Origin of the sequence: Kitasatospora sp. NPDC101235, assembly GCF_044767505.1 — a bacterium.
In the GTDB taxonomy this organism is placed as follows: Bacteria; Actinomycetota; Actinomycetes; order Streptomycetales; family Streptomycetaceae; genus Kitasatospora.
In genome coordinates, this window is sequence record NZ_JBIWNZ010000032.1 from 1 (window position 1) to 56,363 (window position 56,363).

Here is a 56,363-nt window from a genome sequence, read left to right on the forward strand (position 1 = left end):
GATGTTTTCCGCTCCGTTTCCGGGGCTTCGTTCATCCAACTCGCCGGTGTCTTCTGGGGTTTGACGCCCCGTCCGACGTTTCAAACTCTAGCCGATCTCCGCTCCGAAAAGCGAATCCGGCCGCAACCCGATAAAACGCGCACGCCGAATACACACCGGGCCATCACGCAGAAAAGCGAAAACGACCGGCGCGAACCGAGAAGTGGTGTTTCAGAGGATTGGCTACCCCGGGACCGTCCGCGCAGATGCGTGTCCGGTGCTCCCTGCCAGGCAGCTCGAAGGACTGTACGCGCTTCCGCGGGCGGATGCAAACGTCGTGCAAAGACGGCCGGCCGGACCCCGGGGAGAGGGGTCCGGCCGGTGGAGCCGTGCGGCTCAGCTGTTGGTGGGGAAGCCCAGGTTGATGCCGCCGTGCGACGGGTCCAGCCAGCGCTGGGTCACGGCCTTGCCCCGGGTGAAGAACTGCACGCCGTCCGCGCCGTACGCGTGGGCGTCGCCGAACAGAGAGGCCTTCCAGCCGCCGAAGGAGTAGTAGGCGACCGGGACGGGGATCGGCACGTTGATGCCGACCATGCCGACCTCCACCTCGAACTGGAAGCGCCGGGCCGCGCCGCCGTCGTTGGTGAAGAGGGCGGTGCCGTTGCCGTACGGGTTGGCGTTGATCAGTGCCACGCCCTCCTCGTACGAGTCGACGCGCACGACCGAGAGGATCGGGCCGAAGATCTCGTCGTTGTAGACGGACATGCCGGGCTTCACGTGGTCGAACAGCGTGGGGCCGAGCCAGAAGCCGTCGGCCGTCGGGGAGCCGTTCCTGTCCTCGGCGGTGACCGGGTGCTTGCGGCCGTCCACCGCGAGCTCGGCGCCGTCGGCGATCCCGGACTCCACGTAGGAGGTGACCTTGTCCCGGTGCTGGCCGGTGACGAGCGGGCCCATCTCGGAGTCCCCGTTGCAGCCCGGGCCGACCTTCAGGGTGGCCACCCGCTGCTTGATCTTCTCGACCAGCTCGTCGCCGATCGGGTCGACCGCGACCAGCACGGACACCGCCATGCAGCGCTCGCCGGCCGCGCCGAAGCCGGCGTTGACCGCGGCGTCGGCGGCGAGGTCGAGGTCGGCGTCCGGCAGGACGAGCATGTGGTTCTTGGCGCCGCCCAGGGCCTGCACGCGCTTGCCGTAGCGGGTGCCGGTCTCGTAGACGTAGCGGGCGATCGGGGTGGAGCCGACGAAGCTGACGGACTTGATGTCCGGGTGCTCCAGCAGGCGGTCGACGGCCACCTTGTCACCGTGGACGACGTTGAAGACGCCGTCCGGCAGGCCGGCCTCCTTCCACAGCTCCGCGAGGAAGTTGGCGGCGGACGGGTCCTTCTCCGAGGGCTTCACGACCACGCTGTTGCCGGCCGCGATGGCGATCGGGAAGAACCACATCGGCACCATGGCCGGGAAGTTGAACGGCGAGATGATCGCGACCGGGCCGAGCGGCTGGCGGATCGAGTAGACGTCGATGCCGGTCGAGGCCTGCTCGGTGAAGCCACCCTTGACCAGCTGCGGGATGCCACAGGCGTACTCCACGACCTCCAGGCCGCGGGCGATCTCGCCCAGCGCGTCGGAGTGCACCTTGCCGTGCTCCGCCACGATGATCGAGGCCAGCTCGTCGCGGCGGGCGTTCAGCAGCTCGCGGAAGGCGAAGAGCACCGTCGTCCGCTTCGCGATCGAGGCGCTGCGCCACTCGGTGAAGGCCGAGGCGGCGGCGGCCACCGCCTGGTCGACCTCGGCGATCTCGGCGAAGTCGACCTGGCCGGTGACCTGGCCGGTGGCCGGGTCGAAGATCTCACCGCGTCGCGGGGCCGCACCGGCGGTGGCGACCGGCTTGCCGCCGATCCAGTGAATGATGTGCTTGCTCAAGGTCCGTCTGCCTCCGAAGTCCCGGGCGGCGTCCTGCCACCGGTCCGGTCTGGCGCCGCCCGCAGGTGGGCCGGGCGACGGAAATCACGGGGCTACCGCGCTCGTCTCCCAGTCTGGTGGCCACTTCGGCCCGGCTCAACGAACAGGCTGACGGGGATCCTGGATTCAGCCTTACAGGTCGTCCGGTCGCTCCGCCGGACGGGTGGCCGCACGGGGGCCGGGCCTCAGGACTCCCCGTCCTCCGGCTCCTCCAGGTACGGGTCGTGCAGCCCGTCCGCCGCCTCCTGGGTCTCCAGCAGGTCCAGCCGCAGGTCCTGTGCCCAGGCCAGCGCCCACCGCTTCCGTTCGTCCACCTCCCCGGCCGGAACGCCCCGGGCGCGGAACCGCCCGTCCGCCGCCTCGGCGAGCGTCTCCAGTCGTTCGGCCAGCGCAGCGGGCTGGAAGTCAGGGTCCAACTCCTCTGCCAGGGCGAGCAGTTCACCCTCCCGGTAGCAGCGGGTGAGGGCGTGCACATCGATCAGGTCGCGAGGCATGCCCCGGTCCACGAGCAGCGCGGTGGTCAGCGCGGCCGCGTCCTCCAGGGCGACGACCGGCAGCACCACCGGCGGCTCGTCCGGGCCGGGCGCGCCGAGATCGAGCCGGACCGGGCGATGGCCCAGCGGCTCCTTGCGCAGCTCCACCGAGTGCGACCGCCCGCCCAGCGCCAGCCGGACGGTGAGCTGCTCCAGCCGCGGTGTGCCCGGCCGCTCGACGACCCCGCCGCCCGCCGCCCGGTACGCCTCGCCCAGCGCGGCGGCCACCTCCGGCAGATCGGCGCCGCCGGTCGCCAGGGTCAGCCCGTCCTGCGGGCAGGCCGCGACGCCGTGGGCCCGCAGCGCGTGCCCGCCGGCCAGCGCGAGGCCGTACCGGTCGCAGACGGGTGCGGCCCAGGCGGCCAGGCGCAGCTGGGCGGGGCCCGGGCGGAGGGACGCGTCGACGGCGTGCGGGACGGTGGTCACGCCTCCCAGTCTGACGCGACCGCCCGCTCCGCGCGCCGTCACCGCCGAGCGCCCCGGGCGGCCCCACGCGCCACCAGCGCCCGGCCACCCGTGCTCACCAGCCGCTGAACCTCGCCGCCGCCCCGTGCAGGGGCAGCTCCAACAGCACCGGGTCGTTGAGCCGCCCGGAACCGTCGGGCGGGACCGGACCAGTGCAGTCCGGCGGTCTCCATGCCGTGTCCCCGCTTCGTGCCGTTCGTGCTGTTCGGAGACGGCGGGAAGAGCGAGACCCGCCGTCACCGGGGAGAGGCGGACGGCGGGTCCTGATCACACGACCGGGGTCACCCGACCGTCGGCGCTTCAGCTGTCGAAGCCCAGCCCCAGCCGGTCGAGGGTGCGCAGCCAGAGGTTGCGGTGGCCGCCGTTGCGGTCCGCGCGCTCCAGCGACCGGGTGGTGAGTTCGATCCCGGCCCAGCGCACCGGCTCGGGCGGGAACGGCAGCGGCTTGCTGCGCACCATGTCCAGCGAGGTGCGCTCGGTGCGCTCGCCGGCGAGCAGGTCGAGCATCACCTCGGCCCCGAAGCGGGTCGCGCCGACGCCGAGCCCGGTGTAGCCGACCGCGTAGGCGACCTTGCCCCGGTACCCGGTGTCGAAGAACGCCGAGAACCGGCTGCAGGTGTCGATCGCACCGCCCCAGGCGTGGGTGAAGCGCAGGCCCTCCAGCTGCGGGAAGCAACGGAAGAAGTGGTTGGCCAGGGTGCGGAAGGTCTCCGGCCGCTGGTCGTACTCGTGCCGCACGTGGCCGCCGAAGTGGTAGACCGCGTCGTAGCCGCCCCAGAGGATCCGGTTGTCGGCGGAGAGCCGGAAGTAGTGGAACTTGTTGGCGCTGTCGCCGAGGCCCTGCCGCCCGCGCCAGCCGATCGAGGCGAGTTGCTCGTCGCTGAGCGGCTCGGTCATCAGTGCGTAGTCGTACACCGGGACGATGTACGGGCGGACCCGCTTGAGCAGCGACGGGAACACGTTGGTGCCGAGCGCGACCTTGCGGGCGAAGACCCGGCCGTACGGGGTGCGGACGGCCATGCCGCTGCCGCGCTCCCGCAGGTCGGTGGCCCGGGTGTGCTCGAAGATCCGCACGCCCTGGCTCAGGCAGGCGTCCTTGAGGCCCCAGGCGAGCTTGGCGGGGTGGACCATCGCCACGCCCTCCTTGTCCCAGAGGCCACCGAGGAAGGTCGGCGAGTTCACCTCGGCGCGCAGCTGGTCGGCGTCCAGGACGGTGATGTCGAAGCCGTACCGGGCGACCGCCTCGGCGATCTCGTGGAGTTCCTCGACCTGGTGGGGCTGGGTGGCGACGTCGATCTCGCCGGTGCGCTCCCACTCGGCGTCGATGCCGTAGCGCTTGAGGGTGGCCTCGATGCCGTCGAGGTTGGCGGCACCGAGGCGTTCCAGCTGGGCCAGTTCGGACGGCCAGCGGTCCAGGCCGTTGCCGAAGCCGTGGGTGAGGCTGGCCGCACAGAACCCGCCGTTGCGCCCGGACGCGGCCCACCCGACCTCGTTGCCCTCGACCAGCACGACGTCCAGCGAGGGGTCGCGCTCCTTGGCGATGAGGGCGGTCCACAGGCCGGAGTAGCCGCCGCCGACGACCAGCAGGTCGCAGGTGGTGTCGCCGACCAGGGCGGGCAGCGCCGCCGGCCGACCGGGATCCTCCAGCCAGAAGGGGGTGGGCCTGGCGTCACTGAGTGCGCGGGCGGAGTCCATGCATTATCAGCCACTTTCTACGAATAGATGACGGTTTCACGTGCCACCGCTGTCGACCGTACGTCAGGCGGTGGCCTTCCGGCGGTTGCCCAGCCACTGGCCGACGACGGTCAGCACGACGGCGGCGAGGAACATCGCGGTGCCGATGACGTTCACCTGCACCGGGATGCCGCGCTGCGAGGCGCCCCAGACGAACATCGGGAAGGTGACCGTGGTCGGGCCCGAGTTGAACTGGGTGATGATGAAGTCGTCGAAGGAGAGCGCGAAGCTGAGCAGCGCGCCCGCCGCGATGCCGGGCGCCGCCAGCGGCAGGGTGACCCTCAGGAAGGTCTGGGTGGGGGTCGCGTAGAGGTCCTGGGCGGCCTGTTCGAGCCTCGGGTCCATGCTCATCACGCGTGCCTTGACCGCCGTCACCACGAAGCTGAGGCAGAACATGATGTGCGCGATGAGGATGGTGGTGAAGCCGAACGGGATGCGCATGTTGAGGAAGAGCGTCCCGAGCGAGGCGGCCATGACCACCTCGGGCATGGCCATCGGCAGGAAGATCATCGCGGTGGTGGCCGAGCGGCCGCGGAACCGGTAGCGGGCCAGCGCGAAGGCGACCATGGTGCCGAGCACGGTGGCGCCGATGGTGGCGAGCACCGCGATCTGCAGGCTGAGCGAGAGCGACTGGCACATGTCGGCCACGCCGCAGGGGTTGGTCCAGGCGTCGGTGGAGAACTCGTTCCACTCGTAGTTGAACTTGCCCACCGGCTTGTTGAACGAGAAGGCGAGCACGACCAGGTTGGGCAGCACCAGGTAGGCGAGGGCCAGCAGGCCGGCCAGCACCACCAGGTGGGCGCGGATCCACTTGAACATCCGGGACATCAGACCAGATCCTCCGTCCCGGCCTTGCGCATGTAGACCGTCACCATGCCCAGGATCAGGGCCATCAGGATGAAGCTCAGCGCGGCCGCCGTGGGGTAGTCGAGCACGTTCAGGAACTGCTTCTGGATGCCGTTGCCGACCATCTGCTCGCTCGGCGAGCCCAGCAGCTGGGCGTTGATGTAGTCGCCGGAGGCCGGGATGAAGGTCAGCAGGGTGCCCGCGACCACGCCCGGCAGCGAGATCGGGAAGGTGACCTTGCGGAAGGTGGTGAACGGCCGGGCGTAGAGGTCGCCGGCCGCCTCGTGCAGGCGCGGGTCGATCCGCTCCAGCGAGGTGTACAGCGGCAGGATCATGAACGGCAGGAAGTTGTAGGTCAGGCCGCAGACCACCGCGAGCGGCGTGGCCAGCACCCGGTCGCCGTCGGTGAGGCCGAGCAGGTTGGTGATGTCCAGGACGTGCAGCGCGTTCAGCGCGCCGACCACCGGGCCGCCGTCGGACAGGATGGTCTTCCAGGCCAGCGTGCGGATCAGGAAGCTGGTGAAGAACGGCGCGATGACGAGGATCAGGATGACGTTGCGCCAGCGCTTGCTCGCCTTGAAGGCGATCGTGTACGCGAGCGGGTAGCCGACGGCCAGGCAGAGCACGGTGGCGACGGCCGCGTAGGAGAACGAGCGGAGGAAGTGCCACTTGTACTCGACCAGGGCGTCCCAGTAGGTCGAGAGGTGCCAGGTGACCTTGAAGCCCTCTTCGAGCGAGCCGGTCTGCAACGAGGTCGACCCCTGGTAGACCATCGGCACGGCGAAGAAGACGACCAGCCAGGCGATGCCGGGCAGCAGCAGCCAGTACGGGGTGAGCTTGCGCCTCGTCTTCGCGGGCGTCCCGGCCGGGGCACTGCCGTCGGGGGGTATGGCCTGCGGCGGCGCGGCCGTGGCGGTGGTGGTCATGCGGCCTCCTCCGCGGTGCCCGCGTCGATCGCCTGCGCGGCGTCCAGGGCGAAGGAGTGCGCCGGGTTCCAGTGCAGCAGGACGGCGGCGCCGGGGACGATCCGGGCGTCGCGCTCCATGTTCTGCTCGAAGACGGTGACCTCCTGGCCGCCGTCGGTGCGCACCACGTACTGGGTGGAGACGCCGATGAAGCTGGAGTCGAGCACCGTGCCGGCCAGCCGGTTGCGGCCGTCGGCGACCTGCTCGGAGGCATGCGTGATGGTGATCTTCTCCGGGCGCACGCCGAGGTGAACGCGCTTGGAGTCGGTGGCGCAGCGCGCCTTCGGCACCGCGAGTCGGGCGCCGGCGGCGCTGAGCAGCAGGTCGCCGCCCTCGGTGCCGGTGACCTCGGCGGGCAGCAGGTTGGACTGGCCGAGGAAGTTGGCCACGAAGGTGGTGGCGGGGTTCTCGTACAGCTCGGCGGGGGCGCCCAGCTGCTCGACCCTGCCGCCGTTCATCACCGCGATGGTGTCGGCCATGGTCATGGCCTCCTCCTGGTCGTGGGTGACGTGCACGAAGGTGATGCCGACCTCGGTCTGGATCCGCTTGAGCTCCAGCTGCATCTGGCGGCGGAGCTTGAGGTCGAGCGCGCCGAGCGGCTCGTCCAGGAGCAGCACCTGCGGGTGGTTGATCAGCGCGCGGGCGACCGCGACGCGCTGCTGCTGACCGCCGGAGAGCTGGTGCGGCTTGCGCCGGGCGTACTGGCCGAGTTCGACCAGCTCCAGCATCTCGTCGACCTGCTTCTTGACGTCCTTCCTGCCGCGCCGGCGCAGGCCGAAGGCGACGTTCTCGAAGATGTCCAGGTGCGGGAAGAGCGCGTAGCTCTGGAAGACGGTGTTCACCGGCCGCTTGTACGGGGGCAGGGCGGTGACGTCCTGGCCGCCGATCAGGACGGTGCCGGTGGTGGGCTCCTCCAGACCGGCGATCATGCGCAGGGTGGTGGTCTTGCCGCAGCCCGAGGCGCCGAGCAGGGCGAAGAACGATCCCTGCGGGACGGTCAGGTCGAGCGGGTGGACGGCGGTGAAGGAGCCGTAGGTCTTGCCGATGCCGGTGAGCCGGACGTCGCCGCCGACGGCCGCGTCGCGCTGCTGGTCTGTCATGGGGTGGTGTCTTCCTGGGTTTCTCTGCCGGGAGTTGGGGGGTCAGGCGCCGATCAGCTTGGAGAACTTCTGCTCGAAGTCGCTCTCCTCGCTCTCGGAGAGCGTGCGGAACACGTGCGCCTTGACCGCCATCTCGGGGGTGGGTACGACCAGCGGGTTGGCCGCGGTGTCCGGGGCGATGCCGGCGAGCTCGTCCTTCATCCCGGTGACGGCGGAGACGAAACCGATGCCCGCGACCAGCTGCGCCGCGATCTTCGGCTGATAGTAGAAGTCGATCAACTTCTCCGCGTTCGCCTTGTGCTGCGCCTTGGCCGGGACCAGCATGTTGTCGGTCGAGGCGATGTAGCCCCTCTCCGGGATGACGAACTCGATGTCCGGGTTGTCGGCGCGCAGTTGGATCAGGTCGCCGCCCCAGGCGATGCAGGCCGCGATGTCGCCGGCGGAGAGCTCCTGGCCGTAGTCGTTGCCGGTGAAGCGGCGGATCTGCTTGCTGTCGACGGCCTTCTGCAGCCGGGCGACCGCGCCGTCGTAGTCGTCGGCGGTGAACCTCGCGGTGTCCTTGCCCTGGTCCAGCAGGACCATCCCGATGCTGTCGCGCATCTCGGAGAGGAAGGTGACCCGGCCCTTGAGGTCCGGGTCGTCCAGCAGCTGGGAGACGCTGGTGACCTCCTTCCCCTTGGTCGCCTTCCTGTTGTACGCGACGACGGTCTGGATGCCGGCCCACGGGTAGGAGTACAGCCGCCCCGGGTCCCAGTCCGGCGCGCGGAAGCGCGCCTCGATGTTGGTGATCGCGGTGGTGACGTTCGCCGGGTTGAGCTTCTGCGCCCAGCCGAGCCGGATCAGCCGGGCGGCCATCCAGTCGGTGAGCACCATCAGGTCGCGGCCGGTGTCCTGGCCGGAGGCGAGCTGCGGCTTGACCTTGCCGAAGAACTCGACGTTGTCGTTGACGTCCTCGTTGTACTTGACCTTGATGCCGGTGGCCTCGGTGAAGGCGTCCAGCGTGCCGTGCTTCTCCTTGTCCTTCTCGTCCGTGTCCACGTACAGCGGCCAGTTGGAGAAGTTGACCTCCTTCTGCGTCTCCGAGAGGTCCTTGGCGGCGTTCGCGGTGGAGTCGCCGGTCGCCCGGGGGGCCGCCGGGATGCCGCAGGCGGCCAGGGTGCCCGCTCCCGCGCTCAGCGCGGCGGCGCGCAGCAGGGTGCGGCGGCCGAATGCGGCCCGGCCGCCGGCCAGGCTGCGTTCCCAGGCCCTTCGGACCGGTTCGGGCAGACCGTCGGTGAGCTCGTTGAACGCCATGGAACGGGCCTCCTGGGGGGAGATGGGGTGTGGGGGCACCCGCTGGGGCCGGGGATTATCTGTCTCCGAAGACGGTGCGGTGCCAGTCCTTGCGGGCCACCGCGGTGGTGTCGAACATGACGTGCTTGACCTGGGTGTACTCGTCCAGCGAGTACTGGGACATGTCCTTGCCGTAGCCGGACGCCTTGTAACCGCCGTGCGGCATCTCGCTGATGATCGGGATGTGGTCGTTGACCCAGACGCAGCCGGCCGCGATCTCCCGGGTGGCGCGCAGCGAGCGGTGCACGTTGCTCGTCCACGCGGAGGCGGCCAGGCCGTACGGGGTGTCGTTGGCCAGCCGCAGGCCCTCGTCGTCGCCGTCGAAGGGCAGCACGACCAGCACCGGGCCGAAGATCTCGCCCTGCACGACCTCGCTGTCCTGGGCCGCACCGGTGATCAGGGTGGGCTGGTAGTACGCGCCCCGGGTGAGGTCGGTGCCGTCGTGGCCCTTCTCCGGGGCCCGGCCGCCGGTGACCACGGTGGCGTACGAGCGGGTGCGCTCCACGAAGCCGGCCACCCGGTCCCGGTGGGCGTACGAGACCAGCGGGCCGAGATCGGTGTGCGGGTTCAGCGGGTCGCCGATCCGGATCGCCGCGTACAGCTCGGCCACCCCGGCCACGAAGGCGTCGTACAGCGGGCGCTGGACGTAGGCGCGGGTGGCGGCGGTGCAGTCCTGGCCGCCGTTGATCAGCGAGGCCGCGACCGCTCCGTGCACCGCGGCGTCCAGGTCGGCATCGTCGAAGACCACGAACGGGGCCTTGCCGCCGAGCTCCAGGTGGGTGCGCTTGACGCTCGCGGTGGCGATCTCGGCGACCCGCTTGCCGACGCCGGTGGAGCCGGTGAAGGAGACCATCGCGACGTCCGGGTGCCCGACCAGGTGCTCGCCCGCGGTGCGCCCGGCGCCGGTGACCACGTTGACCACGCCGTCCGGGATGCCCGCGGCGGTGCAGGCCCGGGCGAACATCAGCGAGGTCAGCGGGGTCAGCTCGGCCGGCTTGAGCACGATGGTGTTGCCCGCGGCGATCGCCGGGAGGATCTTCCAGGCGGCCATCTGCAGCGGGTAGTTCCACGGCGAGATCGAGCCGACCACGCCGACCGCCTCGCGGCGCACGTACGAGGTGTGGTCGCCGGAGTACTCGCCGGCGGCCTTGCCCTCCAGGTTGCGGGCGGCGCCGGCGAAGAAGGCCGCGTTGTCGATGGTGCCGGGCACGTCGAACTCGGTGGCCAGCTTGACCGGCTTGCCGGTCTGCGCCGTCTCCACCCGGGCCAGGTCGTCGGCCGCCCCGGCCAGGACGGCGGCCAGCCGGGTGAGCGCCTCGGAGCGCGCACCGGGGGTGGCCGAGGACCAGCCGGGCAGGGCCGCCTTCGCGGCAGCGACGGCGGTGTCCACGTCCTCGGTGGTCGCCAGCGCGACCTGCTCGACCACGCTGCCGTCGGCGGGGTTGACGACCTGGAAGGGTTCGCCGCTCCCCCGGGTCTGGCGGCCCGCGATGTACTGCGCGCCCGGGCCGAAGTCGGTCAGGTCCATCTGGTTCCTCCAAGTGCCGTGGTTCGACCGCTGCGGGGTCACGCGTCCGCGATGGGGGTCTGCGGTCCCGCTGACCTTGCCTGCTGCGGGGACGGGGTGACAAGGGTCACTTCGGCAATCTCAGCACGAAGGGCCTTACAGGGTGCAAGGCTGCGGGCAGGGCAACAGGTCGTCGGGGGGATGGATGATTTACCTGACACCCTGATCACCCCAGAGCCCCCGCTCTGGTCCCACGGCCCCGGAGGCCCGCGATGCTCCCCACCGTCGCCCGAGTCCTCGACCTGGACGTGATGCGGCGCGGCCTGCCCCAGGTGGTGGCCGGCGCCGACCACCTGGAGCGGCCGATCCGCTGGGTCCACGTCAGCGAGCTGCCCGACGTCGCCGGGATGCTCCGCGGCGGCGAGCTGGTGCTGACCACCGGCATCGCCCTGCCCGAGGACCGCGAGGGCCTGGCCCGCTACGTGCGCGAGCTGGACGAGGTCGGGGTGGCCGGCCTGGTCGTCGAGTTCGGGCGGCGCTACTTCGACTCGCTCCCCCGCGCCCTGGTCAACGCCGCCGAGCAGCGCGGGCTGCCGCTGATCACCCTCCGCCGCGAGCTGCGCTTCGTCGCCGTCACCGAGGCCGTGCACGCCCTGGTGGTCAACGCCCAGCTGGAGCAGCTGAGGGCCTCCGAGTCGGTCCACCAGGTCTTCAACGAGCTGGTGGTGGAGGGCGCCGAGCCGCCCGAGGTGATCCGCCAGGTGGCCCGGATGGCCGGCGCCCCGGTCGTCCTGGAGAACCTGGCCCACCAGGTGCTCGCCCACGACACCGCCGGGCGCCCGGAGGCCGAGGTGCTGGAGGACTGGGAGCGCCGCTCGCGCGGCGTCCGTCCGGCCGGGCGCACCGGCCACGACCCGCGCAGCGGCTGGCTGGTCACCATCGTCGGCGCCCGCGGCCAGGACTGGGGCCGACTGGTGCTGGTGCAGGAGCCCGGCCCGCTGCCCGAGGGCGAGGCCCACCCGCACACCATGCTGCTGGAGCGGGGCGCCTCCGCGCTGGCGCTCAACCGGCTGGTGGTACGCGACCGGGAGAGCCTGGAGCGGCAGACCCACCGCACCCTGCTGTCCGGCATCCTCACCCACGCGCTGACCGTCTCCGAGGCCGCCCTGCGCGCCCAGGCCCTCGGCGTCCCGTTGGAGGGCCGCCGGCTGGTCGGCGTGGTGCTGCGGCAGCGGCGCGGGCCGATCCCGGCCGCACTGGAGGCGCAGGCCCGGCTGCGCGACTTCACCGAGCTGGCCGCCGGCGCGGCCCGGGCCTGCCGGCTGTCCGCGCTGGTCGGCGCGCTCGACGACGAGGCCGTCGGCCTGCTGATCGCGCTCGGCACCCAGCAGGACGAACACTCCGCGCTGGACGCCCTCTCGGCCACGCTGCGCCGGATGTCTGCCGAGGCCGGACGGGAGGGCGGTGACCCGTCGGGCCCGGTGGTCGCGGTCGGTTCGTCGGTCGGCTCGGTGCGCGACGCCCGGCGCACCCTGCTGGAGGCCACCCAGGTCGCCGACGCCGCCCTGCACGACGCGCCCGGCGGCCGCAGCTCCTCCTACTACCGGCTGCCGGACGTCCGGCTGCGCGGCCTGCTCCACCTGCTGCGCGACGACGCCCGGTTGCAGACGTACGTGGAGCGGGAGCTGGGCCCGCTGCTGGCCCACGACGCCGAGCACAACGGCCAGTTGGTGCAGATGCTGCGGATCTACCTGGAGCAGGGCCGGAACAAGTCGGCCGCGGCGGACGCCGCGCACCTGTCCCGGCCGTCCTTCTACGACCGGCTGCACAAGGTCGAACGGATCCTCGGCGTCGACCTCGACCAGGTGGAGTCCTGCCTCTCCCTGCACGTGGCACTGCTCGCCCTGGACGCCGTCCGGCGCTGAGCCCTGCGCGTCACACCCCGGTGATGCGCCCCCAGGCCTTGTGCAGCTCGGGCCGCTCGGCCGAGGTGACGTCGCGCATGGTGTGCAGCCGGGCGCGCATCTCGTCGGTCGGGAACACCAGCGGGTTCTCGGCGAGTTCGGCCTTCTCCTTGTCGCCGCTGGCCGCCAGCACCTCGCGGGCCGCCGGCACCGGGCAGATGTACTGGACGAACGTGGCGAGTTCGGCGGCCACCTCGGGCTGGTAGTAGTAGTCGATCAGCAGCTCGGCGTTGCGCTTGTGGGCGGCCCGGTTGGGGATCATCAGGCTCTCCGCCCACAGCTCGCCGCCCTCCTCCGGCACCACGAACTCGATGTCCGGGTTCTCGGCGGTCAGCTGGACGGCGTCGCCGGAGTAGGCCTGGCAGGCGAGCGCCGCACCGGAGGCGAGGTCACTGGTGTAGTCGTTGCCGGTGAAGCGCCGGACGTGGCCGCTGTCGACCGACTTCTGCACCAGGTCCATCGCCTTGCGCGCGTCGTCGTCGCTGAACGTCGCGATGTCCGCGCCCTGGGAGAGCATCAGCAGCCCGAGCGCCTCGTCCAGCCCGGCGAACAGCGTGACCCGGCCCTTGAGGTCGGGCGCCCACAGGTCGGCGGTGGACCTGATCTCCCGGCCGAGCGCCTTGCGGTTGTAGGCGATGCCGGTGATCCCGGACTGCCACGGCACGCTGCGCTTGCGCCCGGGGTCGAAGGCCGGGTCGGCGAGCTGCGGGTCCAGGTTGGCCGTGACGTTGGGCAGGTTGGCCCGGTCCATGGCCTGCACCCAGCCCAGCGAGACGTACCGCCCGGCCATCCAGTCGCTGATCACCATCAGGTCCCGGCCCGGGGCGGCGCCCTGGGTGAGCACCGGGCTGATCTTGCCGAAGAACTCGTCGTTGTCGTTGATGTCCTCGGTGTAGGTGACCGCGATCCCGGTCTGCTCGCTGAAGGCGTCCAGGGTCGGCCGCCCGCCCGCGTCGTCGGTGTCGATGTACTGCGTCCAGTTGGAGAACGCGAGCCGCTTGTCGCTCTCCGAGCGGTCCGGCGCCGAACGGCGGTCCTCCGCCACGTACGCGGACGGGATGCCGCAGCCGGTCAGCGTGCCGGCGCCGATCAGCGCGGCCCCACCGAGCACGGAACGCCTGCGCAGGGAAGGGGAGTTGAAGGGACGGCGGGTCAGAGTGGTGCTGCTGGGCATGCAGGGGCCTTCCGGAGCGTGGAACGGCCCCGGACACACGCACGAGTGTCCGGGGCCGTCCTGGTCGGTACGTCGTCCTGGCAGGTGTCAGACAGTGTGCGCGTCAGTGAGCGACAGCACCTCGTCCAGCACCGCGAGGCCGGTCTTGGCCTCCTCCTCGGTGACGGTGCACGGCGGGACGACGTGGAAGCGGTTCATGTTGACGAACGGCCAGAGCCCGCGCTGCTTGCAGGCGGCGGCCAGCTCGGCCATCGGAGCGTTGTCGGCGCCGACCGCGTTGTAGGGCACCAGCGGCTCGCGGGTCTCCCGGTTCTTCACCAGGTCGAGCGCCCAGAACACGCCGAGGCCGCGGACCTCGCCGATCGACGGGTGCCGCTCGGCCAGCTCGCGCAGGCCGGGGCCGAGCACGTTCTCGCCGATGTGCTTGGCGTTCTCGACGATGCCCTCCTCCGCCATGGTGTTGATGGTCGCCACCGCGGAGGCGCAGGCCAGCGGGTGGCCGGAGTAGGTGAGCCCGCCGGGGAAGGCCCGCTCGGCGAAGGTGGCCGCGATCTCGGCGCTGATCGCCACGCCGCCCAGCGGCACGTAGCCCGAGTTGACGCCCTTGGCGAAGGTGAGCAGGTCCGGGGTGACGCCCCAGTGGTCGGCGGCGAACCACTCGCCGGTGCGGCCGAAGCCGGCCATCACCTCGTCCAGGATGAACACGATCCCGTAGCGGTCGCAGATCTCCCGCACCCCGGCCAGGTAGCCCGCCGGCGGGACCAGGATGCCCGCGGTGCCGACCACGGTCTCCAGGATGACCGCCGCGACGGTGCCGGGCCCCTCGAACGCGATCACCTGCTCCAGGTGCTCCAGCGCGCGCTCGCACTCCTGCGCCTCGTTCTCGGCGTGGAAGTTGGAGCGGTAGGCGTACGGCCCCCAGAAGTGCACCACGCCGGAGACACCGGTCTCGTTGGCCCAGCGCCGCGGGTCGCCGGTGAGGGCGATCGCGTTGGCGGTGGCACCGTGGTACGAGCGGTAGGTGGACAGCACCTTCTGCCGGCCGGTGTGCAGCCGGGCCAGCCGGATGGCGTTCTCGTTGGCCTCGGCGCCGCCGTTGGTGAAGAAGATCTTGTCCAGGTCACCGGGGGTGCGCTCGGCGATCAGCCGGGCGGCCTCGCTGCGCGACTCGACCGCGAAGCCGGGGGCGATGGTACAGAGCTTCGCCGCCTGCTCCTGGATCGCGGCGACCACCTTCGGGTGCTGGTGACCGATGTTGGTGTTGACCAGCTGCGAGGAGAAGTCGAGGTAGCGGTTGCCGTCGTAGTCCCAGAAGTACGAGCCCTCGGCGCCGGCCACCGCGAGGGGGTCGATCAGCGCCTGGGCGGACCACGAGTGGAAGACGTGCGCGCGGTCGGCGGCCTTGACGGCCTGGCCTGCGGCTGAGTCAGCGGTGGGGATGCTCATGCCGGTAAGGCTAGGGCGACCCGTCCCCGAAGGGCAGTTCCATCGTGTCAGCCGGTCGCGCCAACCGTCGACAGGATGCAAAGACGCAGGGCCCGGGTCGAGGAGACCCGGGCCCATGGTCGGTTCAGCCGGTGATCGATTGATCAGATCGCGGTCATGACGTGCTTCACGCGGGTGTAGTCCTCGAAGCCGTACGCCGACAGGTCCTTGCCGTAGCCGGACTTCTTGAAGCCGCCGTGCGGCATCTCGGCGACCAGCGGGATGTGGGTGTTGATCCAGACGCAGCCGAAGTCCAGGCGGCGCGACATCCGCATGGCGCGGGCGTGGTCCTTGGTCCACACCGAGGAGGCCAGCGCGTACTCGACGCCGTTGGCGTACTCGACGGCCTGGTCCTCGTCGGTGAACTTCTGCACGGTGATGACCGGGCCGAAGACCTCGTTCTGGACGATCTCGTCGTCCTGGTTCAGGCCGGAGACGACGGTCGGGGCGTAGAAGTAGCCCTTGTCGCCGACCCGGTGGCCACCGGCCTCGACCTTGGCGTGGGCGGGCAGCCGCTCGATGAAGCCGGAGACCTGCTTCAGCTGGTTGGCGTTGTTCAGCGGGCCGTACAGCACGTCCTCGTCGTCCACGCCGCCGGTCTTGGTCTCGGCCGCGGCCTTGGCCAGCGCCTCGACGAAGGCGTCGTGGATCGACTCGTGCACCAGCACGCGGGTGGCGGCGGTGCAGTCCTGGCCGGCGTTGAAGTAGCCCGCCACCGAGATGCCCTCGACGGCCTCGGCGATGTCGGCGTCCTCGAAGACCACGACCGGGGCCTTGCCGCCCAGCTCCAGGTGGACGCGCTTGACGTCCTTGGAGGCGGACTCGGCGACCGAGATGCCGGCGCGCACCGAACCGGTGATGGAGGCCATCGCCGGAGTCTTGTGCTCGACCATCAGCTTGCCGGTCTCGCGGTCGCCGCAGATGACGTTGAAGACGCCGGCCGGCAGCTCCAGCTCCTTGAGGACGCCGCCGATGATCTCGGCCAGCAGCACGGTGGAGGCCGGGGTGGTGTCGGAGGGCTTCAGCACGACGGTGTTGCCCGCGGCGATGGCCGGGGCGAACTTCCAGACGGCCATCATCATCGGGTAGTTCCACGGCGCGACCTGGGCACAGACGCCGACCGGCTCGCGGCGGATGATCGAGGTCATCCCGTCCATGTACTCACCGGCGGCCTTGCCCTCCAGCAGGCGGGCGGCACCGGCGAAGAACCGGATCTGGTCCACCATCGGGCCGATCTCATCGGAGAGGGTCAGCGCGCGGGGCTTGCCGGTGTTGCGCACCTCGGCGTCGACGATCTCGTCGGCGCGGGCCTCGACCGCGTCGGCGATCTTGAGCAGCAGCTTCTGGCGGGTGCTCGGGGTGGCGTCGCGCCAGATCGGGAACGCGGCGGCGGCGGAGGCCATGGCGGCGTCCACGTCAGCGGCACCGGACAGCGGCGACGTCGCGTAAGCCTCGCCGATGGTCGGGTCGACGATGTCGAGCGTGCGGCCGTCGGCCGCGTCGACGAACTCACCGTTGATGTAGTTGCGCAGCGCGCGAAGGTCGCTCACGGGTCTCTCCTCGGTCTGGGCCTGCGGCATTGCAGATTCCGGCGCCATGGTACGTCGGCGGATCCGGCATACGAAGGGTGCCGAGTGGCCACGTCCGGAGCGGCGCGGTCCACTGCTGGCGGTATGCGCGCCGACCCTCGGGGCCGCGCGCGTACCGTGCCAGGGTAGCCGCACGACTGCCGGTATCGACAGGGCGAGTGCGCTTGGGCGATGAAATCCGCATGCGTTTTCCAAGATCACGACGAAATCAGCAGTTTCCTCGCTTGCGAACACGGGAACGATCAGGCACAGTGGCCGCGTGGCCAACCGCGACCGGAACGCCAGCGTTCCCCTCGACGCCGCCTCCAAGGCGATCATCGAGCAGCTCCAGGAGGACGGGCGCCGCCCGTACGCCGCCATCGGCAAGGCCGTCGGCCTGTCCGAGGCGGCCGTGCGGCAGCGCGTCCAGAAGCTGCTCGACCAGGGCGTGATGCAGATCGTCGCCGTCACGGACCCGCTCACCGTCGGCTTCACCCGCCAGGCGATGGTCGGCATCCGGGTCGAGGGTGACATCGAGCCCGTCGCCGACGCGCTGGCCGCCCTCGACGAGGTCGACTACGTGGTCTGCACCGCAGGCTCGTTCGACCTCCTGGCCGAACTGGTCTGCGAGGACGACGAGCACCTGCTCGAACTGATCAACAAGCGCATCCGCGCGCTTCCCGGCGTGCGGAGCACCGAGAGCTTCGTTTACCTGAAACTCCGGAAACAGACCTACACCTGGGGCACCCGATGACAGCCGACCCGGCGCAGAAGGACCTTTCCAAGACCGCCTACGACCACCTGTGGATGCACTTCACCCGCATGTCGTCGTACGAGAACTCCCCCGTGCCGACGATCGTCAAGGGCGAGGGCACCTACGTCTGGGACGACAAGGGACGCAAGTACCTCGACGGCCTCGCCGGCCTGTTCGTCGTCCAGGCCGGCCACGGCCGTGAGGAGCTCGCCGAGGCCGCTGCCAAGCAGGCCAAGGAGCTCGCCTTCTTCCCGGTGTGGAGCTACGCCCACCCGAAGGCCGTCGAGCTGGCCGAGCGCCTGGCCAACTACGCCCCGGGCGACCTGAACAAGGTCTTCTTCTCCACCGGTGGCGGCGAGGCCGTCGAGACCGCCTGGAAGCTCGCCAAGCAGTACTTCAAGCTGACCGGCAAGCCGACCAAGTACAAGGTCATCTCGCGCGCCGTCGCCTACCACGGCACCCCGCAGGGCGCCCTGTCCATCACCGGCCTGCCGGGCCTGAAGGCCCCGTTCGAGCCGCTGGTGCCGGGCACCCACAAGGCCCCGAACACCAACATCTACCGCGCCCCGGCCTTCCTCGAGGGCCCCGACGGCACGGTCGACCCCGAGGCCTACGGCCGCTGGTGCGCCGACGAGATCGAGGTGGCCATCCTCAACGAGGGCGCCGAGACCGTCGCCGCCGTCTTCGTCGAGCCGGTTCAGAACGCCGGTGGCTGCTTCCCGCCGCCGCCCGGGTACTTCCAGCGCCTGCGCGAGATCTGCGACCGCCACGACGTGCTGCTGGTCTCGGACGAGGTCATCTGCGCCTTCGGCCGCCTCGGCACCATGTTCGGCGCCGACAAGTTCGGCTACCAGCCCGACATGATCACCTGCGCCAAGGGCATGACCTCGGGCTACTCCCCGATCGGCGCCACGATCATCTCGGACCGCCTCGCCGAGCCGTTCTACAAGGGTGACAACACCTTCCTGCACGGCTACACCTTCGGTGGCCACCCGGTCTCCTCCGCGGTGGCGCTGGCCAACCTCGACATCTTCGAGCGCGAGGGCCTGAACCAGCACGTGCTCGACAACGAGGCCGCGTTCCTGGGCACCCTGGACAAGCTGCGCGACCTGCCGATCGTCGGTGACGTCCGCGGCAACGGGTACTTCTACGGCATCGAGCTCGTGAAGGACAAGGTCACCAAGGAGTCGTTCAACGACGAAGAGGTCGAGCGCGTCCTCTACGGCTTCCTCTCGAAGGCCCTCTTCGACAACGGCCTGTACTGCCGCGCCGACGACCGTGGCGACCCGGTCATCCAGCTGGCCCCGCCGCTGATCTCCGACCAGTCGACCTTCGACGAGATCGAGCAGATCCTGCGGACCAGCCTCACCGACGCGTGGGCGAAGATCTGATCCCCTGAGCCTTCTTCCCCACCCTCCGCCGAAGGGCGGTCCCGCTCCCGCGGGGCCGCCCTTCGGCGTTCCCCCGCCCGCCCAACATCACAGTCGTACGACCAAACATGCCTGAATGCGGGTGATTTGCCCGTGATGGACCAGTGCGCCGCAACCGGGCCCCGCCCCGGGCGTTCTAATCTGACGACTGTCATATCCCTGCGGCCACCCAGGATGGATCCTCATGTCAGCGGCACCGCCTGACAACGACGTGCTGTGGGCCCGGGAGATCGCCAAGTCCCATGACGGCACCCCCGCCCTGCGCGGCATCTCGATCGGCGTCCGCGAGGGCGAGGTGCTCGCCGTCACCGGCCCGCGCGGCTCCGGCAAGAGCACCCTGCTCGGCTGCCTCTCCGCTCAACTCCCGGTCGACGAGGGCGAGGTCTGGTTCAACAGCGCCCCCGTGCACACCCTCGCCCGGGCCGGCCGCGAACGGCTGCGCCGCGACCGCTTCGGCTTCGTCGGCTCCGAGCCCCACCTGGTACCCGAACTGACCGCCCGGGAGAACGTCGCCCTGCCGCTGCTGCTTGCCGGGGCCGGCAACAAGGCCGCCTACACCGCCGCCGACGAGTGGCTGGAACGCCTCGACGTCGGCGACTGCGCCCGGCAGCGCCCCGAGCGGCTGGTCCAGAGCCGGCGTCAGCGGGTCGCCGTCGCCCGCGCCCTCGCCCCGCTGCCGCCCGTCGTCTTCGCCGACGACCCCACCGCCCCACTGCACCGCGAGGCCGCCGACCAGGTCATGCGGATACTGACCAGCGCGGCCCGGTCCCACCAGCTCACCCTCGTCCTGGCCACCCACGACCCCGAGCTCGTCCGGTTCGCGGACCGCACCGTCGCCCTCCTCGACGGACGGCTCACCGCCCCCGCCGCCCCCGTCCCCCGCGGCACCGCCGCCCCCGGGGCCCCCGGAGCGCCCGCCGTCACGGCCGCCCACCGCTGACGACGCCGAGCCGCTGAAAGAGTCGACGTGTTCTATCTCCGTCTGGCCCGGGGCTACCGGGTGCCCGACCTCGGCCGCTGGCTGCTCACGGCGCTGGCCGCCGCCGTGGTCGCCGCCTTCCTGCTGCGCTCCCTCGGCCGGGCGATGAGCGACCCGACCGGCGGCGCCGACCCGCTGGTCCGGCTGCTCTGGTGCCTGCCCCCGCTCGCCGCCGTCGCCTGGTTCGCGGCCGTCGCCGCCGGTGCGGTGCCCGCCCGGCGGCCCGAGCGGATCGCGGGCCTCACCGCGGCCGGGGTCGGCTCCCGCCGGATCCGCACGCTGATCGCCAGCGAGGTCGCACTCGCCGCCACCCTCGGCAGCGTCCTCACGCTGCTGGGGTTCCTGGTGCTGCGCAACGACATCGCCGGACCCGCGCTCGCCCCCGACCTCGGCATGGGCGTGCCGCTGCCGCCCGCCGCGCCGGTCGCCCTGCTCGCCCTGGTCCCGCTCACCGCCGGCACCGCCGCCGCCTGCGCGGTGCCCGTCGCCGAGACCCTGCCCGGCGGCCGCACCCACGCCCCGACCGGCTTCGGCGTCCGGCGGATCGCCCTGGCGATCGGGCTGGGCGTGATCGGCGCCGCGCTCGAACTCATCGCGCTGCGGCCCGACGCCGCCGCCGACGGCCGCCCGATCCACCTGCCCGCCGGACTCGGCAGCACCAGCACCGCCGCCCTCGGCGGCTGGGCCGCCAGCGCGCTCGGCATCGCCCTGCTCACCGGCCCGCTGCTGGCCTGGGCCGGACGGCTGCTCGCCCTCGGACGGCCCACCCCGCTGCGGCTGCTGGCCGGGCGCGGCCTCACAGCCCAGGCCCGCCGGCTCGGCGCGCCGCTGGCCGTGCTCACCCTCACCGTCGCGCTGGTGCTCACCACCGTCCGCTACTGGATCGGCACGCCCGACAGCGCCGACGCGCTGCCCGCGATCGAGGCCTGCCTGGTGCTCGGCTGCGCGACCGCCGCGGTGATCGTCCGCCTCGCCGAGGTCCGCACCCACCGCCGGGAGGTCACCGACGCGCTGCTGCGCCTCGGCACCTCGCCCCGGCTGCTGTTCGGTGCGGTCGCGCTGCGCACCCTCGCGGTGGGCAGCACGCTGCTGCTGACCGGCGGGGCGACCGCCGCACTGGCGGCCGCCGGGCTCCGGTAGGGGTTTCCTGCGGTAACGGGTTTCCTGCGGTGGGACTCAGCCCGCCGCGGCGAGCTGGCCGCAGGCGCCGTCGATCTCCTGGCCGCGGGTGTCGCGGACGGTCGTCGGCACGCCGTGCGACTGGAGCCGGCGGACGAACTCGCGCTCGTCCTCGGGCCGGGAGGCCGTCCACTTGGAACCGGGGGTCGGGTTCAGCGGGATCAGGTTGACGTGCACCCGGCGGTTCTTGATCAGCCGGCCGAGCAGGTCGGCCCGCCAGGCCTGGTCGTTGATGTCCTTGATCAGCGCGTACTCGATGGAGATCCGGCGGCCGGACTTCTCCGCGTAGTTCCAGGCCGCGTCCAGCACCTCGGCGACCTTCCACCGGGTGTTCACCGGCACCAGCTCGTCGCGCAGCTCGTCGTCCGGGGCGTGCAGCGACAGCGCCAGGCGGCAGCTGAGGCCCTCGTCGGCGAACCGGTGCATCGCCGGGACGAGGCCGACGGTGGAGACCGTGATGCCGCGCTGGGACAGGCCGAAGCCGTCCGGCGCCGGGTCGGTCAGCCGGCGGATCGCGGACAGCACCCGGTTGTAGTTGGCCAGCGGCTCGCCCATGCCCATGAAGACCACGTTGGACAGCCGCGCCTCGCCGCCGGGGATCTCCCCCGACTTGAGCGCGCGCATCCCGGCGGCGATCTGCTCGACGATCTCGCCGGTGGAGAGGTTGCGGGTCAGCCCGGCCTGGCCGGTGGCGCAGAACGGGCAGTTCATGCCGCAGCCGGCCTGCGAGCTGATGCACATGGTGACCCGGTCCGGGTAGCGCATCAGCACGGACTCCACGAGCGTGCCGTCGAAGAGCTTCCAGAGCGTCTTGCGGGTGGCGTCGTCGTCGCAGGAGACGTGCCGGACCACCGACATCAGCTCGGGCAGCAGGCTCCCGGTGAGCTTCTCCCGGCTGGCGGCGGGGATGTCCGTCCAGCTCGCCGGGTCGTTCGACATCCGGCCGAAGTAGTGGTTGGAGAGCTGCTTGGCGCGGAACGGCTGCTCGCCCAGCTCGGCGACGGCCTCCTTGCGCTCGGCGGGGCTCAGGTCGGCGAGGTGTCGCGGGGGCTTGGCGCCGCGCGGCGCGACAAAGGTGAGTTCTCCGGGCTTAGGCATGGTTGTTCCAGTGTCGCAGACGCCGAACGCTGAGCCCGTCCCCGCCAGGGGAGACGGACTCAGCACTGGTCGTCACTTGTCATCGTTGGCCGACGTCGGACGGCCCACAGACGGCCCGGGTCATCGGCCGTCGGGGCGACCGTGAACGGCCCGCTCGAAGAGGGCACCCGACGGCCGGTGAGGCAGGTCTACGACCCTGACCAGGGAGAAGCCCTGACTGAGGTAGTAGCGGTGGAGGCCCGGGTTCGTCTTCCAGGCGTCGAGCCGGAGGAACCGCTTCCCTGCCGCCGCCGCGCGGTCGACGGCCCAGCTCAGCAGTTCCCCGCCCACATCCCGGCCGGCGGCCCTGCGGGCCACCGCCATGCGGTGAACGTACAGGGCCTCATCCGGCCGGTCCCCGGGCTCCCAGAACTCCGGGTCCGCCTGCTCGTCCACGGTCAGGGTCGCGATGGGCTCGCCGTCGCGGTAGGCCAGGAAGCACTCCCCGCGCTCCATCGCGCTGATGAGGCGGTCCCGCCGGGGCGGGAACTGCCACTGGTCGCTCCCCAGTGAGGCAAGCCATTCGCTGGCCTCGATCAGCAGCGCCTCCACCTCTCCGAGCTGGTCCCGTCGGGCAGGGTGAATCTCCAGGTCAGTTAGCGTCGGCATCCTGCTGCTCTCGTTCCTGCTCGTAGGTGATCACGTGCCGGTCTCCCGGCAGGATCGAGACGGCCACCCGGACGGGCAGGCCCTCAGCCGTGTATCCGGTGCGGACGTGCTCCGCCACCGGCGTCCCGGCGCCCAGCTCAAGGCGCTTGGCCTCCTCCGGGGTCGGCATCCGCACGTACAACTCATCGATCGCGCGGACCTGGAGGTGCCCCAGCTCGGCGAGCACCTTGTTGGCACCACGCACGATGTCTGCGGGACGCATGATCTCGGAGTCCTGCACGATGCCCAGTGGGAAGTAGGAGTCGTTCAGGTTGAACGGCTCCCCGTCCAACCAGCGCACCCGCTGCCGCACGGCCGTGAGCTCTCCGGGCTTCAGGTTCAGGCGCTTGGCGATGTTGGCCGGCGGCTCCACGATGCTCACGTCGATGCGCTGGCTGGCCTGCCGCCCGTCCGCCGAGTGCTCCGTGACGAAGGCGTCCATCTCCTCCGAGTACGGCCGGGCCCGGAACTCGGCCTGCGGCCTGAAGACCATCGGCCGGCGCTCGCGAACGAAGTAGCCGCGGGGACGCGCTGCCTCGATCAGCCCTTCGTTGACCAGTATCCCGAGGGCCTGCCGCGCGGTGCCCCGGCCTACTTCGAACTCCTCACTCAGCTCAGCCTCGGTCGGAAGGCGGTCGCCCGCGACGAGGGCTCCGCTCGCTATCCGCTGCCTGAAGACGTCTGCGATCTGCTGGTACATCGGGGGTCGCCCAGCTCGCGTGGTTGCCATGGGTCCATGAAACCGCCCGGCCGGACCCATTGTCCAGTCAATGCGAACGATGCGCTTGACGGCATGTCATAGCCGATGCCAGAGTCTTCCCCGAGGGCCGGCATTGTTCGGACAATGCGGACGATGCCCCTGGTTCCCCGTGGGCGGCGCCCAATCCGCCAAGAAAGACCGCCGCCCACGCCCTATGCGAAGGGAGTCCCATCATGCCTGCAACGCTCGCCGCTTCACGAGTCGGCATCCGGCTGTGTGGTAGGTGCTCGGCGCACCTGAGCCGGAGCAACCCTGACACGCTGTGCGGCCCGTGCCGCCGGACGGTCGGCCCGGAGGACACCCGCCGCAGCCGCCTGGCCGAGTTCCGCGAGTCCGCCCCGGTCGCCGCCCCCGTCGTGGCGGAAGGCCCGGACCTGGGCGCGGTCCTTCGCAACTTCCGCACCCAGACCCAGCTCAAGCAGCTCGACCTGGCGGACCTGCTCGGCTTCAGCCAGTCGTACGTGTCGCTGCTGGAGCGCGGCAAGCGCACGATCCGGGACATCGCGGAGCTGCGGCGCATCGCCTCCGTCCTGCGCCTGCCGGAGGCCGCGTTCGGCCTGCTCCCGCTGGCGGTGGCCGCGTGAACGCCGCGCTGAAGAACACGGCGGGCAACGCCCGACTGCGGGCCGCCCTGGTGGCCTCCGGGATGACGATCGAGGGCCTGGCCCACGAGGTGGGCATGGACCCGCGCACGGTGGAGCGGTGGCTGAACGAGCCCGGCCGCACTCCCTACGCCCGGCACGCCCACCAGGTGGCCCAGCTGCTGCACGTCGACCCGTACGAGATCTGGCCGACCCTCGGCAACCGCCGCAAGACCAGCGCCCAGCCCCGGGACGAAATGCTCGCCTGGTACCCGACCCGGGGCACCGTCCCGGCCGCCCTGTGGGCCACGCTGCTGCGCGGCGCGGTCGACCGGATCGACCTGGCGCTGTCCTGCGGGCTGTTCCTCGCCGACGCCGTCCCGGACCTGGTCGAGCTGCTGACCGAGCGCGCCGCCGCCGGAACCCGGGTGCGTCTGGCCCTGCCGGACCCGACGCAGGCGGCGACGCAGAACGAGGCCACCCGCCTCCTGCTGGTCGAAGACCTCTACACCGCCCTCCAGCACGTTCCCGGCGTCCGCATGGTCCGCCACGGCGGCATCGCGAACGACGTCGTGCGGGCGGACGAGCAGCTGCTCGTGATGCCGAGGGTGGACGGCTGCCCGCCGGCCGCCGCCCCGGTCCTGCACCTGAAGCGCCTGGACCACGCCCCGCTCACCGGCGCCTACCTCCTCGGCCTGGACCACGTCTTCACCACCGCCGTGCCGCTGGTGAACACGCGCCGCCTCGCCGCCGCCTGACCACCACCTTCCGGAGCAGCCATGAACAACCCCGACCCGCACATGCCCTCGCTCGCCGAGCTGGTCAGCTACACCAGCCGGGAGCCGCTGACGGTCAAGCAGATCGCCGCCGCGCTCGGCACCACGAAGTGGACCGTGCACCGCGAGATCAACTCCGGCCGCCTGCCGCACTACCGCATCGGCTCCCACATCCGCGTCCAGCGCTCGGTCTTCAGGACCTACCTGAAGGACTTGAACGTCCCCGTCGGCATCACCGGCATCGCGGGCTGACAGCCCCGGCCTCAGCAGCGCTCACGCCCGCTCAGGGAGCGCTCACCGAGTGCCGCTGAAGTCCGAACGGCCAAGCCTGAAACGGTCGCCGGTGAACCTGAAACGGCGGCCGGGACGGGTGAACGCTCACCGGTGTTCACCCCCGCTCACAGGCCGCTCACCGGACGCCCTTGAAGCCCGGGTGGGCGGACCTGAAGAGGCCACCCCGGCGCCTGAAACGGTGCCCGATCCGGGCGGGTGTTCACCGGTGAACACCGGGGTGTTCACCCCCGCTCACGACCCGCTCACCGGCCGGGCCTGAAACGCCCGAGCCCGTACCTGAAACGGCCCGGGGTCCGGCTGAAACGCCGGGCCGTGGACCCGAAAACGCTGGTCGGAGGGAGGTGAACACCGGTGAGCGCTCGACTCAAGGCCGGTGAACACGGGAGCGGAGGAGCGCTTCTCCGCCCCCGCGACCGGACCTCCGGTGCCTGGCCCGGCCGCCGTTTCAGGGGCGGCGGTGGCCTCTTCAGGCCCGGCCGTGAGCGCCGGTGAGCACCCGACCGGCGGCCGGTGAACACCTCCCTCTTTAAGAGCGCTTCTCCTCGGCGGACCGGGGCGAGCGTGCCCGACCGAACACCGCCAACCGCCCCAAGGAGAAGCGCTCTTAAGGAGGCGGTGAGCACCTGCGGAAGCGTTCCCGGCAACCGGCGGAAGCGTTCCCCGCAAGCCTGCTCGACCGCCCCGCCAGTGCCCGCCACGGAACCAGGTACGAACACACACGACCCGTTTCCGTAAAGGGTTACCCGGCTGTCGACCGTGATCCGGGAAACGTTCCCCGACCCGCCGGGAACGACGCCGGAACAGACCCGCCCGAGAAGGACCCGACCCGTGCGCGACCCACCACCCAACCGACTGCCCGCCCGTTGGCCGACCCGCCCCGTGAACCCTCCGGAGAACCCGTGTCTGTCGAAACCCTCCCCTCCACCGCCGACGGCCGACCACAGGCCCTTCCGAACCCGATGTACGACCCCGCGCCCGGCATCGTGCGCCCCGACCGACCGGGCCCCGTCCCGGACCCCGAGGTGTTCTGCGGCTGGGCCGGAGAGACCGTCGCCGCGCTCGACCCGACCACCGAGGCCGACCCGGTCGGCGTCCTGGCGAACCTCCTGTCCGCCTCAAGCACGATCATCGGCTCGGGCCCGTTCCTGTGGATCGGCAACGACCGCCACCCCGCCCTCATCTGGGCCCTCACCATCGGCGGTACCTCCGTCGGCCGGAAGGGCGCCGCCACCAACACCGCGCGCCGCCTGCTCAAGGCCGCCGTGCCGGACTTCATCGCCTCCAACACCCGCTCCGGCCTGTCCTCCGGCGAAGGCCTGATCGACATGGTCCGCGACGGCAACGGCGACAAGGACCCCGGCGTCACCGACAAGCGCCTGTGGGTGATCGAGTCCGAGTACGGCATCACCATGGCCCGGGGACGCCGGGAAGGCTCCTCCCTGAGCGGCATCCTGCGCCAGGCCTGGAACGGCGAAGACCTCGGCGTGATGAACCGGGACGCGCTGCACGCCACCGCCCCGCACATCGCCGTCATCGGCCACATCAGCCCGCGTGAGCTGCGGGCCAAGATGCAGGACGCCGAGATGGCCGGCGGGACCTACAACCGCTTCCTGCCGGTCTTCGTCCACCGCACCCTGCTCGACCCCGGCGGCAGGGGCGCCCCGGATGAGCTGATCGACAACCTGGCCTCGGCGTGGAAGACCGTCCTCACGGACGCCCGCCGGGTCGGCGAAGTCCAGCTCACCCCCGAGGCCGCTCAGTTCTGGGATGACGAGGTCTACTTCGCGCTGTGCGGGAACGAGTCCGACGACGGCCCGCTCGCCGAGTTCACCGCCCGCGCCGCCCCCTACGCCAAACGCGCCGCCATGGTCTACGCCCTGCTCGACCACACCGACCGCATCGGCGAAGACCACCTGCGCGCCGCCTGGGCCCTCGTGCGGTACGCCCGCGCCAGCGCCGCCCACGTCCTCGGCGCCATGGCCAACGGCACCGGTGATCCCGACCTGGACAAGCTCGCCGCCGCCGTGAAGGCCGCCGGGGACGGCGGGCTCACTGGGGATGAGGTGTACCGGCTGTTCAAGCGCCGCAACGCCGCCTACCGCTCCGACCTCACCGCCCGACTGTGCGAGCTGCCCGGCTTCGCCGCCGTCCAGGTCCCCGGCGACGGCCGCCACAAGACCGTCTACCTCTTCGCACCCCCCGGGTGAAAAGGGTGAGAAGGGTGGAAAGGGCCCTGACCTGCGAAAACGCCGGGTGAAAAGGCGGGTGGAAAGGGGTGGAAAGCCCCCGATCATCCGCGGCCCCCGACCCTTTCCACCCCTTTCCACCCCGCTTTCCACCAGAAGAAACCGCAGGTCAGAGCCCTTTCCAACCTTTCCACCCTTTCCACCACGCACCCCAGACCGGAGACCACCGCCATGACCCGTCCGGCCACCGCCAGCCAAGCCACCCGACCGGCCACACGAGCGGACACCTCACCGGCCGCCACGACGCCCCGAGCCCGCTCCCCACCACGGACGGCCCGACAGAAGAAGCCACCCCGCCCCCCTCGGCGGGCGGGTGGACTCTTCAACCCGCGCCACACGGCCACCGGCGCACCCGGCCGAGCAACCCCGCGACGGGCCGTCACCTCCCCCCACCCACCCCCCACCCGGGAAAGTCCCTCCCCACCCGCTCAGGGGCCCGGGAGGACGTTCTCCGGCCGGGTGGGGGGTGGGTGGGAGGTCACTCTCCGCGCTCACTTTCATCACCCGCTCCGTGAATCCAGGGGTCCCACGTACGCGTGCACGCGTACGCGCGAAGAAGCCCCCAACCGACACACAGCGTCACCACCAGCCAGCCGCCCGACCGTCGGGCCCGAAGCGTCAGGAGCCGTCTGACGGCCCTGGCGCCCAGACCCCGGGTAACACGCACGCGCGCGCGAGGAACCCCCGTCTGACGCGTCTGACACCCCTCCCTGACGGTCCTGACGCCCCGACTGACACCCGCCCTGACGGCCCTGACACCCACCCGGCAACCGGTCTGACGGCCCTGACACCCCGCACCGACCGCCCGGCAGCGTTTCTGACACCCCTGACGGCCGCCCTGACACCCCAGCCCCGTCACCCACCGCACCCAACCCAACCACCCGCCCAGACCGCTTGTCGCTTGTCGCCCCGTTTGCCGGACACCGGCCGAACCACCCGCGCTCCGGCGAAACCCACCCCTGACCAGGCACCCGACAAGCGACAAGACAAGCGACAAGCCGACCGGACGACAAGCACCACGACAAGGAACACAAAGGCCGACACAAAGCCCACCTGTCACCTGTCGCCTGTCACCTGTCACCTGTAATCCCCACCCCACGAAACAGGGTCCGGGAGCCCCGAACCCACCCCTGACCTGCGCCTTACAGGCGACAGACAGGTGACAGGCGACAGGTGACAGACAGGCCACACGACAGGTGAGGCGACAGGCAGACGACAGCCCAAACCGCCCAGGAGGAGACCTTGGCCAACCGCCGCGCACCGGCTGACACCCCGCCCACCGTCGTGCCGCTGCCCGCCCGATTCCTCACCCCCGAGGACATCGCCGCGATGTTCGGCGTCCCGCTGGAGACCGTCTACCAGTGGCGCCGCAAGCACACCGGCCCGCCCGGATTCCGGGTCGGCCGGCACCTCCGCTACCACCCCGACGCCGTCGCCCAATGGGTGGCGGACCAGAGCCGAGAGGCGGCCTGACCCATGGCCGGACACATCCAAGACCGCTGGTACAAGACCGAGCCCGGCCCCGACGGCAAGCCCCGCCGCGTCCGCACCGACCGCTACGGCAAGGGCAAGCGCTACCGGGCCCGCTACATCGGCCCGGACGGCACCGAGAAGAGCAAGAGCTTCCCCGACCGCCAGAAGCGCCAGGCGGAGGAGTGGCTGACCGAGATCGAGGCCGACATGTCGCGCGGCCAGTACGTCGACCCGAAGGCGTCGCGGACGACGTTTCAGCAGTTTGCAGAACGGTGGCTCAAGGCCCAAACCACGGACCCGGCCAGTCAGGTTCTGGTGGAGACCAGGTTGCGGCTGCACGCGTTCCCGCGGATCGGCCGGCGGCCGCTCGACTCGTTCCGGCCGTCCCACATCCAGGAGTTGGTGAAAGGGCTGGAGCAGAGCCCGATCTCGGGCGGGTACGCCCGGAACATCTACTCCGACGTGCGGGCGGTCCTGTCTGCCGCCGTGGACGACGGGTTGTTGGTCCGCAACCCGTGCGGCGCCGCGTCGGTCCGCCCGCCCGCCGTCGAGGCCCGTCGCGTCGTGCCCTGGCTCCCGGAGCAGGTGTTCGCGGTTCGCGGCGCGCTGCCCGAGCGGTACCGAGCGATGGCCGATCTGGGCGCCGGGTGTGGACTGCGGCAGGGCGAGATCGTCGGTCTGGCGGAGGATGATGCGCTCGACTTCGAGGGGGGCACGGTCCGGGTGCTCCGTCAGGTGAAGCAGATCCGGGGGAAGGCCGTGTTCGCTCCCCCGAAGTGCAACAAGGAGCGCGACGTCCCGCTCCCCCGTTCCGTGGCCGCCGCCCTCCGTGCCCACATGGACAGCTGCAAGCCCGTGCCGGTCACCCTCCCGTGGAAGACCCCGGACGGGCCGAAGGTCACCTTCCGGCTGCTGTTCAGCAACACCGCTGACGGGCTGGTCTGGCGGAGCAACTTCAACCTCCAGGAGTGGAAGCCCGCCATCGCGGCGGCCGGCCTCATCCCGACGCCGCGTCCCGGTGAGCCGTACGCCTCCGCCCGCGAGCACGGCATGCACGCCCTGCGGCACTTCTACGCTTCGGTCCTCCTGGACGCCGGGGAGAACATCCGAGCGGTCAGCGACTACCTCGGCCACGCCGACCCGGCCCTGACGCTCCGGGTGTACGCCCACCTGATGCCGAACAGCCAGGATCGTGCCCGGAAGGCCGTCGACCGGCTGTTCCTGCCGGGCGAATCGGCGGCCTGACGGCCCAGGGACGGCCCAGGGCACACAAAACGGCCCCCTATCGGCGGGAAACCCGCAGGTAGGGGGCCGTTTGTCGTTTCACCTGTCAATGTTCTCCGGGCTTAGGCATGGTTGTTCCAGTGTCGCAGACGCGCGAGGGCCCCCGGACGCCAGGCGTCCGGGGGCCCTCGCGCGTACGTCTCGTACGCCGGGTCAGCTGCCGACGAAGGCTGCCAGCAGCAGCCAGACCACCGGGGCGGTCGGCAGGAGCGAGTCCAGCCGGTCCATGATGCCGCCGTGACCGGGCAGCAGCGTGCCCATGTCCTTGATCCCGAGGTCGCGCTTGATCATCGACTCGCCCAGGTCGCCCAGAGTCGCGGTGACCGCCGCGCAGCCGCCCAGGATCAGGCCCTGCCACCAGCTGCCGCCGTCGATGATCAGCTCCATCAGCAGCGCGCCCGCCAGCATCGACAGGGCGATGCCGCCGGCCAGGCCCTCGCGGGTCTTGCCCGGGCTGATCGTCGGGGCCAGCTTGTTCTTCCCGAACTTGTAGCCCACCGCGTAGGCGCCGGTGTCGCTGCAGATCGTCACGATCAGGAAGAGCACGATCCGCTGGGGGCCGTCGTCGGCCGCCAGCATCATCGCCACGAAGGTGGCCAGGAACGGCACGTAGAAGGCCGTGAACACGCCTGCCGTTATGTCCCGCAGGTAGTCCTCCGGCGGCTCGGCCATCCGCCAGACCATCACCGCCAGCCCGGTCAGCGCGAGCGAGGCGGCAGCCCACTGGATGCCGGACCAGTAGCCGGTGGCGACCATGGCGATGCCGCCCACGACCAGCGGGACCAGCGGCGCCTTGATCTGCTTGCGCTCGGCGAGCCGGCTGGTCAGCTCCCACACGCCGACCGCGACCGCAGCCATCACGACGACCAGGAACAGCGCCTTCACCACGAACAGCGAGGCGACGATCACCGCACCGAGGCCGACACCCACGCCTATGGCGGCCTGGAGGTTACGGCCACCGCGCTGCTTGCGCGGCTGCGGCTGCGGGGCGGGCTGGGCGGCCACGGGTGTCTCCTGCCCTGGGTGGGACGACGGCACGAAGTGGGGCTGCCCGGCCGCCAGGTGGTTCGCCGACGGCGCGGGATGCACCGGTGCCCCCGGGTGCGACGGGGTGCCGTGACCGGGGGCGGGGGTGGTGTCGCCGGATATCGCGCGGAGCACGACCGTCTCCGTCACACCCCGCGGCGCCGGCACGGGCTGCTCCTCCCGGAACAGCGGACCGCCCAGTTGGCCGGACTCCCGGGCCTGCCCCTCGGCGGGGTCGGCCGGTCCGCCGATGACGGGCCGTCCGTGGGCCGCGGGCCGTCCGTGGGCGGCCGCCCGACCGGGGCCGGGCGTGCCGGGCAGCACGCCGGGCCCGGCCGGCACGGGAGGCATGACCTGAGTCTCCTCCGCGTCGCCGCCCCAGTACACCGGAGGCTGCTGCGACTGATCCGAACGGAGGCCCGGCGCCTCCCGGGTGACGCCCGGCGCACCCGGGGGCACGGCGTGGCCGCCCGGGTGGCCGGGGTGTCCCTGGGCCGGCGCCGACCGCGCGCCGTACCCCGGCGCCGGGTGGGCCGGGATACGGGCCGCCTGCGGGTGCGGCGCCGGGCGGTAGGGCTGGAACTGCTGGTCGGACGGGCCCCAGTAGCCGGGGGCGTCAGGGGCGTCGTTCATCAGACCTCGAGCAGCTCGGCTTCCTTGTGCTTCAGCAGCTCGTCGACCTGGGCCACGTACTTGGCCGTGAGGTCGTCGAGCTCCTTCTCGGCGCGGCGGCCGTCGTCCTCGCCGACCTCGCCGTCCTTCACCAGCTTGTCGATGGCGTCCTTGGCCTTGCGGCGCACCGAACGGATCGAGACCTTGGCGTCCTCGCCCTTGGTGCGGGCGATCTTGATGAACTCCCGACGGCGCTCCTCGGTCAGCTCGGGCAGCACCACGCGGATGATCGAGCCGTCGTTGGACGGGTTGACGCCCAGGTCGGAGTCGCGGATCGCCTGCTCGATGGCCTTCAGCGCGGTCTTGTCGAACGGCGAGACGACCGCCATCCGCGGCTCCGGCACCGAGAAGGAGGCCAGCTGGTTGATCGGCGTCACGGCGCCGTAGTACTCCGCGACGATCTTGGCGAACATCGCCGGGTGCGCGCGGCCGGTGCGGATGGCCGCGAGGTCGTCCTTGGCGACGCTGACGGCCTTCTCCATCTTCTCCTCGGCCTCGAGGAGGGTCTCTTCGATCACTGTGGTCTCCCTGTCCGGTTCATCTGCTGTTGTCCCGACCGGTGTCGGCGCGGTGGCCGGTCGCGGCACCGGCGCCGTCCCGTACGGCTGGTTGCTGCTCAGGCCCGGACAGAATCCTGGCTGATGAGTGTGCCGATCTTCTCACTCTTCACCGCACGCGCGATATTGCCCTCCGCCAGCAGTTCGAAGACCAGCATCGGAAGGTTGTTGTCCTTGCACAGCGTGATCGCGGTGAGGTCGGCGACCTTGAGGTCGCGCGCGATGACCTCGGAGTACTCCAGCGCGTCGAACTTGACCGCGTCCGGGTTGGTCCGCGGGTCGGAGTCGTAGACGCCGTCCACGCCGTTCTTGCCCATCAGCAGGACGTCGGCGTGGATCTCCAGGGCGCGCTGGACGGCCGTGGTGTCGGTGGAGAAGTACGGCATGCCCATACCGGCGCCGAAGATCACCACGCGGCCCTTCTCCAGGTGCCGGACGGCCCGCAGCGGCAGGTACGGCTCGGCGACCTGGCCCATGGTGATGGCGGTCTGGACCCGGGTCTCGATGCCCTCCTTGACCAGGAAGTCCTGCAGCGCCAGGCAGTTCATGACGGTGCCGAGCATGCCCATGTAGTCGGAGCGGGCGCGGTCCATGCCGCGGACCTGGAGCTCGGCGCCCCGGAAGAAGTTGCCGCCGCCGATGACCACCGCGACCTCGGTACCGGCGCGGACGACGGTGGCGATCTCCCGGGCGATCGCGTGCACGACGTCCGGGTCGACGCCGAGCCCGCCACCACCGGCGAAGGCTTCACCGGACAGCTTGAGCAGCACCCGGCGGCGCGAGCCGGCCGTGGGGTCCTGCGCGGTCTCCTGCGTCTCCTGCATGGACTTCTCCTTTTTGCACCTACTGGTCACAGGCGCGGGTGTGCGGATGCCCCGCCTGCGTGTACACGCGAGGAGGCCACTGCCGCGGGAACCGGTTCGGTGTCCTGCACGGCAATGGCCTCCTCGTCGTTCATGGTGCCGACGCGAGCCCGCCCGTTGGCGGTAGGCGCGGGGTGAGCCCGTTCGGCGTTCCTCCCGCCCCGTTCAGCGGGCGGGGGCGGTTCCCAGCGTAAGGGCGCCGGGGACCAGGTGGAACGTGGCTCAGGCGCCGACGCGGAAGCGGGCGAAGCGCTTGAGGGCGACGCCGTTCTCCTCGAGAACCTTGGCGACGGTCTTCTTGTTGTCCTTCGCGAAGGCCTGCTCCAGGACGGAGTGCTCCTTCACGAAGCCGGTGACGCGGCCCTCGACGATCTTCGGCAGGGCGGCCTCCGGCTTGCCCTCCTCGCGGGCGGTGGCCTCGGCGACGCGGCGCTCGTTCTCGAGCTCCTCGGCCGGGATCTCCTCGCGGGACAGGTACTTCGGCGCGAAGGCGGCGATGTGCTGCGCGACGTCCTTGGCGACCTCGGCGTTCTCCTTGTCCAGCTCGACCAGGACGCCGACGGCCGGCGGCAGGTCGGGGCTGGTCTTGTGCAGGTAGACCGCGACGAAGCCGTCACCGTCGAACTGGGCGAAGCGACGGAAGACGATCTTCTCGCCCAGCGACGCGTTGGCCTCGTCCACGAACTGCTGGACGGTCTTGCCGGCCTCGATCTCGGAAGCCAGGGCGGCGTCCAGGTCGGCCGGGGCCGACTTGGCGACGTGGGCGGCGATCGCGTCGGCGACCTCGACGAACTTCTCGCCCTTGGCGACGAAGTCGGTCTCGCAGTTCAGCTCGACCAGGACGCCGGACTTCTTGTCCTCGGCGATCAGCGCGGCGACGGCGCCGTTGGAGGCGTCACGGCCCTCGCGCTTGGCAACGCCCTTCTGGCCCTTGATGCGCAGGAGCTCGACGGCCTTCTCGACGTTGCCCTCGGCCTCGTCCAGGGCCTTCTTGCAGTCCATCATGCCGGCGCCGGTGAGCTCACGGAGCTTCTTGACGTCCGCGGCGGTGAAGTTCGCCATGGTGTGAATCTCTTCTCGCGTCTCGCGTGTCTGCGTGGAGTGGCACCGGGACCGGTGGTTCGGTCCCGGCGCGGGAGAGAGGGGCACCCGCCGGTTTCGTACCGGCGGCTGCCCCTCACCCTTGGTACGTCAGGCCTGCTCGGCCGGCGCCTCGGTGGTGGGGGCCTCGGCAGCGGGGGCCTCGGTGGCGGGAGCCTCGGCAGCGGGGGCCTCGGTGGCGGGAGCCTCGGCGGCGGGGGCCTCCTCAGCCTTCTTCTCGCCCTCGAGGAGGTCCTTCTCCCAGGCGGCCAGCGGCTGGTCGGCACCCGGCTCGGCCTTGGCGTCGCCCTTGGCGACACCGGCGCGGGCCTTCAGGCCCTCGGCCACGGCGTCGGCGATCACACGGGTCAGCAGGGTGACGGAGCGGATCGCGTCGTCGTTGCCCGGGATCTTGTAGTCGACCTCGTCCGGGTCGCAGTTGGTGTCGAGGATGGCGACGACCGGGATGTTGAGCTTCCGGGCCTCGCCGACCGCGATGTGCTCCTTCTTGGTGTCCACGATCCAGACGGCGCTGGGAACGCGCTGCATGTCGCGGATACCGCCGAGGGTCTTCTCCAGCTTGTCGTGCTCGCGCTGGAGGACCAGGAGCTCCTTCTTGGTGAGGCCGGAGCCGGCCACGTCCGAGAAGTCCAGCTCGCCGAGCTCCTTCAGGCGCTGGAGGCGCTTGTAGACGGTCGAGAAGTTGGTCAGCATGCCGCCGAGCCAGCGCTGGTTCACGTAGGGCATGCCCACGCGGGTGGCCTGCTCGGCGATGGCCTCCTGGGCCTGCTTCTTCGTGCCGACGAAGAGGACGCTGCCGCCGTGGGCAACGGTCTCCTTGATGAACTCGAAGGCGCGGTCGATGTAGTTCAGCGACTGCAGGAGGTCGATGATGTAGATGCCGTTGCGCTCGGTGATGATGAAGCGCTTCATCTTCGGGTTCCAGCGGCGGGTCTGGTGACCGAAGTGGACGCCGCTCTCCAGCAGCTCCCGCATCGTGACGACGGCCATTGCCGTGCTCCTTGGTGTTACGGCCCGGCGGCGGCACTGCCTCGCAGCGATCGCCCACAGCCGGGTCAGGCTCGGTTTGTCCGTGGCGGCCAGGTGACAGCCACGCCTGACGCCCCGAACGTGCCGAGCCGCTTCTGCCCTCCCGGCCCTGGGGCCGGTCGGGCTCGGCGGACCGAGCGGCACTCGCACCTGGCGGGGCTGCGGACGAACCGCGTCCGACCGCCGGTGGCGGGGCGTGCGAAGTCGACCCGGCGGACCGGGTCGCGTGTGAAGTGTACGGGAAGCGCCGAGGGAGGAGCGACTCCACGCGTGGCCGGGGGCCCGCCGAGGACCTGCGGGGAGCCCGGGGAACGGCCGGGGCGGGCGGGTTCCGGTGGGGCTGCGGCGGGGTCGGGGCGGGGCCGCGGGGCGCAGCCCGGGGTGGGCGCGGGTGTGGGCTCAGGAGTGGACGCGGGCTGGTCGGCAGCCCGCCCGAGGTCCGTCGCCGATGTGCCGTTTGTACACCGGATGGCGGCGTCCGTACACCCGCCGGAGGGACGGCGCTCGGGCGCGTGGGCGGTTTGTCCACAGGAATCCGGATGTGGGTGGTGCGGGGGCGGCGGGGTGGTGAGGCTGCGGGCATGACTGGTCGTGGGTGGTTCGTCGGGGTGATCGGGGTGGTTCGGGGCCTGCGAGGGGCGCTGTCCGCGGTGGTGGCGGTGGTGCTCGTCCTCGTGCCCGTGCTGTCGGGGACTGCGGATGCCTTGGGTGCCCCAGGAGCCTCGGGGGCTTCGGGGGCATCGGGGGCATCGGGGGCATCCGGAGGTGCCGGCGCGGCCGGTGTCCCGGGCTCGGGCGGCGGGGTCGGGCGGGGTGGTGTTGAGCGGGCCTGGCCGGCGGGCGGACCGGGCGGGCTGCTGGGCAGGTTCGAGCCGCCGGCGAAGGTCTGGGCCGCCGGGCACCGGGGGGTGGACCTCGCCGGCGTACCTGGGATGGAGGTGCGGGCGGCGGCTCCTGGAGTGGTCACGTTCTCCGGGCCGGTGGCCGGGCGGCCGGTGGTGACCGTCTCCCACCCCGGCTCGGGCTCTCCCCCGCTCCGGACCACCTACCTGCCCGTCACCGGCACTGTCCCGGTCGGTACCCCGGTGGCCGCCGGGCAGGTGATCGGGCTGCTCGCCCCGGACGGACGGCACTGCGCCGGGCGCGACTGCCTGCACTGGGGGCTGCTGCGCGGAAGCCGCTACCTGGACCCACTGGCCCTGTTCGGCGCGGGCACGGCACGGCTGCTGCCGTTGGACGGCGGTGGTGGGTAGGGCGCACGGTCGCGCGCCAGTCGGCGGCAAGCCTGGCCTGGCCTGACCTGGCCTGGCCAGGCCTGGGCAGGGTTGAGGCCGGATCCGGATCCGGGACCGGCCTGGGCAGGACCGGGGCCCGGCTCAGGGACGGACGAGCCCGTGCAGCACCATCGCGACGGCGGCGTCGGCGATCTCCTCGGGACTCTCGGTCGCACAGCCGGCGCGACCCCCGGCCGCAGCCTGCTCGGCCCTGCGGGTCGCCGCCTCCACGACGCCCTGGACCAGGGCTGCGGCGAGCCGGGGCTGCTCGTGGCCGAGGTCCTCCAACGTCCGGCCGACCAGACCGGCCAGCCTGCCGTGCGCTGCCCTGATCCGCTCACGCGCGGCCTCGTCGAGCTCCAGCTTCGAGATCGCCACCACCGCACGGTGCCGGGGGTCGGCAGCCAGCGCCAGCTGGCCTCGGACGTAGGCCTCGATCCGCTCGACGGCGGTGTCGCAGCTCTCCATCCCGGCCTCGATCTCGGCCGCCCAGAGCGGGAGGTCCACCTCGCAGAGTGCCTCGACCACGGCGGCGCGGGAGCGGAAGTACTCGTAGACCGAGGAGCGTGCCAGCCCGGTGCACGCGGCGAGCGCGGGGAAGGTCAGGGCCTCCATGCCACCCTCGGTGAGCAGGGTGCGGGCAGCATCGAGGAGAGCTGCACGCTGGAGCTGGCGATGCTCGGCCACCGTGGCCGCTCGGATCTTCGGCACGCTCCCACTGTACGGAGCCCTACCTCCGGCCGGTACGGCGCCGCGCATCGCGAGGAGGCGCGGGCCCGACGACCGGTTACTGCCGACCGGGGTGCGGCGCCCGGCTGCCGACGCCCTATCGGATGTCCGACAGCTTGGCGCGCAGTTGGAGGACGGACTTGGTGTGGATCTGGCTCACCCGGCTCTCCGTCACCCCCAGCACCTGCCCGATCTCGGCGAGGGTGAGTCCCTCGTAGTAGTAGAGCGTCACCACCGTCTTCTCCCGCTCGGGGAGGGTGTTGACCGCCTGGGCCAGCAGCCTGCGCAGCTCTCGGTCCTCGGCCACCTCGACCGGGTTGTCCGCGCCGTGGTCCTCCAGGGTGTCCATCAGGCTCAGCCGGTCGCCGCCCTCCCCCACCGGGTGGAGCAGTTCGTCCAGCGCCACCACGTTGGCCAGCGACAGCTGGCTGAAGATGGCGTGCAGGTCCTCGATCGCGATGCCCATCTCGGCCGCGACCTCGGGCTCGTGCGGCGTCCGGCGCAGCCTGGCCTCCAGCGTCGCGTACGTCCGCTCGACCGCCTTCGCCTTCTGCCGCACCGAGCGCGGGATCCAGTCCAGGGCGCGCAGCTCGTCGATGATCGCGCCGCGGATGCGGCTGATCGCGTAGGTCTCGAACTTGATGGCGCGGTCAATGTCGAACTTCTCGATCGCGTCGATCAGCCCGAAGACCCCCGAAGAGACGAAGTCCGCCTGTTCGACGTTGGAGGGCAGACCGACCCCGACCCGGCCCGCCACGTACTTGACGAGCGGTGAGTAGTGCAGGATCAGCTGCTCGCGCAGCCGCTGGTCCCCGCTCTCCTTGTAGGAGCGCCAGAGCTCTTCGAGCGCGGTGCGGCCCTGGGCCGCGGCCTCCCGGGCGTCCTGCCCCTGATCGCTGTCCGCCGCCCTCTCCCGCCGGGGCGGGGACACCGGCGAGGCGAACGGCCGGGAGGCGACGCCCCGGGCCGGCGCACTGCCGGGTGGCCGGGGCGCGCCGGCCACGACCGCGCCGGGGGGCGCACCGGCGGGTGCGCCGACGGGGCCGACCGCGTCAGCGCCCTGGACCGGCTCTGCGCCCCGGGCCGCATCCGCAGGCTGGGGCACCACCGTCGGCTGGCCACCCTGGCGCGACAGGCCTCCCATCGTCCCCGCCGGCTTGGCCGGGAAGTCGGGCGCGGGGCGCCGGTCGGCCCGCGGCCCTCCCGAGGACCGAGCGCCACCGGTCACTCTGTGTCCGGGAATGTGTGTGGGCATGCGTTGGTCTGCGCCGTTCTGCCGAGTCATGTGCTGATAGGGAAGGCATGTGGAGCGTAGCGTGACCGACTCGCTGCGAAGCGCTACCGCCACCCGGTCGTCCCCCGATCCGGTGGCGCTCGCACACAGGATCGACAGGCGAACAGGAGAATCGGATCGGCGGGTCGGCCGGGCGGTTCCGACCTGTGCTCCCTCGGCGCGAATGCGTTCTCCGTCCCGACGCTCACCTCCTCCGCACCACGCGCCAGTGCGCGCCGTGCCGCTCCACGTAGCCGAGTGATCCCAACTCGTAGAGCCGTTGCAGGACCTCGTCCGGCGGGAGCCCGGACTGCCGGGCCAGCCGCTCGACCGGTGCGCCCTCCGCCGTCGCCGGTACGGCCTCCAGCACCCGGGCTACCGCCGGTTCCAGCAGGTCGCGCGGGAGCACCGGGCCGCTGCGCGGCGGCGCCAAGTCGTCCCCGATCGCCCCGATCAGCTCGGCGATCTCGGCCGCGTCGGTGACCAGGGTGGCACCCCCGCTGCGGATCAGGGCGTGCACCCCGGCGGAGAGCTCCGAGGTGACCGGGCCCGCGACGCCCATGGTGTGGCGGTTGAGGTCCCGCGCCCGTCTGGCCGTGCTCAGGGCGCCGCTGCGCACCGCCGCCTCGACCACCACCGTTCCCCGGGTGAGCGCCGCGATGACCCGGTTGCGGAGGACGAAGCGGAAGCGGTTCGGGTGCTCCCCGGGCGGGAGTTCGCTGATCAGCAGACCCTGGACGCCGATCCGTCGGATCAGTTCGGCGTTGCCCTTGGGGTAGGCCACGTCGACGCCGCAGGCGAGCACGGCTGCGGTCATCCCGCCGACCGCGAGTGCCCCGCGGTGCGCGGCCGCGTCGATCCCGTAGGCGGCTCCGGAGATCACCACCCAGCCGCGCTCGGCCAGTTGGGCCGACAGCTCCCCCGCGACATGGGCGCCGTAGGCCGTGCAGGCGCGGGCGCCCACCATCGCGACCGAGCGGAGCGCGAGCAGCCGCAGGGAGCCGGTGCCCGTCACCCAGAGCCCGATCGGACGCCCGTCACCGAGGTCGTCGAGTTGGCTGGGCCATTCCGTGTCCCCCGGAATGATGAACCGTCCGCCGACGTCCCGTACCCGTTTCAGGTCCATCTGCGGGTCCAGCCCCGACAGCCGCGCCTGGTACCCGGCCAGTCGGGTGGAGTCCAGTCCGGGGTGGTCGGGCACCGTTCCGTCCCGGATCGCCTTGACCACGTCGACGGCGGGGAGTTGGCCGAGCCACCGGCCGACCACCGCGTCTCCCGGTTCGCTGAGCCGGCCGAGCGCCACCCGGGCGAGACGCTCGGGATCGGGCTCGGCAGTGGTTGCGGCACCGGCCCCGGCCTCGGCCGCTCCGGGAATTCGAGGTTGCCTCACCAACTGGTTCATGCCTCACCCTCCTGGCTCTGCGAATGGTCGTCAGGCGCCTCGGGCTTCCCGGACCGGCCGCCTTCCGGGCTGCCGCGCTGCGCCCGGATTCCGCCGAGCCGGCCGAAAACCCGCTCGGTCAGAAGCAGTCCGTGCTCCTCGCCGGTGCGCAGGACCAGGGCGGTGCGCACGTCCCGCTGGTCCGGCCGGTCGCGTCCGGCGAGGTCGGCGACCGTCCAGGCGACCCGGAGCACCCGGTCCAGGCCCCGGGCGGTCAGCAGCCCCCGTTCCAACTGCCGCGCGGCGTCGTTGAGCGCGCCGGCCGCGAGCTGCCAGCGAGTGCGCAGTTCGTGGCCCGGCACCTCCGCGTTGGTCCGCCACGGGGTGTCCGCCAGCCGGGCCGCCGCCCGCTCCCGCGCGGCCAGCACCCGGGCCGCGACGGTCTCGGTGGTCTCCGCCGTGGTGTCCCGCTCCATGAGCTCGACCCTGGTCACCGGGGCCACCTGGACCTGGAGGTCAACCCGGTCCAGCAGTGGCCCGGAGAGCCGACCCTGGTAACGGCTGACCATGGCCGGGGTGCACTCGCAGCCTTCGCCCCGCCGCGAGTACCGGCCGCACGGACAGGGGTTGGCCGCCAGGCAGAGCAGGAAGCGGGCGGGGAGCCGCAGCGAACCGGCCGAGCGGGCGATCACCACCTCGCCCGACTCCAGCGGCTGGCGCAGCGCGTCGAGCACCCGGACCGGGAACTCCGGTGCCTCGTCCAGGAAGAGCACGCCCCGGTGGGCCAGCGAGACCGCCCCCGGCCTCGGCAGACCGCTGCCGCCGCCGACGATCGCGGGCATCGTCGTGGAGTGGTGCGGGGCGCAGTAGGGAGCGGTGTCGATCAGTGGGCGCCCGGCCGGGAGCAGTCCCGCCACCGAGTGGACGGCGGTGACCTCCAGTGCCTCCTTCTGGGTCAGCGGCGGGAGCAGCGCGGGCAACCGCTCCGCCAGCATCGTCTTGCCCGCACCCGGCGGGCCCTTCAGGTAGAGGTGGTGTCCTCCGGCCGCGGCGATCTCCAGGGCCCGCCGGGCCTCGTACTGGCCGGCCACGTCGGCCATGTCGAGCCGGGCCGCCTTGTCGTCGGGCAGGCCCCGCACGCCCGCGCAGGGCAGCATCAGGCCGGCCATCAGTGGATCCGGCCGACCGCCGATCGGGTCCGGCGGCTCCTCCGGTGCCGCCGCCCCGGTCAGTCCGGCGACGAGCTGGCGCAGGCTGCGGACGCCGATCACCGTCACCCCGGGGACGAGCGAGGCCTCGGGCGCGGTCTGCTCGGCGACCACAACCCGCTCGTACCCGGCGTCCGCGGCGGCCAGCACCGACGGCAGCACCCCTCTGACCGGCCGCACCCGGCCGTCCAGCCCCAGCTCGCCGATGATCAGCAGGTCGGCGATGGCGGAGGGGTCGAGCCGTTCGGCGGCGGCCAGCACGGCACAGGCCACCGCGAGGTCGAAACCGCTGCCGCTCTTGGGCACCGAGGCGGGGCTGAGGCCGACCGTCAGTTTGCGCTGCGGCCAGGCCTCACCGCTGTTCACGACCGCGGCACGAACCCGGTCGCGGGCTTCGGTGAGCGCCTTGTCGGGCAGGCCGACCAGGGTGAACGCGGCCACCCCGGGCTCCAGATCGGCCTGGACCTCGACGATCACTCCGTCGACACCGACCAGCGCGACGGAACAGGTGCGGGCGAAGGCCATCTCAGACCACCCCCCGCAGGTGATCGACCAGGGCTGCACCCCGCACCCGGTTGACCACTGCGACCAGGTCGATCCGCACCCCGCCCGGCGGGGCGGGCGGCCATTGCGGATCGGTGGGCCCCGGGTCGTAGTCAGGGCCGGCCAGCTGGGCGAAGTGACCGGGCCAGCGCTCGGCCATCCAGCGCTCGGCCAGGCGTTGCAGCCGGGCGGCCTTGGTCCGGTCGATGGCCTCGGTGGGCTGCTGGAAACCCTGCTCGGAGCGGGTCTTCACCTCGCAGACCGCCACGGTGTCGCCGTCGAGGGCGACGATGTCCAGCTCGCCCTCGACACAGCGCCAGTTGCGGTCCAGGATGCGGAGCCCGGCCTCCGCGAGGCGGCGGGCGGCGACCCGCTCCCCGTAGCGGCCGAGCGCGTTCTTGGTGCTGCGGTCCGCGGTCGCCCGCGGGGCGTTCCCGGCTGCGGCCGTGTCCGGTACGGCCTGGTCCTGCACGACGGTGTGCTGCATGGTGACCACCTCCGCCGAGGAGGCTGCACCAATGCGCACGATGAGGCCCGGGAATTCCCGTTCCCTGTGGATAACCCGGACCTGTGGACAACTTTTGTCACCCGCAGGGGTGAGAAGCCCCGCTCCCGCGAAATTCGGCTGGACAACGCGGGACGGAGTCGTCCAACGTCAGTTCCCGAAGCCGGACTCGTCCGAGGGCAGCTCCAGATCGCTCTTCGCGAGTTCCTCGATGTTCACGTCCTTGAAGGTCAGCACCCGGACCTTACGGACGAACCGGGCCGGCCGGTACATGTCCCAGACCCACGCATCCGCCATCGACACCTCGAAGAACACCTCGCCCTGGACCGAGTGCACCTGCAACTCGTAGTCGTTGGTGAGGTAGAACCGTCGCTCGGTCTCGATCACGTACTTGAACAGGCCGACGACGTCCCGGTACTCCCGGTAGAGCTTGAGCTCCATCTCGGTCTCGTACTTCTCGAGATCTTCGGCACTCATCCAGGCGTCCCCTCAACTTGTCACGTCCACCCATTGTGGACCACCGCACCCACGGTCAGAGCCGTACCGGATCCACCGGCGGGCCCTCGGCCAGCAGCCGCTCCAGGAAGTCCGCCAGACCGACCGGATAGACCGTCTCGGCGGTCCCCCTCAGTTCCTCGACCGTCCACCAGTGCGCCGCGAGCAGCTGGGCGTGCTCGTCCGCGCCCATGCCCGAGTGGTCCAGCCCCGTCTCCGTGGTCCGGGCCAGGTGGAACCACTGCTCCTGCTCGTAGCGCTGTCCCTGAAAGGAGAACGACACCGTGCCGTACGCCACCAAGGGCCCCAGGTCCACACCTCGCAGGCCGGTCTCCTCGGCGAGCTCCCGCTCGGCGGCCTCGCGCACGTCCTCTCCCGCCTCCAAGCCGCCCCCGGGCGTGAACCACCACGTCTTCCCCGGGGTGGCCGGGTCGGCCCCCAGGAAGAGGAGGATGCGGTCCAGCCCGTCCAGCAGCAGGATCCGCGCCGCCCTGCGACGCTGTGCTGTCATGGCAGCGCTCCACGCTCCTTCCGTTCGCATCGGTGGCGCTACCGATCCTGCCACCCGACGCGGCCGTCCGGGGCGATGTTCGACAGAGCGGCCCGCCGGGCGACGGTCCCGCTCAGGAGCTGCGCCCCCGGAGCCGGCGTGCCAGGCCCGCCCCCCCTCCCACCGCCGAGGTCACGAGGATCAGCGCCGCGCCCGCAACGGAGGCGTAGGCGAAGGGCCCCAGCGGTCCCGGCTGCGAGGCCCTCGGGCCCGCGAAGCCGTCGAAGTCCGTGACCCGGTCGAGCAGGCCCATCCGGCCGAAGGGCAGCACGGTGGCCTCGACCCTGGCCTCGACGGCGTCGGCCGGAACGGTCCCGCCGTCGACCTCCAGGTGGGTGCGGGAGTCGAGCGAGCCCACCCGGTTGTCACCAAGCAGGAACAGCCGCCCCTGCGGCACCGTCGCGCTGAACGAATCGCCCTGGCGGCCCTGGGTCGCGAGGTACGGCTCCTCCACCGGCTGCCCGTTGACCGTCAGCCGGTGCTCGGCCCCGGTGGTGGCGACGGTGTCCCCGCCGACCGCGACCACCCGCTTGACCATGAGCTCGCCGCCCCAGGCCTGGTCCCGGAAGACCACCACGTCGCCCCGCCCGATGTCGCCGCCCCCGACCTTGCGGGCGAGCACGGTGTCCCCGGCACGCAACGTCGGGTGCATCGAGGCGGTGGGGATCTTGTACGGCCGGTAGTCGACCGCGATCAGGGCGAAGCCTCCGACCATCAGCAGCAGCCCGAGCGCCAGCGCGACGCCCTGCAACACCGCGGCGGGCCGACGGCGCGCACGGGCGGGCGAGGTCGGGCCCTCTGCCGTCTGCTCCACGACACTGCTCATCGACACCGTCCACCTCTGGCCGACCGGAGAACACCACTGGCACGCCGGAGGCACGGGCGGAGAAGCCGGCGGGCCGTGGCACGTCCGAGCAGATTACTCGTCGGTACCACGGCCCGCGCAAGAGCCGGGGCCAACCCGGCGGAACACGATCCGGTGGGCGTCAGGACTCCTTGCGGTGCTCCACCCGACTCCGCACCCGACGCACCAGGGGGAGCAGGGCGACGGCCCCCACCGCACCGGCCACGGGGGGCGCCATCGGCGCGGCCACCGCCAGGCCTGCCTGGTCGAAGGTGTCCGGCACTGGCAGCGTCGACCAGTGGCTGACCGGCCAGGCCACCACGAAGGCGCGCCCGATCACGTTGTCCACCGGGACGGTGCCGCCGCCCGGCTGGTCCATGTGGAAGCGGGAGTCCAGCGAGTTGGCGCGGTGGTCACCCATCACCCAGATGCGGCCCTTGGGCACCTCGACCGGTCCGAAGGGGTGGTCGCCGCAGGGGGTGTTGCCCTGGTAGACGTACGGCTCGTCGAGCGCGACGCCGTTGACCTTGACCGGCCCGTCGCCCGCGCACTCGACGGTGTCCCCGCCGACCGCGATGACCCGCTTGATCAGGTCCTTCTCGTTGGCGGAGGGCATCAGCCCGACGAAGCTGAGCACGTCCTGCACGCCGCGGACGAAGGAGTTGCTGCTCTGCGGGTTCGGCTCGTCGCTCAGCCAGCCGCCCGGGTCGTGGAACACCACGACCTCACCGCGCTCGGGCTCGGCCCCGAACCACGGGGTCAGCTTGTCCACCAGGACGCGGTCGCCGACCTGCAGCGTGTTCTGCATCGATTCCGACGGAATGGAGAACGCCTGGACGAAGAAGGTCTTGATCACCAGCGCGAGGATCAGCGCGATGCCGATCAGGATCGGCAGTTCCTTCCAGAACGAGCGCTGCTTGGGCGACTGGGACGGAGCCTCCGACTCCGACCCGGCCGCGGGCTCGGCCCCCGCGTGCGGGGAGTCCGGGGAGTCCTCCGGCCCGCCGCCGCCCTGCCCGTCGGCGGTCTGCGCCGTCGCGTCCTCGGCCGAGGCCGAGGAGGTCGCGGACTCGGCGGACCGGGCCGCCCGACGGCCCGGGCCCTCGGGCTCTCCGGCGCCTGAGCGGGCGCCGATCACCAAATCCCCCACAACGTCTCCTCCCTGCTGTGCGGACGCCCGCGCGCCCGCGCTCAGAGTGCCGCACAGCGGGCACCATGCTCACCACGACCATGAACGCCTCAGGGCTGCCCACCGCGGACTCCCCCGACACCGGCACGGCCTCGGCCCTCGGCCGGGACCACTCCCGGCCGCACCTGCACTTCTCTATCACTCCCAGGCATCCGGCTCGCGGTCCCACACGCGAGGCCCGTCCGGTCGGCGGCCGGAACGGCTCACTCCGGAGGCCGTCCGGGCCGGCGAACGACGAGCGGGAGAACGCCCAACACACCCATAACGAGCGGAGGTTCCACAGGAACCGGCCCAACGCCCACCGGTTCCGCGGCACTTCCGCCGGTCTGCGGCGTCCGGACGAGAAAGGAGAGTGAACTCGGCGCATCGAGTTGATGGAAGCGGTCCAGCGGCCAGGCGATCACGAACGCGCGACCGACCACGCCGCTCAGCGGGATCGTCCCCTGTCCCGGATTGCCCATGTGGAAACGGGAGTCGGCGGAGACGTCCCGGTGGTCGCCCATGACCCACAGCCGCCCCTGCGGCACCTGGACCTTGAAGGTCTGTCGGGACGGCGGGTTGCCGGGCGCGAGGTAGGACTCCTCCACCGGACGACCGTTGACGCTGAGACGCCCCTGCTCGTCACAGCACTCGACGGTGTCCCCGCCGACGCCGATCACCCGCTTGATCAGGTCCTGCTCGTTCTCGGAGGGCAGCAGTCCGACGAAGGTCAGCACCTGCTTGGCCGCAGCCAGCACGGGGCCGTCCTCGGACGGCTTGTGGTCGCGCTCCAGCCAGCCGCCCGGGTCCTTGAACACCACGATGTCGCCGCGCTGCGGCTCACTGCCGAACCAGGGGGTCAGCTTGTCCACCAGTACCCGGTCCCCGATCAGGATGGTCTGCTCCATCGAGCCCGAGGGGATCATGAACACCTGGACCAGGAAGGTCTTCATCACCAGCGCCACCAGAAGGGCCACCAGGACGATCAGCGGCAGCTCGCGCACCAGCGAACGCTTGCGCCGACGGGCCGCCTTGCGGGCACTGCGACGGCGCTCGGCCCGGCCCCGCCCCGGCGGGGCCCCGGCCGGCCCACGGCCTGCCGCGCCGCCCTCTCCCGGTCCTCCGGTCACCGCTCCCCCGGCAGCCGGGCGGTCGGCGAGCCGCCCCCTACCCCTGGTCCCCATGACCACCCGTCCCCGCAGTCGCGGCGAAGGCCGCGGGCCGGTCCAGGCTGGTCCAGCGCGAGAACGGGTAGACCACCCAGTCGGCCCGGCCGATCACCTTCTCCTCGGGCACGAAGCCGCCACCGGGCTCGCCGAGGTGGTCGCGGGAGTCCCGGGAGGCGCTGCGGTGGTCGCCCATCACCCACAGCTCACCGGCCGGCACGACGACGTCGAAGGCCACGCTCGACGGGTCGTCGCCCGGGAACAGGTAGGAGGTCTCGTCGATCGGCACGCCGTTGACGGTGATCGGCGTGCCCGGGCCGGTGCTGGTCACCCGGTCCCCGCCGACGCCGATCACGCGCTTGACGTAGACGGTGTCCCCGGCCGGGGCCAGGCCGAGGTCCTGGGCGAACGAGCGCAGGCCGTCCCAGAAGCCCGACGGCTTCGCCGACTCCCGCAGGAAGGAGCCCGTCCCGTCGAAGACCACGACGTCGCCCCGCTGGGGGTGGCCACCGAAGGCGTAGGCGAGCTGGTTCGCGACCAGCCGGTCGCCCGGGCGCAGGGTCTCCTCCATCGATCCGGAGGGCACCGAGAACGGACGCGCGACGAAGGCGTTCACCAGCAGCAGGGCCGTCAGGCAGATCCCGACCAGGAGCAACAGGTCGTGCGATCGCGAGTGCCCGGGCTCCTCGTCCTGATCCGGGCCGTCACCGCCGGAACCATCGCCCCGCTCCGGCCCCGAGGCCTGCTCCGGTCCCGAGGCCCGCTCCAAACCCTCGGCCGGCTCCAGAACCTCGGCCCGCTCCAGGCCCTCGGCACCATCCGCCGCCGCACCACCGGCGGCCTCACCGGAAACGACCGCGGACCGCGACAGCGAGTCCGCACCGGTGGGTGCGGGACTGCCGTCGCGGTCCGCGGGTGGTTCGTGCGTGCTCATCGGGGGGTGAGCTTACCTTGCGGCCGTTCGGCCCCCTCGGAGCGTTCCGATCCCCCGGCGAGGCCGGGGGCCGGTGGATCAGCGGTCGCGCTTCTCCTTGATCTTCGCGGCCTTGCCGCGGAGGTCACGCAGGTAGTACAGCTTGGCGCGGCGAACCGCACCGCGGGTCACGACCTCGATCTTCTCGACGACCGGGGTGTGCACCGGGAAGGTGCGCTCCACGCCGACGTTGAAGCTGACCTTGCGAACGGTGAAGGTCTCACCGATGCCGGCGCCGTGGCGGCGGATGACGACGCCCTGGAAGACCTGGACACGGGAGCGGTTGCCCTCGATGACCCGGACGTGCACCTTCAGGGTGTCACCGGCGCGGAAGGCCGGAATGTCGCTACGCAGCGAGGCCGCGTCGACAGCAGCGAGCTTGTTGCTCATGTTGCTCTCCATCGCAGGCGCCACGGGCCGCCCACGGAAAAATCGTCACAATGGGGTCTGCTGCGGGCCGCATCGGCTGACGACGATCCCCCCGTGGCGGGGACGCCGGTCCACGTGCCCCCTACGGGAGGGAGCCAGCGACAGACAGCAGCGGCCTATTCTTCCACACCACCGGCCACGGACCGAAATCGGCCGAGCTGCTCGTCCCAGGCCAGGCCGAGGATGCTCAGCGCCTCCCGCTCCTTCTTGTCGAAGGCGCCGTACTGCCAGCGCTCGACCAGGTCGGGCCGGTTCGCCAGGGTCCGGGCGAAGGCCTGCTCGCGGCGCCAGCGGGCGATCTTGCCGTGGTTGCCGCTGAGCAGCACGTCCGGCACCGTCCGGCCGCGCCACTCGGCGGGCTTGGTGTAGACCGGGCCCTCCAGCAGGTCGGCCATCGCGCCCGGCGCGAAGGAGTCGTCGCGGTGGGACTCGGCGTTGCCGAGCACCCCGGGCAGCAGCCGGGCGATCGCCTCGACCATCACCAGCACGGCGACCTCGCCGCCGGCCAGCACGTAGTCGCCGATCGAGGCCTCGACCACCGGCATCCGGGTGGCCGCCTCCTCGATCACCCGGCGGTCGATGCCCTCGTACCGGGCGGGGGTGAAGGCCAGCCAGGGGCGGCCGGCCAGCTCCTGGGCGAGCTCCTGGGTGAACGGGCGCCCGCTCGGCGTCGGAACGACCAGGGTGGGCACCTGCCCCTCGGGACCGGCGGCGACCACCGCGTCCAGCGCCTCGCCCCACGGCTCGGGCTTCATCACCATGCCGGGGCCGCCGCCGTACGGGCTGTCGTCGACCGTGCGGTGCACGTCGTGGGTCCACTCGCGCAGGTCGTGGACGTGCACGTCCAGCTGGCCGCGGGCGCGGGCCTTGCCGACCAGCGAGATGTCCAGCGGTTCCAGGTACTCGGGGAAGATGGTGACGACGTCGATCCGCATGCCGCTCTGCACGCCGTTGGACACAGCGCCTCCCGACGCGGCGTCGCTCGACACGGCCTCGCTCGACGCGGCGCCTCCCGACACGGCGTCGCCCGACACGGCGTTGCGCGACTCGACACCGCCGGCCGTTCCGGCGCCCGTCCCGGCGCTCTCCTCGACGGTCACTCCGAATCCTCCGTGCCCTCGGTGCCCTCGGTGCCCTCGGTGCCCTCGGCCGAGGAGGTCCCCGCGACCTCGGCCTGCTCCGGGTCGATCAACCCGGCCGGCGGCGTGATCACGGCGCGCTGGTTCTCCAGGTCGATGGTCGGCACGATCTGGCTCACGAAGGGCACCAGCACCTCCGTCCCGTCGGCCTTCTTGACCGTGAGCAGGTCCTGGTAGGGCAGGTGGACGACCTCGGTCAGCTCGCCGACCGGGGTGCCGTCCAGCAGCACCACGTCCAGGCCGATCAGCTGGTGGTCGTAGTACTCCTCCGGGTCATCGGGGCGCTCCTCCGGGTCGACCTCGGAGATGAGCAGGGTGCCGCGGAGTGCCTCGGCCGCGTTGCGGTCCTTGACGCCGGCGAAGCGCAGCAGCAGCCGGCCGCTGTGCACCCGGCCGGACTCGATGGTCAGCGGTCCGGCCGACGCGGGGTCGGTGAGCAGGACGGCACCGGGGCCGAGCCGGAGTTCCGGCTCGTCGGTGCGGACCTCGACACTGACGTCCCCCCTGATGCCGTGGGCACGGCCGATCCTGCCGACGACGAGCTGCACGGTGATCGTTCTCCTGGAGTTCCTGAGCCGAAACGAAAGCGACGGGCTGCGAAGCGATGATGCGACGGACATGCGGACGGAAATGCGAGAGGCCGACCGGGACGACATGCGTCCCGGTCGGCCTCACAAGCCCTGACGGCTGAACGAGCAGCAGCGTCAGCGAATGTTGTCCACGTCGACCAGGTCGACCCGGACGTTGCGACCGCCGAGGGCGCCGACCACGGTGCGCAGAGCGCGCGCCGTACGGCCGCCCCGGCCGATCACCTTGCCGAGGTCATCGGGGTGCACCCGCACCTCGATGGTGTTGCCCCGACGCAGGTTGCGCGAGCGCACCTGCACCTCGTCGGGGTGCTCGACGATGCCCTTCACCAGGTGGTCGAGGGCGTCCTCGATCACGATCAGGCCTCGGCAGCGGCGTCGGCCTCGGCCTCGGCCTTGTCCGACTTCTTGGCCTTCGGGGTGATGGCGACGCCGGTGGTGGCGTCCTCGAAGCCGGCGACGGCCTTGGCGAACAGGTGCGAGAAGTCCTCGACCTTCGGCTCGGCGACCTTCAGCGGCTCCGGAGCCGGCAGGCCCTTGAACTTCTGCCAGTCGCCGGTCAGCTTCAGGATGGCGAGCACCGGCTCGGTCGGCTGGGCGCCGACGGACAGCCAGTACTGGGCGCGGTCGCTGTCGACCTCGATCTTCGAGGGGTTGTAGGTCGGCTGGTAGATGCCGATCTCCTCGATCGCGCGACCGTCACGCTTGGTGCGGGCGTCGGCGACGACGATGCGGTAGTGCGGGGAGCGAATCTTGCCGAGACGCTTCAGCTTGATCTTGACTGCCACGGGAGTGGATTCTCCTGGTGTTGACGTGGGTGAGCGGGCTCGCCATCGCGTGGGGTTGCGGAGCGGACCGTTCAAGGGACACGCCAGCCGTAGGAGAGAGGGGTCCTGCTCGGCTGCCGAGTACTCAGCTGTCCATTCTGCCACATCGGCGAGAACCGCCTGCACGCGGGCCCGGGCGCCCGGTCAGGGCTCGACCGGGAGCCCCCGCTCCCGGTCCAACCCGAAGAAATCACTGCCGTCCTGCTGTACCGCTCACTCTGTACCACTCACTGTGTGCCGCCCATTCCGGCCGGACCGCTGCCCGCACAGCAGCCCGCCGGGACGTCGACCGACTACGCGATCTTGAACGGCTGCTGGCACGCACCGCAGACAATGGATGCCTGCGCGAGCACCGACGGAACGACCCGGACGTTGCGCCCGCAACCGCAGACCGCCTTGACCCGCACGCCGCCCCCGGAGGAGCCGTGCCGGGCCGCCGGGCCGCGGAAGGCGCGCGTCGCGCCGTCGCCGGCCACCGCCTCCTGGTGCGCCCCGAGGGCACGGTCCAGGCGCTCGATGGTCTCGGCGTACCGCTCCTGGGTCTCCTTGAGCATGGTCACCTGGGAGAAGCCGCTGCTCGCGTGCGGCTCGACCGGGTGCGCCAGGCCCAGCTCGGAAGCGAGCATCAGGAAGCGCCGGTTGTGGTAGCGGCCGGCGCGCGAGGTGTCCCGGATGTCCCGGGCCGCGGCCAGACCGTGGGCAGCCTCGTGGAGGAGCCGCTCGAAACCGAGCCGCGTCCCACAGGCCGAGGAGGACTCGCCGATCAGCGCCTCGGGCGAGGCGAGGTCGGGAAGGTCCTGGTGGTAGGCCTGGATGTCGCTCCAGGCGGCGGCCAGTTCGGCCGCGAGAACGAGGGGCTGTGTCGTGCTCACGCTAGACCAACGATGGAGTGCGAGCCGATGTTCCGCATGTTCTCGTTCCCGGGGAATTCACAGGGAACTCCCAGGAATGCAAGGTCGCGCGCGAATTGCGCGCTCCGGATCTGACGCAAGACCAACCCCCTGCCGGTTTCGGCCCGTCGCGACGTCGACGGGCCTGGTGAATTCCGTCCGGGGGCGGGCTGTCGCCACCCGGGACGTACGGCCCGTGGGCCTGTCGGATTGACAGGGCCACGGGCCGTACACCGTACCGCTATTCGGTTAATACCGGGAGTTGACCGGCCAGTAGGGATGTCCACCGCACGGACACACCGGAAGAGTTACCGGATTCTTACCCATCCGCATTCCGGGCAAATGTCGCCGGTGACGGTCATTACCCGCGGACGACGGACGCCCTGCGGACATCCGTGGGGCATCCGCCGAACACCGAACGGATGTCAGTACGCCCGCGCGACGAGCGCGACATTGCCTTCCTGGTCGTCCGTCTGCGGCACCGAGCCGTCGGCCGCGACGATGCAGCGGACCGAGACGCCCTGCTCGGCCAGCTTGGCCTCGCCCTCCGCGCCGAGGTCGGCCCAGGAGATCCGGCCCCAGCCGGTCGCGGCGGCCTCGATGGCCTCGTCGATGGTCTTGACGTCGACCGTGCGGGACTCGCGGCGCTCGCGGGACTGGCGCAGCAGCAGCGCCTGGTCCTCCTCCAGGATGCCCGGGAGCAGCGCGGCCAGGGCGTCGATGGAGACCGGCTCCTTGCCGCCCGGGATGCGGCGGGCCAGCATCGCGGTGCCGTTCTCCAGGTCGCGCGGGCCGACCTCGATGCGCAGCGGGACGCCCTTGAGCTCCCAGTCGACGGCGCGGCGACCGAACGGGGTGTCGGTACGGTCGTCGACCACGACCCGGATGCCGGCGGCCTCCAGCTGTGCGCCGATCTCGCGGACCTTGGCGATGACCGCGTCGTCGCCCTTGATCGCGAGCACGACGGCCTGGACGGCGGCCAGGCGCGGGGGCACCCGCAGGCCGTTGTCGTCGCCGTGGGACATGATCAGGCCGCCGACCATGCGGGTCGAGACGCCCCAGGAGGTCTGCCAGACGTACTCGCGCTCGGCGCCCTGCAGCTGGTAGGTGGTGTTGAACGCCTTGGCGAAGTTCTGGCCCAGCTCGTGGCTGGTGCCCATCTGGAGCGCCTTGCCGTCGCCCATCATGCCCTCCAGGGTGAGGGTGTTGATGGCGCCGGCGAAGCGCTCCTTGGCGGTCTTGCGGCCGAGCACGACGTCGATGCCGAGCACGTTGGTCATGAAGTCGCCGTAGACCTGGGTGTGGATCATCGACGCGTAGTCGCGGGCGTCCTCGTAGCTGGCGTGGGCGGTGTGGCCCTCCTGCCAGAGGAACTCGGTGGTGCGCAGGAAGACGCGCGGACGCAGCTCCCAACGGACCACGTTGGCCCACTGGTTGATCAGCAGGGGCAGGTCGCGGTGGCTCTGGACCCACTTCGAGAAGTACTCGTTGATGATCGTCTCGGAGGTCGGCCGGACGACGACCGGCTCCTCCAGCTGCTTGCCGCCGCCGTGGGTGACCACCGCGAGCTCGGGGGCGAAGCCCTCGACGTGCTCGGCTTCCTTGGTCAGGTAGGACTGCGGGATGAACATCGGGAAGTAGGCGTTCTGCGCGCCGGCCTTCTTGATCCGCGCGTCCATCTCCTGCTGCATCCGCTCCCACAGCCCGTAGCCGTACGGTCGGATGACCATGGTGCCGCGCACCGGACCGTTGTCGGCCAGCTCGGCCTTGTTGATGAGGTCCTGGTACCAGCGCGGGAAGTCTTCCGCCTGAGGGGTGAGAACGGGTGCCTTAGCCATGGGGCGAATGGTACGGGGCCCGGGGCCCCGGTTTCGAATCGGTATCGCCGAACGGGGGCGCACCACCGCGACACGCGCGCACCACCCTGCACCCCTCTGGACGCCGGGCCCGGCCCGCTGTTCGCTGGTGTGGGGCGGGACTTTGGGGGAGCCGTAGCAGCACACCGAAGGACCGGATGGGAGGCCGCCATGGCTTCAGCTCGGACGACCGGCACGACCGCACGACCGACGGGCGCACGCCCGCACCACCCGCAGCCCGGGGCCGCCCGCCCCGCGCGGGCGCGCGACTGGGCGGAGATCCAGGAACGCATGCTGGTGCCGCTCTACGAGGCGGTCTACGACCGGATGGAGGTCGGCCCGGCGAGCAGCGTGCTGGGCCTGGGCTGCCGGTCCGGACTGGCCCTGCTGCTCGCGGCCGGCCGGGGCGCCCAGGTCGCCGGGCAGGAGCCGCGGGACGAGCTGCGCGAGCTGGCCCACGACCGTCGGCTGCGGGTGTGCGCCGGGTCCCGGGCGCCCGCCGCCGTCCCCCGCTCGGCCCATTCGCTGGTGACGGTTTTCGAGCAGCTGCCCGACCCCGCCGAGTACCGCCCGGTGGTCGCCGAGGCCGCCCGGCTCGCCCTGCCCGGCGGGCACGTGGTGCTGGCCGCGTGGGGCCCGCCGGAGCGCTGCGAGAGTGCCCCGGTGCTGGACGTGGCCCGGCGGATGGCGGGCCGGACCACCGCACGCGATCCGTTCGAGCTGAGCGTGCCCGGTGCGCTGGAGGACCTGCTCGCCCCGGCGGGGCTGCGTCCGGCCGGCAGCGGCCGGGTGAGCTGCCCGTTCGCCTACGCCGACCTGGACAGCGCGGTGCGCGGCCTGCTCTCCACCGGCCTGTTCGAGCCGGCCGAGGAGTTCTCCGGTACCTCGCTGGTGGCCAAGGAGCTGGAGGAGGCGCTCCAGCCGTACCTGCGCGCGGACGGCTCGGTGCGGATGGAGAACCTGTTCCGCTACCTGATCGCCGAGCGGCCGCGCTAGCCGGGCAGCCGCGCCCGGGAAATGCGAACCGCAGACGCGAACCACAAACGCGAACCGCAGGCGCAGACGCAGACGCAGACGCAGACGCAGACCGGAAACGTGAACCGGGGGCGCCCGCCACCACGGCGAGCGCCCCCGGCATCCGACGTCACGCCGGGTCGATCGGCTTCCCGTCGGCCTCGTCGGGCCGGCCGGAGCCTTCGGCCCCGTGAGAACCTCCGGCCCCCTCGGAGGGCGCTTCCCGCGGCACCCCCGCCGCCCGGTAGGCCTGTTCCTCGTCCAGCGTCTCCGCCTCCAGCAGCGCCGCAGCCAGGGCGTCCAGCCGGTGCCGCTGCTCGGTCAGGATCCGCACCGCGTCGCCGTAGCACTCGGAGACGATCCGCCGGGCCTCCTCGTCCACCGCGTCCAGGGTGGTCGGCGCGGCGGAGAGCCCGTACGCGCCCTGCGGGTCGGAGGGCACCGCGGTGAGCCGGCCGACCCGCTCGCTCATCCCCCAGCGCCCGGCCATCCCGCGGGCGATGTTGGTGACCTGCTCCAGGTCGCTCTCCGCACCGGTGGTGATCACCCCGTAGACCACCTGCTCGGCCGCCATGCCGCCGAGCGCGCCGATGATCCGGCCGCGCAGGTAGGGCTCGGTGTACGAGTAGCGGTCGTTCTCCGGGGTGGAGAGGGTGACGCCGAGCGCCCGGCCGCGCGGCACGATGGTGATCTTGCGGACCGGGTCCGCGCCGGGCTGGAGCATGCCCAGCAGCGCGTGCCCGCTCTCGTGGTATGCCGTCCGCTCGCGCTCCTCCTGCGGCATCACCAGCGGCCGCACCGCACCGAGCTGGACCTTCTCCAGGGCGTCCGAGAGGTCCCGCTCGTTGACCGCGTCCTGCTTGCGCTTGACGGCCAGCAGCGCGGCCTCGTTGACCACGTTGGCGAGCTCGGCGCCGGTCATCCCCGGCGTGACCTTGGCCAGCTGGTTGAGGTCGGTGCCGCCGGCCAGCGGGACGCTGCGGCTGTGGATGCGCAGGATCGCCGCGCGGCCCTCCCGGTCGGGCGGGCTGACGGTGATCCGCCGGTCGAAGCGGCCGGGGCGCAGCAGTGCCGGGTCGAGCACGTCCGCCCGGTTGGTCGCGGCGATCACGATGACGCCCTCGGAGCCGCTGAAGCCGTCCATCTCGGTGAGGATCTGGTTGAGCGTCTGCTCGCGCTCGTCGTGCCCGCCCATGCCGCCGCCGGCGCCGCGCTGACGGCCGATGGTGTCGATCTCGTCGATGAAGATGATCGCCGGGGCGACCTTGCGGGCCTCGGCGAACAGTTCGCGGACCCGGCTGGCACCGACGCCGACGATCATCTCGATGAACTCGGAGGCGGAGGCGGAGAAGAACGGCACGTTCGCCTCGCCGGCCACGGCCCGGGCCAGCAGGGTCTTGCCGGTTCCGGGCGGACCGCTCAGCAGCACGCCGCGCGGCATCTTGGCGCCGAGCCTGCGGTACCGCTCGGGGTGCTTCAGGTAGTCGACGACCTCGGTGAGTTCGGCCTCGACCTCGTCGATGCCGGCCACGTCGGCGAAGGTGGTGCGCGTGCCCTCCTCGGCGGTGACCGGCTTCGGCGGGGCCTTGCGGCCCAGTGGTCCGCCGCCGAGCCCGCCGGCCATCCGGCGGGCGAGCAGCACCCAGATGAAGACCAGCAGCAGCATCGGGGCGAGCGAGAGCAGCAGGTTGGTGAGGAAGCTGCGCTGCTGGACCGGCGAGGTGGCGGTGACCTCGACGCCCTGCTGCTGGAGGGTGGCCCAGAGGTTGTCGCCCGCGAAGGACGGCCGCTGGGTGTCGAACTCGGTGTAGTCGCCCTTGCCGCCGTCCGGCTTGGGCTGGGCCGACTTGAGGGTGCCCTCGATCGCGTCGCCCTTGGCGTAGATCTTGGTGATGTTGCCCTTGTTCAGCTGGTTGTTGAACTCGGTGTACGAGATCGTGGTGGCACCGGCGGGGCCGAAGAACGACAGCAGCAGGTCCGAGATCAGGAACACCACGAGGGCGGTGAGGGCGAGGCCCACCCAGCCGCCGGGCATCCGGCGCTTGGGCGGCGGGGGCGGGGCGCCCTCCGAGCGCCAGGGCTGGTCGGGGGTCTGACGTGGCGGCACGGGTT

Annotated in this window: 51 protein-coding genes (1 of these 51 running past the window's edge); 13 read left to right on the top strand and 38 right to left on the bottom strand. The window is 71.7% G+C overall.

Annotated elements, in window-relative coordinates:
• Window positions 1-375 precede the first annotated feature (375 nt).
• The 8 genes from ACIRRH_RS36050 to ACIRRH_RS36085 all read right to left on the bottom strand — a co-directional run bounded on the left by ACIRRH_RS36050 (window position 376) and on the right by ACIRRH_RS36085 (window position 10,441).
• Window positions 376-1,899 (bottom strand): CoA-acylating methylmalonate-semialdehyde dehydrogenase, encoded by a 1,524-nt coding sequence (locus tag ACIRRH_RS36050; protein WP_403076035.1) that lies wholly within the window; start codon window positions 1,897-1,899, stop codon window positions 376-378.
• Between the two features lie 224 nt (window positions 1,900-2,123).
• Window positions 2,124-2,897: a nucleotidyl transferase AbiEii/AbiGii toxin family protein gene (locus ACIRRH_RS36055; protein WP_403076037.1), complete on the bottom strand. Its 774-nt coding sequence runs from the start codon at window positions 2,895-2,897 to the stop codon at window positions 2,124-2,126.
• A 339-nt stretch (window positions 2,898-3,236) separates the two neighbouring features.
• A complete protein-coding gene (locus ACIRRH_RS36060) occupies window positions 3,237-4,631 on the bottom strand; it encodes an FAD-binding oxidoreductase (protein WP_224280155.1) in 1,395 nt (464 codons plus the stop codon).
• 63 nt (window positions 4,632-4,694) lie between these two features.
• Window positions 4,695-5,498, bottom strand: a complete 804-nt coding sequence (locus tag ACIRRH_RS36065) for an ABC transporter permease (protein ID WP_224280157.1) — start codon at window positions 5,496-5,498, stop codon at window positions 4,695-4,697.
• A complete protein-coding gene (locus ACIRRH_RS36070; RefSeq protein ID WP_403076041.1) occupies window positions 5,498-6,442 on the bottom strand; it encodes an ABC transporter permease in 945 nt (314 codons plus the stop codon). Before ACIRRH_RS36070 ends, ACIRRH_RS36065 begins: the two co-directional genes overlap by 1 nt.
• The gene (locus ACIRRH_RS36075; protein WP_224280162.1) at window positions 6,439-7,581 is read right to left on the bottom strand and encodes an ABC transporter ATP-binding protein; all 1,143 of its coding nucleotides are present in this window, start codon (window positions 7,579-7,581) and stop codon (window positions 6,439-6,441) included. The genes ACIRRH_RS36070 and ACIRRH_RS36075 overlap by 4 nt, the downstream gene beginning before the upstream one ends.
• A 42-nt stretch (window positions 7,582-7,623) precedes the next feature.
• On the bottom strand, window positions 7,624-8,874 hold the full coding sequence (locus tag ACIRRH_RS36080) for an extracellular solute-binding protein (RefSeq protein ID WP_403076045.1): 1,251 nt from the start codon (window positions 8,872-8,874) through the stop codon (window positions 7,624-7,626).
• A gap of 55 nt (window positions 8,875-8,929) precedes the next feature.
• The gene (locus ACIRRH_RS36085; RefSeq protein ID WP_224280188.1) at window positions 8,930-10,441 is read right to left on the bottom strand and encodes a gamma-aminobutyraldehyde dehydrogenase; all 1,512 of its coding nucleotides are present in this window, start codon (window positions 10,439-10,441) and stop codon (window positions 8,930-8,932) included.
• Between the two features lie 251 nt (window positions 10,442-10,692).
• Here ACIRRH_RS36085 and ACIRRH_RS36090 point away from each other — a divergent pair, with 251 nt between their 5' ends.
• Window positions 10,693-12,345 carry a PucR family transcriptional regulator gene (locus ACIRRH_RS36090; protein WP_403076048.1) on the top strand — a complete coding sequence of 551 codons (1,653 nt, stop codon included), beginning with the start codon at window positions 10,693-10,695 and terminating at the stop codon, window positions 12,343-12,345.
• A gap of 10 nt (window positions 12,346-12,355) precedes the next feature.
• On the opposite strand, the gene ACIRRH_RS36095 is transcribed toward ACIRRH_RS36090, so the two are convergent.
• The 3 genes from ACIRRH_RS36095 to ACIRRH_RS36105 all read right to left on the bottom strand — a co-directional run bounded on the left by ACIRRH_RS36095 (window position 12,356) and on the right by ACIRRH_RS36105 (window position 16,623).
• The gene (locus ACIRRH_RS36095; protein WP_403076051.1) at window positions 12,356-13,558 is read right to left on the bottom strand and encodes a spermidine/putrescine ABC transporter substrate-binding protein; all 1,203 of its coding nucleotides are present in this window, start codon (window positions 13,556-13,558) and stop codon (window positions 12,356-12,358) included.
• Between the two features lie 87 nt (window positions 13,559-13,645).
• Window positions 13,646-15,004, bottom strand: a complete 1,359-nt coding sequence (locus ACIRRH_RS36100) for an aspartate aminotransferase family protein (protein WP_403076053.1) — start codon at window positions 15,002-15,004, stop codon at window positions 13,646-13,648.
• Window positions 15,005-15,147: 143 nt separating this feature from the next.
• Window positions 15,148-16,623 carry a gamma-aminobutyraldehyde dehydrogenase gene (locus ACIRRH_RS36105; protein WP_403076055.1) on the bottom strand — a complete coding sequence of 492 codons (1,476 nt, stop codon included), beginning with the start codon at window positions 16,621-16,623 and terminating at the stop codon, window positions 15,148-15,150.
• Between the two features lie 268 nt (window positions 16,624-16,891).
• Here ACIRRH_RS36105 and ACIRRH_RS36110 point away from each other — a divergent pair, with 268 nt between their 5' ends.
• The 4 genes from ACIRRH_RS36110 to ACIRRH_RS36125 all read left to right on the top strand — a co-directional run bounded on the left by ACIRRH_RS36110 (window position 16,892) and on the right by ACIRRH_RS36125 (window position 20,914).
• Window positions 16,892-17,365, top strand: coding sequence for an Lrp/AsnC family transcriptional regulator (locus tag ACIRRH_RS36110; protein WP_030243538.1), 474 nt, complete (start codon window positions 16,892-16,894; stop codon window positions 17,363-17,365).
• A complete protein-coding gene (locus ACIRRH_RS36115) occupies window positions 17,362-18,756 on the top strand; it encodes an aspartate aminotransferase family protein (RefSeq protein ID WP_196946910.1) in 1,395 nt (464 codons plus the stop codon). Before ACIRRH_RS36110 ends, ACIRRH_RS36115 begins: the two co-directional genes overlap by 4 nt.
• Window positions 18,757-18,979: 223 nt before the next feature.
• Window positions 18,980-19,735, top strand: coding sequence for an ABC transporter ATP-binding protein (locus tag ACIRRH_RS36120; protein WP_403076058.1), 756 nt, complete (start codon window positions 18,980-18,982; stop codon window positions 19,733-19,735).
• 27 nt (window positions 19,736-19,762) lie between these two features.
• Window positions 19,763-20,914 carry a hypothetical protein gene (locus tag ACIRRH_RS36125; RefSeq protein WP_403076061.1) on the top strand — a complete coding sequence of 384 codons (1,152 nt, stop codon included), beginning with the start codon at window positions 19,763-19,765 and terminating at the stop codon, window positions 20,912-20,914.
• 36 nt (window positions 20,915-20,950) lie between these two features.
• On the opposite strand, the gene rlmN is transcribed toward ACIRRH_RS36125, so the two are convergent.
• The 3 genes from rlmN to ACIRRH_RS36140 all read right to left on the bottom strand — a co-directional run bounded on the left by rlmN (window position 20,951) and on the right by ACIRRH_RS36140 (window position 23,468).
• Window positions 20,951-22,051: a 23S rRNA (adenine(2503)-C(2))-methyltransferase RlmN gene (gene rlmN / locus ACIRRH_RS36130; RefSeq protein ID WP_403076063.1), complete on the bottom strand. Its 1,101-nt coding sequence runs from the start codon at window positions 22,049-22,051 to the stop codon at window positions 20,951-20,953.
• Window positions 22,052-22,171: 120 nt separating this feature from the next.
• Window positions 22,172-22,699: a GNAT family N-acetyltransferase gene (locus ACIRRH_RS36135; RefSeq protein ID WP_403076066.1), complete on the bottom strand. Its 528-nt coding sequence runs from the start codon at window positions 22,697-22,699 to the stop codon at window positions 22,172-22,174.
• Window positions 22,683-23,468, bottom strand: coding sequence for a GntR family transcriptional regulator (locus ACIRRH_RS36140; protein ID WP_403076069.1), 786 nt, complete (start codon window positions 23,466-23,468; stop codon window positions 22,683-22,685). Before ACIRRH_RS36140 ends, ACIRRH_RS36135 begins: the two co-directional genes overlap by 17 nt.
• A gap of 203 nt (window positions 23,469-23,671) precedes the next feature.
• Here ACIRRH_RS36140 and ACIRRH_RS36145 point away from each other — a divergent pair, with 203 nt between their 5' ends.
• From ACIRRH_RS36145 to ACIRRH_RS36170, 6 genes are all read left to right on the top strand, one after another.
• Window positions 23,672-24,082: a helix-turn-helix domain-containing protein gene (locus tag ACIRRH_RS36145; RefSeq protein WP_403076072.1), complete on the top strand. Its 411-nt coding sequence runs from the start codon at window positions 23,672-23,674 to the stop codon at window positions 24,080-24,082.
• Window positions 24,079-24,837: a helix-turn-helix domain-containing protein gene (locus ACIRRH_RS36150; protein WP_403076075.1), complete on the top strand. Its 759-nt coding sequence runs from the start codon at window positions 24,079-24,081 to the stop codon at window positions 24,835-24,837. The genes ACIRRH_RS36145 and ACIRRH_RS36150 overlap by 4 nt, the downstream gene beginning before the upstream one ends.
• Before the next feature lie 21 nt (window positions 24,838-24,858).
• Entirely contained in the window at window positions 24,859-25,107 is a 249-nt protein-coding gene (locus ACIRRH_RS36155) for a helix-turn-helix domain-containing protein (protein WP_363380447.1), read from the top strand.
• 941 nt (window positions 25,108-26,048) lie between these two features.
• A complete protein-coding gene (locus ACIRRH_RS36160) occupies window positions 26,049-27,356 on the top strand; it encodes a DUF3987 domain-containing protein (protein WP_403076078.1) in 1,308 nt (435 codons plus the stop codon).
• A gap of 1,281 nt (window positions 27,357-28,637) precedes the next feature.
• Window positions 28,638-28,868, top strand: a complete 231-nt coding sequence (locus ACIRRH_RS36165; RefSeq protein ID WP_403076081.1) for a helix-turn-helix domain-containing protein — start codon at window positions 28,638-28,640, stop codon at window positions 28,866-28,868.
• 3 nt (window positions 28,869-28,871) lie between these two features.
• Entirely contained in the window at window positions 28,872-30,113 is a 1,242-nt protein-coding gene (locus ACIRRH_RS36170; protein ID WP_403076084.1) for a tyrosine-type recombinase/integrase, read from the top strand.
• 192 nt (window positions 30,114-30,305) lie between these two features.
• On the opposite strand, the gene ACIRRH_RS36175 is transcribed toward ACIRRH_RS36170, so the two are convergent.
• The 5 genes from ACIRRH_RS36175 to rpsB all read right to left on the bottom strand — a co-directional run bounded on the left by ACIRRH_RS36175 (window position 30,306) and on the right by rpsB (window position 35,361).
• Window positions 30,306-31,529 carry a phosphatidate cytidylyltransferase gene (locus ACIRRH_RS36175; RefSeq protein ID WP_403076200.1) on the bottom strand — a complete coding sequence of 408 codons (1,224 nt, stop codon included), beginning with the start codon at window positions 31,527-31,529 and terminating at the stop codon, window positions 30,306-30,308.
• Between the two features lie 281 nt (window positions 31,530-31,810).
• Window positions 31,811-32,368 (bottom strand): ribosome recycling factor, encoded by a 558-nt coding sequence (gene frr / locus ACIRRH_RS36180; RefSeq protein ID WP_224283672.1) that lies wholly within the window; start codon window positions 32,366-32,368, stop codon window positions 31,811-31,813.
• A gap of 98 nt (window positions 32,369-32,466) precedes the next feature.
• Complete coding sequence (gene pyrH, locus ACIRRH_RS36185; protein ID WP_224283673.1) at window positions 32,467-33,231, bottom strand: UMP kinase; 765 nt, start codon at window positions 33,229-33,231, stop codon at window positions 32,467-32,469.
• A 261-nt stretch (window positions 33,232-33,492) separates the two neighbouring features.
• Window positions 33,493-34,332 carry a translation elongation factor Ts gene (tsf, locus tag ACIRRH_RS36190; RefSeq protein WP_403076088.1) on the bottom strand — a complete coding sequence of 280 codons (840 nt, stop codon included), beginning with the start codon at window positions 34,330-34,332 and terminating at the stop codon, window positions 33,493-33,495.
• 129 nt (window positions 34,333-34,461) lie between these two features.
• Complete coding sequence (rpsB, locus tag ACIRRH_RS36195; RefSeq protein ID WP_403076091.1) at window positions 34,462-35,361, bottom strand: 30S ribosomal protein S2; 900 nt, start codon at window positions 35,359-35,361, stop codon at window positions 34,462-34,464.
• Between the two features lie 620 nt (window positions 35,362-35,981).
• On the opposite strand from rpsB, the gene ACIRRH_RS36200 reads away from it, so the two are divergent.
• Complete coding sequence (locus ACIRRH_RS36200; protein ID WP_403076094.1) at window positions 35,982-36,653, top strand: M23 family metallopeptidase; 672 nt, start codon at window positions 35,982-35,984, stop codon at window positions 36,651-36,653.
• Window positions 36,654-36,776: 123 nt separating this feature from the next.
• On the opposite strand, the gene ACIRRH_RS36205 is transcribed toward ACIRRH_RS36200, so the two are convergent.
• The 18 genes from ACIRRH_RS36205 to proS all read right to left on the bottom strand — a co-directional run bounded on the left by ACIRRH_RS36205 (window position 36,777) and on the right by proS (window position 53,219).
• Window positions 36,777-37,361: a TetR/AcrR family transcriptional regulator gene (locus ACIRRH_RS36205; protein WP_403076202.1), complete on the bottom strand. Its 585-nt coding sequence runs from the start codon at window positions 37,359-37,361 to the stop codon at window positions 36,777-36,779.
• Between the two features lie 139 nt (window positions 37,362-37,500).
• Entirely contained in the window at window positions 37,501-38,334 is an 834-nt protein-coding gene (gene whiG, locus ACIRRH_RS36210) for an RNA polymerase sigma factor WhiG (protein WP_403076204.1), read from the bottom strand.
• 547 nt (window positions 38,335-38,881) lie between these two features.
• Window positions 38,882-40,078 (bottom strand): DNA-processing protein DprA, encoded by a 1,197-nt coding sequence (dprA, locus tag ACIRRH_RS36215; RefSeq protein ID WP_403076097.1) that lies wholly within the window; start codon window positions 40,076-40,078, stop codon window positions 38,882-38,884.
• The gene (locus tag ACIRRH_RS36220) at window positions 40,075-41,790 is read right to left on the bottom strand and encodes a YifB family Mg chelatase-like AAA ATPase (protein ID WP_403076100.1); all 1,716 of its coding nucleotides are present in this window, start codon (window positions 41,788-41,790) and stop codon (window positions 40,075-40,077) included. The genes dprA and ACIRRH_RS36220 overlap by 4 nt, the downstream gene beginning before the upstream one ends.
• Window position 41,791: 1 nt before the next feature.
• Window positions 41,792-42,295, bottom strand: a complete 504-nt coding sequence (locus tag ACIRRH_RS36225; RefSeq protein WP_403076103.1) for a YraN family protein — start codon at window positions 42,293-42,295, stop codon at window positions 41,792-41,794.
• Between the two features lie 168 nt (window positions 42,296-42,463).
• Complete coding sequence (locus ACIRRH_RS36230) at window positions 42,464-42,790, bottom strand: DUF2469 domain-containing protein (protein WP_030056781.1); 327 nt, start codon at window positions 42,788-42,790, stop codon at window positions 42,464-42,466.
• Between the two features lie 55 nt (window positions 42,791-42,845).
• Entirely contained in the window at window positions 42,846-43,319 is a 474-nt protein-coding gene (locus ACIRRH_RS36235) for an NUDIX hydrolase (protein WP_403076106.1), read from the bottom strand.
• Window positions 43,320-43,431: 112 nt separating this feature from the next.
• The gene (gene lepB, locus ACIRRH_RS36240) at window positions 43,432-44,184 is read right to left on the bottom strand and encodes a signal peptidase I (protein WP_403076108.1); all 753 of its coding nucleotides are present in this window, start codon (window positions 44,182-44,184) and stop codon (window positions 43,432-43,434) included.
• A gap of 160 nt (window positions 44,185-44,344) precedes the next feature.
• Window positions 44,345-45,352: a signal peptidase I gene (gene lepB, locus ACIRRH_RS36245; RefSeq protein WP_403076110.1), complete on the bottom strand. Its 1,008-nt coding sequence runs from the start codon at window positions 45,350-45,352 to the stop codon at window positions 44,345-44,347.
• A gap of 242 nt (window positions 45,353-45,594) precedes the next feature.
• Window positions 45,595-46,374, bottom strand: a complete 780-nt coding sequence (lepB, locus tag ACIRRH_RS36250) for a signal peptidase I (protein ID WP_403076112.1) — start codon at window positions 46,372-46,374, stop codon at window positions 45,595-45,597.
• A 163-nt stretch (window positions 46,375-46,537) separates the two neighbouring features.
• A complete protein-coding gene (gene lepB / locus ACIRRH_RS36255; protein ID WP_403076114.1) occupies window positions 46,538-47,470 on the bottom strand; it encodes a signal peptidase I in 933 nt (310 codons plus the stop codon).
• Window positions 47,471-47,548: 78 nt separating this feature from the next.
• A complete protein-coding gene (rplS, locus tag ACIRRH_RS36260; protein WP_030306736.1) occupies window positions 47,549-47,899 on the bottom strand; it encodes a 50S ribosomal protein L19 in 351 nt (116 codons plus the stop codon).
• A gap of 155 nt (window positions 47,900-48,054) precedes the next feature.
• Window positions 48,055-48,873 carry a tRNA (guanosine(37)-N1)-methyltransferase TrmD gene (gene trmD, locus ACIRRH_RS36265; protein WP_403076207.1) on the bottom strand — a complete coding sequence of 273 codons (819 nt, stop codon included), beginning with the start codon at window positions 48,871-48,873 and terminating at the stop codon, window positions 48,055-48,057.
• A gap of 161 nt (window positions 48,874-49,034) precedes the next feature.
• A complete protein-coding gene (gene rimM, locus ACIRRH_RS36270) occupies window positions 49,035-49,625 on the bottom strand; it encodes a ribosome maturation factor RimM (protein ID WP_403076115.1) in 591 nt (196 codons plus the stop codon).
• A gap of 156 nt (window positions 49,626-49,781) precedes the next feature.
• Window positions 49,782-50,021 carry an RNA-binding protein gene (locus ACIRRH_RS36275; RefSeq protein ID WP_030056773.1) on the bottom strand — a complete coding sequence of 80 codons (240 nt, stop codon included), beginning with the start codon at window positions 50,019-50,021 and terminating at the stop codon, window positions 49,782-49,784.
• Window positions 50,022-50,023: 2 nt separating this feature from the next.
• On the bottom strand, window positions 50,024-50,452 hold the full coding sequence (rpsP, locus tag ACIRRH_RS36280; protein WP_196946892.1) for a 30S ribosomal protein S16: 429 nt from the start codon (window positions 50,450-50,452) through the stop codon (window positions 50,024-50,026).
• A 332-nt stretch (window positions 50,453-50,784) separates the two neighbouring features.
• A complete protein-coding gene (locus ACIRRH_RS36285; RefSeq protein WP_049650398.1) occupies window positions 50,785-51,363 on the bottom strand; it encodes a hypothetical protein in 579 nt (192 codons plus the stop codon).
• A 443-nt stretch (window positions 51,364-51,806) separates the two neighbouring features.
• Window positions 51,807-53,219, bottom strand: a complete 1,413-nt coding sequence (gene proS / locus ACIRRH_RS36290; protein WP_403076117.1) for a proline--tRNA ligase — start codon at window positions 53,217-53,219, stop codon at window positions 51,807-51,809.
• Between the two features lie 189 nt (window positions 53,220-53,408).
• On the opposite strand from proS, the gene ACIRRH_RS36295 reads away from it, so the two are divergent.
• Window positions 53,409-54,233 (top strand): class I SAM-dependent methyltransferase, encoded by an 825-nt coding sequence (locus tag ACIRRH_RS36295; protein ID WP_403076118.1) that lies wholly within the window; start codon window positions 53,409-53,411, stop codon window positions 54,231-54,233.
• Between the two features lie 148 nt (window positions 54,234-54,381).
• On the opposite strand, the gene ftsH is transcribed toward ACIRRH_RS36295, so the two are convergent.
• Window positions 54,382-56,363, bottom strand: partial view of an ATP-dependent zinc metalloprotease FtsH gene (gene ftsH / locus ACIRRH_RS36300; RefSeq protein WP_403076120.1) — the 3' portion only. It continues 7 nt past the right edge of the window; the window shows 1,982 of its 1,989 coding nt (coding positions 8-1,989); its start codon lies beyond the right edge, outside the window; it ends in the stop codon at window positions 54,382-54,384.

What these genes read in the sequence shown, in the direction of transcription:
- ACIRRH_RS36060 (WP_224280155.1), bottom strand. Translation starts at nt 4,631, where the DNA reads ATGGACTCCGCCCGCGCACTCAGTGACGCCAGGCCCACCCCCTTCTGG.
- ACIRRH_RS36065 (WP_224280157.1), bottom strand. Translation starts at nt 5,498, where the DNA reads ATGTCCCGGATGTTCAAGTGGATCCGCGCCCACCTGGTGGTGCTGGCC.
- ACIRRH_RS36070 (WP_403076041.1), bottom strand. Translation starts at nt 6,442, where the DNA reads ATGACCACCACCGCCACGGCCGCGCCGCCGCAGGCCATACCCCCCGAC.
- ACIRRH_RS36075 (WP_224280162.1), bottom strand. Translation starts at nt 7,581, where the DNA reads ATGACAGACCAGCAGCGCGACGCGGCCGTCGGCGGCGACGTCCGGCTC.
- ACIRRH_RS36080 (WP_403076045.1), bottom strand. Translation starts at nt 8,874, where the DNA reads ATGGCGTTCAACGAGCTCACCGACGGTCTGCCCGAACCGGTCCGAAGG.
- ACIRRH_RS36085 (WP_224280188.1), bottom strand. Translation starts at nt 10,441, where the DNA reads ATGGACCTGACCGACTTCGGCCCGGGCGCGCAGTACATCGCGGGCCGC.
- ACIRRH_RS36090 (WP_403076048.1), top strand. Translation starts at nt 10,693, where the DNA reads ATGCTCCCCACCGTCGCCCGAGTCCTCGACCTGGACGTGATGCGGCGC.
- ACIRRH_RS36095 (WP_403076051.1), bottom strand. Translation starts at nt 13,558, where the DNA reads ATGCCCAGCAGCACCACTCTGACCCGCCGTCCCTTCAACTCCCCTTCC.
- ACIRRH_RS36100 (WP_403076053.1), bottom strand. Translation starts at nt 15,004, where the DNA reads ATGAGCATCCCCACCGCTGACTCAGCCGCAGGCCAGGCCGTCAAGGCC.
- ACIRRH_RS36105 (WP_403076055.1), bottom strand. Translation starts at nt 16,623, where the DNA reads ATGCCGCAGGCCCAGACCGAGGAGAGACCCGTGAGCGACCTTCGCGCG.
- ACIRRH_RS36115 (WP_196946910.1), top strand. Translation starts at nt 17,362, where the DNA reads ATGACAGCCGACCCGGCGCAGAAGGACCTTTCCAAGACCGCCTACGAC.
- ACIRRH_RS36120 (WP_403076058.1), top strand. Translation starts at nt 18,980, where the DNA reads ATGTCAGCGGCACCGCCTGACAACGACGTGCTGTGGGCCCGGGAGATC.
- rlmN (WP_403076063.1), bottom strand. Translation starts at nt 22,051, where the DNA reads ATGCCTAAGCCCGGAGAACTCACCTTTGTCGCGCCGCGCGGCGCCAAG.
- ACIRRH_RS36135 (WP_403076066.1), bottom strand. Translation starts at nt 22,699, where the DNA reads ATGCCGACGCTAACTGACCTGGAGATTCACCCTGCCCGACGGGACCAG.
- ACIRRH_RS36140 (WP_403076069.1), bottom strand. Translation starts at nt 23,468, where the DNA reads ATGGCAACCACGCGAGCTGGGCGACCCCCGATGTACCAGCAGATCGCA.
- ACIRRH_RS36145 (WP_403076072.1), top strand. Translation starts at nt 23,672, where the DNA reads ATGCCTGCAACGCTCGCCGCTTCACGAGTCGGCATCCGGCTGTGTGGT.
- ACIRRH_RS36155 (WP_363380447.1), top strand. Translation starts at nt 24,859, where the DNA reads ATGAACAACCCCGACCCGCACATGCCCTCGCTCGCCGAGCTGGTCAGC.
- ACIRRH_RS36170 (WP_403076084.1), top strand. Translation starts at nt 28,872, where the DNA reads ATGGCCGGACACATCCAAGACCGCTGGTACAAGACCGAGCCCGGCCCC.
- ACIRRH_RS36175 (WP_403076200.1), bottom strand. Translation starts at nt 31,529, where the DNA reads ATGCCTCCCGTGCCGGCCGGGCCCGGCGTGCTGCCCGGCACGCCCGGC.
- pyrH (WP_224283673.1), bottom strand. Translation starts at nt 33,231, where the DNA reads ATGCAGGAGACGCAGGAGACCGCGCAGGACCCCACGGCCGGCTCGCGC.
- tsf (WP_403076088.1), bottom strand. Translation starts at nt 34,332, where the DNA reads ATGGCGAACTTCACCGCCGCGGACGTCAAGAAGCTCCGTGAGCTCACC.
- rpsB (WP_403076091.1), bottom strand. Translation starts at nt 35,361, where the DNA reads ATGGCCGTCGTCACGATGCGGGAGCTGCTGGAGAGCGGCGTCCACTTC.
- ACIRRH_RS36200 (WP_403076094.1), top strand. Translation starts at nt 35,982, where the DNA reads ATGACTGGTCGTGGGTGGTTCGTCGGGGTGATCGGGGTGGTTCGGGGC.
- dprA (WP_403076097.1), bottom strand. Translation starts at nt 40,078, where the DNA reads ATGAACCAGTTGGTGAGGCAACCTCGAATTCCCGGAGCGGCCGAGGCC.
- ACIRRH_RS36220 (WP_403076100.1), bottom strand. Translation starts at nt 41,790, where the DNA reads ATGGCCTTCGCCCGCACCTGTTCCGTCGCGCTGGTCGGTGTCGACGGA.
- ACIRRH_RS36225 (WP_403076103.1), bottom strand. Translation starts at nt 42,295, where the DNA reads ATGCAGCACACCGTCGTGCAGGACCAGGCCGTACCGGACACGGCCGCA.
- ACIRRH_RS36230 (WP_030056781.1), bottom strand. Translation starts at nt 42,790, where the DNA reads ATGAGTGCCGAAGATCTCGAGAAGTACGAGACCGAGATGGAGCTCAAG.
- ACIRRH_RS36235 (WP_403076106.1), bottom strand. Translation starts at nt 43,319, where the DNA reads ATGACAGCACAGCGTCGCAGGGCGGCGCGGATCCTGCTGCTGGACGGG.
- lepB (WP_403076108.1), bottom strand. Translation starts at nt 44,184, where the DNA reads ATGAGCAGTGTCGTGGAGCAGACGGCAGAGGGCCCGACCTCGCCCGCC.
- lepB (WP_403076114.1), bottom strand. Translation starts at nt 47,470, where the DNA reads ATGAGCACGCACGAACCACCCGCGGACCGCGACGGCAGTCCCGCACCC.
- rplS (WP_030306736.1), bottom strand. Translation starts at nt 47,899, where the DNA reads ATGAGCAACAAGCTCGCTGCTGTCGACGCGGCCTCGCTGCGTAGCGAC.
- trmD (WP_403076207.1), bottom strand. Translation starts at nt 48,873, where the DNA reads ATGCGGATCGACGTCGTCACCATCTTCCCCGAGTACCTGGAACCGCTG.
- proS (WP_403076117.1), bottom strand. Translation starts at nt 53,219, where the DNA reads ATGGCTAAGGCACCCGTTCTCACCCCTCAGGCGGAAGACTTCCCGCGC.
- ACIRRH_RS36295 (WP_403076118.1), top strand. Translation starts at nt 53,409, where the DNA reads ATGGCTTCAGCTCGGACGACCGGCACGACCGCACGACCGACGGGCGCA.